This window comes from Accumulibacter sp., assembly GCF_036625195.1.
In the GTDB taxonomy this organism is placed as follows: domain Bacteria; phylum Pseudomonadota; class Gammaproteobacteria; order Burkholderiales; family Rhodocyclaceae; genus Accumulibacter.
In genome coordinates this window covers 2236115-2293785 of record NZ_JAZKUG010000001.1, presented here as the reverse complement: position 1 = coordinate 2293785, position 57671 = coordinate 2236115, and the positions used below count along the sequence as shown (strand labels likewise).

The 57671-nt window shown below is 65.6% G+C and carries 52 protein-coding genes and 3 pseudogenes (1 of these 55 cut by a window edge); 25 read left to right on the top strand and 30 right to left on the bottom strand.

What is annotated here, in order from left to right:
- The first annotated feature begins 146 nt into the window (after positions 1–146).
- Both V5B60_RS10025 and V5B60_RS10020 read left to right on the top strand, forming a co-directional pair.
- Positions 147–587, top strand: coding sequence for a hypothetical protein (locus V5B60_RS10025; RefSeq protein ID WP_332346863.1), 441 nt, complete (start codon positions 147–149; stop codon positions 585–587).
- Entirely contained in the window at positions 584–1561 is a 978-nt protein-coding gene (locus V5B60_RS10020; protein WP_332346862.1) for a CapA family protein, read from the top strand. The genes V5B60_RS10025 and V5B60_RS10020 overlap by 4 nt, the downstream gene beginning before the upstream one ends.
- Here V5B60_RS10020 and V5B60_RS10015 read toward each other — a convergent pair.
- Together V5B60_RS10015 and cbiB are read right to left on the bottom strand one after the other, a co-directional pair.
- A complete protein-coding gene (locus V5B60_RS10015) occupies positions 1536–2003 on the bottom strand; it encodes a hemerythrin domain-containing protein (RefSeq protein ID WP_332346861.1) in 468 nt (155 codons plus the stop codon). The two genes, V5B60_RS10020 and V5B60_RS10015, sit on opposite strands and share 26 nt — an antisense overlap.
- A gap of 101 nt (positions 2004–2104) precedes the next feature.
- Positions 2105–3010 (bottom strand): adenosylcobinamide-phosphate synthase CbiB, encoded by a 906-nt coding sequence (cbiB, locus tag V5B60_RS10010; protein ID WP_434735372.1) that lies wholly within the window; start codon positions 3008–3010, stop codon positions 2105–2107.
- Positions 3011–3298: 288 nt separating this feature from the next.
- On the opposite strand from cbiB, the gene V5B60_RS10005 reads away from it, so the two are divergent.
- Positions 3299–4225 carry a hypothetical protein gene (locus V5B60_RS10005; protein ID WP_332346859.1) on the top strand — a complete coding sequence of 309 codons (927 nt, stop codon included), beginning with the start codon at positions 3299–3301 and terminating at the stop codon, positions 4223–4225.
- 27 nt (positions 4226–4252) lie between these two features.
- On the opposite strand, the gene V5B60_RS10000 is transcribed toward V5B60_RS10005, so the two are convergent.
- Positions 4253–4951: a glycine-rich domain-containing protein gene (locus V5B60_RS10000; RefSeq protein WP_332346858.1), complete on the bottom strand. Its 699-nt coding sequence runs from the start codon at positions 4949–4951 to the stop codon at positions 4253–4255.
- An 11-nt stretch (positions 4952–4962) separates the two neighbouring features.
- On the opposite strand from V5B60_RS10000, the gene tnpA reads away from it, so the two are divergent.
- The 3 genes from tnpA (at position 4963) to tnpC (ending at position 7288) form a co-directional block, all read left to right on the top strand.
- Positions 4963–5283, top strand: a complete 321-nt coding sequence (gene tnpA / locus V5B60_RS22200) for an IS66 family insertion sequence element accessory protein TnpA (protein WP_434735321.1) — start codon at positions 4963–4965, stop codon at positions 5281–5283.
- Positions 5280–5639, top strand: a complete 360-nt coding sequence (gene tnpB, locus V5B60_RS09995; RefSeq protein ID WP_332346857.1) for an IS66 family insertion sequence element accessory protein TnpB — start codon at positions 5280–5282, stop codon at positions 5637–5639. Before tnpA ends, tnpB begins: the two co-directional genes overlap by 4 nt.
- 80 nt (positions 5640–5719) lie before the next feature.
- Complete coding sequence (tnpC, locus tag V5B60_RS09990; RefSeq protein WP_332346856.1) at positions 5720–7288, top strand: IS66 family transposase; 1569 nt, start codon at positions 5720–5722, stop codon at positions 7286–7288.
- Positions 7289–7381: 93 nt separating this feature from the next.
- Here the strand turns inward: tnpC and V5B60_RS09985 are convergent.
- From V5B60_RS09985 to V5B60_RS09955, 8 genes and pseudogenes are all read right to left on the bottom strand, one after another.
- Positions 7382–7882 (bottom strand): annotated as a pseudogene (locus tag V5B60_RS09985) (aldehyde dehydrogenase family protein); the annotation flags it as partial.
- A gap of 79 nt (positions 7883–7961) precedes the next feature.
- Positions 7962–8096, bottom strand: a pseudogene (locus V5B60_RS22195) (transposase family protein); the annotation flags it as partial.
- Between the two features lie 354 nt (positions 8097–8450).
- Entirely contained in the window at positions 8451–10781 is a 2331-nt protein-coding gene (locus tag V5B60_RS09980; protein ID WP_332346855.1) for a hypothetical protein, read from the bottom strand.
- Between the two features lie 5 nt (positions 10782–10786).
- Positions 10787–11479: a hypothetical protein gene (locus V5B60_RS09975; protein ID WP_332346854.1), complete on the bottom strand. Its 693-nt coding sequence runs from the start codon at positions 11477–11479 to the stop codon at positions 10787–10789.
- Positions 11480–11686: 207 nt separating this feature from the next.
- On the bottom strand, positions 11687–12373 hold the full coding sequence (locus V5B60_RS09970) for a hypothetical protein (protein WP_332346853.1): 687 nt from the start codon (positions 12371–12373) through the stop codon (positions 11687–11689).
- A 410-nt stretch (positions 12374–12783) separates the two neighbouring features.
- The gene (locus V5B60_RS09965; RefSeq protein WP_332346852.1) at positions 12784–14499 is read right to left on the bottom strand and encodes an ABC-three component system protein; all 1716 of its coding nucleotides are present in this window, start codon (positions 14497–14499) and stop codon (positions 12784–12786) included.
- The gene (locus tag V5B60_RS09960; protein ID WP_332346851.1) at positions 14496–14744 is read right to left on the bottom strand and encodes an ABC-three component system middle component 6; all 249 of its coding nucleotides are present in this window, start codon (positions 14742–14744) and stop codon (positions 14496–14498) included. The genes V5B60_RS09965 and V5B60_RS09960 overlap by 4 nt, the downstream gene beginning before the upstream one ends.
- Entirely contained in the window at positions 14741–15586 is an 846-nt protein-coding gene (locus V5B60_RS09955) for an ABC-three component system protein (RefSeq protein ID WP_332346850.1), read from the bottom strand. The genes V5B60_RS09960 and V5B60_RS09955 overlap by 4 nt, the downstream gene beginning before the upstream one ends.
- Positions 15587–15708: 122 nt before the next feature.
- Between V5B60_RS09955 and V5B60_RS22190 the strand changes: the two genes are divergently transcribed.
- Positions 15709–16224 carry a transposase gene (locus V5B60_RS22190; RefSeq protein WP_434735320.1) on the top strand — a complete coding sequence of 172 codons (516 nt, stop codon included), beginning with the start codon at positions 15709–15711 and terminating at the stop codon, positions 16222–16224.
- A 617-nt stretch (positions 16225–16841) separates the two neighbouring features.
- Here V5B60_RS22190 and V5B60_RS09945 read toward each other — a convergent pair.
- The 5 genes from V5B60_RS09945 to V5B60_RS09925 all read right to left on the bottom strand — a co-directional run bounded on the left by V5B60_RS09945 (position 16842) and on the right by V5B60_RS09925 (position 22634).
- Positions 16842–17501, bottom strand: coding sequence for a glycine-rich domain-containing protein (locus V5B60_RS09945; protein ID WP_332346849.1), 660 nt, complete (start codon positions 17499–17501; stop codon positions 16842–16844).
- Between the two features lie 22 nt (positions 17502–17523).
- Positions 17524–18975, bottom strand: a complete 1452-nt coding sequence (locus V5B60_RS09940; RefSeq protein ID WP_332346848.1) for an NAD-dependent succinate-semialdehyde dehydrogenase — start codon at positions 18973–18975, stop codon at positions 17524–17526.
- Between the two features lie 205 nt (positions 18976–19180).
- Complete coding sequence (locus V5B60_RS09935; protein ID WP_332346847.1) at positions 19181–20590, bottom strand: S10 family peptidase; 1410 nt, start codon at positions 20588–20590, stop codon at positions 19181–19183.
- Between the two features lie 249 nt (positions 20591–20839).
- Complete coding sequence (locus V5B60_RS09930; protein WP_332346846.1) at positions 20840–21991, bottom strand: hypothetical protein; 1152 nt, start codon at positions 21989–21991, stop codon at positions 20840–20842.
- A gap of 4 nt (positions 21992–21995) precedes the next feature.
- Positions 21996–22634, bottom strand: a complete 639-nt coding sequence (locus tag V5B60_RS09925) for a lysozyme inhibitor LprI family protein (protein WP_332346845.1) — start codon at positions 22632–22634, stop codon at positions 21996–21998.
- Between the two features lie 210 nt (positions 22635–22844).
- On the opposite strand from V5B60_RS09925, the gene V5B60_RS09920 reads away from it, so the two are divergent.
- Positions 22845–23786, top strand: a complete 942-nt coding sequence (locus tag V5B60_RS09920) for a LysR family transcriptional regulator (protein ID WP_332346844.1) — start codon at positions 22845–22847, stop codon at positions 23784–23786.
- A 166-nt stretch (positions 23787–23952) separates the two neighbouring features.
- Here the strand turns inward: V5B60_RS09920 and V5B60_RS09915 are convergent, their stop codons facing one another.
- Positions 23953–25098: a hypothetical protein gene (locus tag V5B60_RS09915; RefSeq protein WP_332346843.1), complete on the bottom strand. Its 1146-nt coding sequence runs from the start codon at positions 25096–25098 to the stop codon at positions 23953–23955.
- Between the two features lie 12 nt (positions 25099–25110).
- Here V5B60_RS09915 and V5B60_RS09910 point away from each other — a divergent pair, with 12 nt between their 5' ends.
- From V5B60_RS09910 to V5B60_RS09900, 3 genes are all read left to right on the top strand, one after another.
- Entirely contained in the window at positions 25111–26160 is a 1050-nt protein-coding gene (locus V5B60_RS09910) for a hypothetical protein (protein WP_332346842.1), read from the top strand.
- A gap of 367 nt (positions 26161–26527) precedes the next feature.
- Positions 26528–28555, top strand: a complete 2028-nt coding sequence (locus V5B60_RS09905; RefSeq protein ID WP_332346841.1) for a M1 family metallopeptidase — start codon at positions 26528–26530, stop codon at positions 28553–28555.
- A 41-nt stretch (positions 28556–28596) separates the two neighbouring features.
- Positions 28597–29466, top strand: a complete 870-nt coding sequence (locus V5B60_RS09900) for a CPBP family intramembrane glutamic endopeptidase (RefSeq protein WP_332346840.1) — start codon at positions 28597–28599, stop codon at positions 29464–29466.
- 250 nt (positions 29467–29716) lie between these two features.
- On the opposite strand, the gene V5B60_RS09895 is transcribed toward V5B60_RS09900, so the two are convergent.
- Positions 29717–29926: a hypothetical protein gene (locus V5B60_RS09895; RefSeq protein WP_332346839.1), complete on the bottom strand. Its 210-nt coding sequence runs from the start codon at positions 29924–29926 to the stop codon at positions 29717–29719.
- Between the two features lie 90 nt (positions 29927–30016).
- Positions 30017–30250, bottom strand: coding sequence for an addiction module protein (locus tag V5B60_RS09890; protein ID WP_434735319.1), 234 nt, complete (start codon positions 30248–30250; stop codon positions 30017–30019).
- 395 nt (positions 30251–30645) lie between these two features.
- Here V5B60_RS09890 and V5B60_RS09885 point away from each other — a divergent pair, with 395 nt between their 5' ends.
- Complete coding sequence (locus V5B60_RS09885; protein ID WP_332346838.1) at positions 30646–34092, top strand: two-component regulator propeller domain-containing protein; 3447 nt, start codon at positions 30646–30648, stop codon at positions 34090–34092.
- Between the two features lie 64 nt (positions 34093–34156).
- Positions 34157–34651, top strand: coding sequence for a C40 family peptidase (locus V5B60_RS09880; protein ID WP_332346837.1), 495 nt, complete (start codon positions 34157–34159; stop codon positions 34649–34651).
- On the opposite strand, the gene V5B60_RS09875 is transcribed toward V5B60_RS09880, so the two are convergent.
- The 4 genes from V5B60_RS09875 to V5B60_RS22185 all read right to left on the bottom strand — a co-directional run bounded on the left by V5B60_RS09875 (position 34639) and on the right by V5B60_RS22185 (position 36636).
- A complete protein-coding gene (locus V5B60_RS09875) occupies positions 34639–35091 on the bottom strand; it encodes a hypothetical protein (RefSeq protein WP_332346836.1) in 453 nt (150 codons plus the stop codon). The genes V5B60_RS09880 and V5B60_RS09875 overlap by 13 nt on opposite strands.
- Positions 35092–35180: 89 nt before the next feature.
- Positions 35181–35588, bottom strand: a complete 408-nt coding sequence (locus tag V5B60_RS09870; protein WP_332346835.1) for a DUF6985 domain-containing protein — start codon at positions 35586–35588, stop codon at positions 35181–35183.
- A gap of 217 nt (positions 35589–35805) precedes the next feature.
- Positions 35806–36204 carry a hypothetical protein gene (locus tag V5B60_RS09865; RefSeq protein WP_332346834.1) on the bottom strand — a complete coding sequence of 133 codons (399 nt, stop codon included), beginning with the start codon at positions 36202–36204 and terminating at the stop codon, positions 35806–35808.
- Between the two features lie 33 nt (positions 36205–36237).
- Positions 36238–36636, bottom strand: a complete 399-nt coding sequence (locus V5B60_RS22185) for an excalibur calcium-binding domain-containing protein (protein ID WP_434735371.1) — start codon at positions 36634–36636, stop codon at positions 36238–36240.
- A gap of 210 nt (positions 36637–36846) precedes the next feature.
- On the opposite strand from V5B60_RS22185, the gene V5B60_RS09855 reads away from it, so the two are divergent.
- From V5B60_RS09855 to V5B60_RS09825, 7 genes are all read left to right on the top strand, one after another.
- On the top strand, positions 36847–37203 hold the full coding sequence (locus V5B60_RS09855; protein ID WP_332346833.1) for a hypothetical protein: 357 nt from the start codon (positions 36847–36849) through the stop codon (positions 37201–37203).
- A gap of 100 nt (positions 37204–37303) precedes the next feature.
- Entirely contained in the window at positions 37304–38533 is a 1230-nt protein-coding gene (locus V5B60_RS09850) for a TolC family protein (RefSeq protein ID WP_332346832.1), read from the top strand.
- The gene (locus V5B60_RS09845) at positions 38530–39027 is read left to right on the top strand and encodes a hypothetical protein (protein ID WP_332346831.1); all 498 of its coding nucleotides are present in this window, start codon (positions 38530–38532) and stop codon (positions 39025–39027) included. Before V5B60_RS09850 ends, V5B60_RS09845 begins: the two co-directional genes overlap by 4 nt.
- A complete protein-coding gene (locus V5B60_RS09840) occupies positions 39024–40163 on the top strand; it encodes an efflux RND transporter periplasmic adaptor subunit (RefSeq protein ID WP_332346830.1) in 1140 nt (379 codons plus the stop codon). The genes V5B60_RS09845 and V5B60_RS09840 overlap by 4 nt, the downstream gene beginning before the upstream one ends.
- A 66-nt stretch (positions 40164–40229) precedes the next feature.
- Positions 40230–43367: an efflux RND transporter permease subunit gene (locus V5B60_RS09835; protein ID WP_332346829.1), complete on the top strand. Its 3138-nt coding sequence runs from the start codon at positions 40230–40232 to the stop codon at positions 43365–43367.
- 35 nt (positions 43368–43402) lie between these two features.
- Positions 43403–43810 (top strand): hypothetical protein, encoded by a 408-nt coding sequence (locus V5B60_RS09830; protein ID WP_332346828.1) that lies wholly within the window; start codon positions 43403–43405, stop codon positions 43808–43810.
- Between the two features lie 10 nt (positions 43811–43820).
- Complete coding sequence (locus tag V5B60_RS09825) at positions 43821–44258, top strand: DUF411 domain-containing protein (RefSeq protein WP_332346827.1); 438 nt, start codon at positions 43821–43823, stop codon at positions 44256–44258.
- A 462-nt stretch (positions 44259–44720) separates the two neighbouring features.
- Here V5B60_RS09825 and V5B60_RS09820 read toward each other — a convergent pair whose 3' ends face one another.
- Together V5B60_RS09820 and V5B60_RS09815 are read right to left on the bottom strand one after the other, a co-directional pair.
- Positions 44721–45029, bottom strand: coding sequence for a DUF1330 domain-containing protein (locus V5B60_RS09820; RefSeq protein ID WP_332346826.1), 309 nt, complete (start codon positions 45027–45029; stop codon positions 44721–44723).
- Between the two features lie 621 nt (positions 45030–45650).
- Positions 45651–46820 (bottom strand): GNAT family N-acetyltransferase, encoded by a 1170-nt coding sequence (locus V5B60_RS09815; RefSeq protein ID WP_332346825.1) that lies wholly within the window; start codon positions 46818–46820, stop codon positions 45651–45653.
- A 510-nt stretch (positions 46821–47330) separates the two neighbouring features.
- Between V5B60_RS09815 and V5B60_RS09810 the strand changes: the two genes are divergently transcribed.
- Positions 47331–48227 carry a recombination-associated protein RdgC gene (locus V5B60_RS09810; RefSeq protein ID WP_332346824.1) on the top strand — a complete coding sequence of 299 codons (897 nt, stop codon included), beginning with the start codon at positions 47331–47333 and terminating at the stop codon, positions 48225–48227.
- Between the two features lie 154 nt (positions 48228–48381).
- Here the strand turns inward: V5B60_RS09810 and V5B60_RS09805 are convergent, their stop codons facing one another.
- Positions 48382–49239 (bottom strand): DUF4124 domain-containing protein, encoded by an 858-nt coding sequence (locus tag V5B60_RS09805; RefSeq protein ID WP_332346823.1) that lies wholly within the window; start codon positions 49237–49239, stop codon positions 48382–48384.
- A 413-nt stretch (positions 49240–49652) separates the two neighbouring features.
- On the opposite strand from V5B60_RS09805, the gene V5B60_RS09800 reads away from it, so the two are divergent.
- The 3 genes from V5B60_RS09800 to V5B60_RS09790 all read left to right on the top strand — a co-directional run bounded on the left by V5B60_RS09800 (position 49653) and on the right by V5B60_RS09790 (position 52879).
- Positions 49653–50045, top strand: coding sequence for a hypothetical protein (locus V5B60_RS09800; protein WP_332346822.1), 393 nt, complete (start codon positions 49653–49655; stop codon positions 50043–50045).
- A complete protein-coding gene (locus tag V5B60_RS09795; RefSeq protein WP_332346821.1) occupies positions 50042–50374 on the top strand; it encodes an SPASM domain-containing protein in 333 nt (110 codons plus the stop codon). The genes V5B60_RS09800 and V5B60_RS09795 overlap by 4 nt, the downstream gene beginning before the upstream one ends.
- Positions 50375–52060: 1686 nt before the next feature.
- Entirely contained in the window at positions 52061–52879 is an 819-nt protein-coding gene (locus V5B60_RS09790) for a PEP-CTERM sorting domain-containing protein (protein WP_332346820.1), read from the top strand.
- Between the two features lie 84 nt (positions 52880–52963).
- Here the strand turns inward: V5B60_RS09790 and V5B60_RS09785 are convergent, their stop codons facing one another.
- Positions 52964–53167 carry a hypothetical protein gene (locus tag V5B60_RS09785; protein ID WP_332346819.1) on the bottom strand — a complete coding sequence of 68 codons (204 nt, stop codon included), beginning with the start codon at positions 53165–53167 and terminating at the stop codon, positions 52964–52966.
- 129 nt (positions 53168–53296) lie between these two features.
- Positions 53297–54340 (bottom strand): annotated as a pseudogene (locus V5B60_RS09780) (aconitase family protein); the annotation flags it as partial.
- Positions 54341–54446: 106 nt separating this feature from the next.
- Here V5B60_RS09780 and V5B60_RS09775 point away from each other — a divergent pair.
- Positions 54447–55925 carry a rhomboid family intramembrane serine protease gene (locus tag V5B60_RS09775; RefSeq protein ID WP_332346818.1) on the top strand — a complete coding sequence of 493 codons (1479 nt, stop codon included), beginning with the start codon at positions 54447–54449 and terminating at the stop codon, positions 55923–55925.
- A gap of 36 nt (positions 55926–55961) precedes the next feature.
- On the opposite strand, the gene V5B60_RS09770 is transcribed toward V5B60_RS09775, so the two are convergent.
- A complete protein-coding gene (locus tag V5B60_RS09770; protein WP_332346817.1) occupies positions 55962–57302 on the bottom strand; it encodes a hypothetical protein in 1341 nt (446 codons plus the stop codon).
- A 325-nt stretch (positions 57303–57627) separates the two neighbouring features.
- Positions 57628–57671, bottom strand: partial view of a hypothetical protein gene (locus tag V5B60_RS09765; RefSeq protein WP_332346816.1) — the final stretch only. It continues 553 nt past the right edge of the window; the window shows 44 of its 597 coding nt (coding positions 554–597); its start codon lies beyond the right edge, outside the window — the gene reads right to left on this strand; the stop codon is at positions 57628–57630.

Here is a 57671-nt window from a genome sequence, read left to right as displayed (position 1 = left end):
CCGGCCGGCACGCACGACACGCTGCCGGCCGCGAGCAATATAGCAGAGCAGGTGCAGCGCCGGAAGCGGTGGCAGCGGATTGACCGCGGCGGCGACGGCCGCGATACTGGTCGCCGTTCCCTGTCGACTGCCCCTTCCTGCCGCCCATGCCGCATCATCCTGTCGCAGTCGCCGGTCGACGCCGTCGCGCTGCCTGCTTCATCGCCGCTGTCCTGCCGGTCGCCGGCGCCTGCCACGCCGAGACTCTGATCTGTCACGTCAGCTACGGTGGCGAGACGCGCAGCCTGCGGACCGGGCCGGCCGCCTCACCCTACACGGTGCCGGTGCAGGCGATCGGCTCGTACTTCCTCTTCCGCATGGTCTGGCAGAAGGAACCTGCCGATCTCGCCGCGATCAAGGTCTATGTCTTCGCCGACCTCGACGGTGGCGCCGCGCCGATCCAGCAGATCACCCATCCCTACCCGCCGCCGGTGCCAGCGCGCCCGGGCTACGGATTCACCGGCCTGAACAGCGTCTACGAACCGGTACGGGACGGCGAACTCCAGTACTGGTGCGAGTTGTCGGCGGCAGCCGGGCGAGTTCCATGAGCGGCAGGCGCCACCTGCGCTGGCTGCTCATCGCGTTCTGCTGCGCGCTCGGCCCGGCACTCGCCGGCGAACCGCTGCGGCTGCTGTTCGTCGGCGACATCATGCTCGACGACGGACCCGGCCGGCTGGTCGCCGCCGGCGGCGATCCACTGGCGCCCTTTGCCGCGATGCTGCACCATGCCGACTACCGCATCGGCAACCTCGAGTGCCCGATCGCGACCAGCGGCACACCGCTGGCGAACAAGATCGCCACCTTCCGCGCCCACCCGCGCGTCCTGCCGGTGCTGGCGGGACGCTTCGACGCGCTCGCGGTCGCCAACAACCATTCCGGCGACTACGGGCGCGAAGCCTTCGTCGAGACCCTCGATCTCCTGGCGGGTCAACAAATCGCCGCCTTCGGCGGCGGCCGCAACCTCGAGCAGGCCCACCAGCCGCTGTGGATCGAGCGCCGTGGCCTGCGCATCGCCGTCCTCGCCTACAACGAGTTCAAGCCGCGTTCCTTCGAGGCCGGAGCCGACTGGCCGGGAATCGCCTGGAGCGAGGACAGCCATGTCGTCGCCGACATCCGCGCCGCACGCGCCGCCGGTGCCGATCTCGTCATCCCCTTCATGCACTGGGGCTGGGAACGCGAACCGCAGGCCAGTGCGCGGCAGCGGCAACTGGCGCGCCTGATGATCGACGCCGGCGCCGACCTGGTCGTCGGCGGCCATGCGCACGTCACGCAGGGGGTCGAATACTACCGCGGCCGGCTGATCGTCTACAGCCTCGGCAACTTCGTCTTCGACGGCTTCGACTATGCGGCGGCGAGGAGCGGCTGGGTGTTGCGCCTGACGCTCGACGGCAGCGGCCTGCTGGCCTGGGATACGGTGACCGCACGCCTCGACGACGACGGCACGCCGCAGCCGCTGGCCGGCAGCAGCGCACCCTGCGGTCGCCGCGGCGACCCGCTCATCGGCGACTGCCGCTGGCCCTGACGACTGCGGCGGGCGGCGCCTCGTCGGCTGCAGCGATGGTCGCGGCGGCGTCATCACGCGACCGCGCCTGTTCCTGCCAGACCTCGAAAAGCTCGCGTTCCTCGAAACGTACGTGCGCCTGCAAGAGCTCGGCAAAAGCCAGCACAAGCCCGCGCTGCGGACTGCCGAGAGCCGCCGCCGACTGTCGCAGCAGGCGATGCTCGGCGAGTGTCCGGCTGACGAGCCCGGAATGACCGGCCGCCGCCAGCAGCGGCAGCAGATCGCTCTCCTCGCATAGGAAGTGCGTCTCCAGTTCGCCGGCCATCGTCGCGCGCAGCCGCGCCGCCATCGCCGTGACCTCTTCGTCCGAACCCGAAACGGCCGCGCGCTTGGCGGCGAGGGCAAGCGCGAGCGCGTGCTGGTGCTCGCGCGACAGGTGGATCAGTGCCAGGGAGCGTTTCATCGCCAGATCATGCGGCGACGGCACACGGCCGTCCTTGACATCGCTCAAGCCGGCGGCAGCCAGCGCTGTGCCGCTGCCGGCCGGCGGCGGCTGTCGCCGTTTCAGACGCGCAGCCAGCCGCCGACGAGCAGCAGCACGAGCCACAGCAACAGGCTGCGCCGCACCAGCGTCAGCGCCCGCGGAATGTCGGCAGCGCTCGCCGGCCGGCCCTCGCCAAGCGGCGGTCGCTGCTGCCGCTGGCCGTCGTAGGTCGCTTCGCCGCCAAGCGCGAGGCCCAGGCTGCCAGCGCCGGCGGCCATCACCGGGCCGGCGTTCGGGCTCTTCCAGACGGCGCCCTGCCGCCACCAGCAGCGCAGCGCAGTGCGCGTATCGCCGACGAGCGCGTAGGAGAGTGCCGTCAGGCGGGCGGGGACGAGGTTCAGCAGGTCGTCGATGCGCGCCGCGACGCAGCCGAAGGCGGCGAAACGCTGGTTGCGGTAACCCCACATCGCATCGAGGGTGTTGCCGAGCCGAAAGAGGATCGCGCCGGCACCACCCAGCAGGACGAACCAGAACAGCGCACCGAAGATGGCGTCGTTGCCGTTCTCTAGCGTCGATTCGATGCAGGCGCTGGCGACGGCTTCGGCATCGAGGTCTGCCGTCTGCCGCGACACCATCCAGCCGACGTGCTCGCGCGCCGCGCCGAGATCGCCAGCCGCGAGATCGTCGGCGACGCGTCGTGCATGCTCATCGAGGCTGCGCGCACCGAGAGCCAGGTAGAGCAGCAGCGCGTCGACGATCGCGCCCGGCAGGCCGCCGGGGATCGCCCACAGCGCCAGCCCGGCAAACGGCAGGACGAGCAGCGCCCACGCCAGCAGACCCCGCAGCTGACGTCCGCGGCCCGCATTCAGCACCTGCTCGCAGGCGTTCGCCAGCTTGCCGAACGCGACCAGTGGGTGTCCGCGTCGCGGCTCGCCGAAGAGATGGTCGAGCGCCACGCCGGCGACCGCCGCCAGCGGCAGGAGCAGCGCGGTCAAGCTGTCGGCAGCGAAGAACCAGGGTGAAGACACGGCAGACGGGCGGAAGGCGGTGGCGGCGAAGCCGGGATTCTACGCTGAACGCCGCACCGCCCGCCGGCCCATGAACGACGGTCGCTGCACCGTGGCGACCGGCCGACGGCACGCACCTGCAAGTTGCACCGGCAGATGGGCCACCGACGTCGGCGAGCCGCGCCCCCCGTTCCCGGCCTTCATCGCTATACTGCTGGCGACGGCATCTCCGGCCGACGCGCCACCACTCTCACGAAAGGACAACCCATGCGCCATGCGATCCTCGTGGTTCTCGTCTGCCTCGGCAGCTCGCTGGCCTCGGCGGCGGTGATCAACGTCGAGTTCAAGTTCACCCCCTTCGTCGGCGACCCACAGAAGAACGAACAGGTGACGACCGTCGCCGGCAAGGCGCGGCTGTACATCAACAACATCTTTTTCGCCGAGCAGGAGGTGCGCAAGGGCAGCGTGCCGGTGCTCTTCGAGGCGCGCGAGATCGCCCCCGCGGTGTGGCTGCCCGTGGCTTCCGCCGGACCGGCGGTGCGCAAGGGCCGCAATACGCTGCGCATCGATTTCGAGCCAGCCGATGCCCAGGCCAGCTACCGCGCGCAGTTGCGCTGGGCCGAGGTCAACGATCAGGTGACCGAAGAGCGCAGCGGCGGACAGTTCAAGTCGACCAACCAGAGCGGCGAGGGCGTCGAAGAAAAGGCCGCCACCGGCAGGCTGCGGATCGAGCGCCAGTTCGATGCGCCCTTCGCCAGCGAACATCCATGGCATCGCGCCGCGGCGGTGACTTCGCTCAGCGACGCCGACCGGCAGGAACTCGCGAAGCTGGTCAAGGCTCGCGCCGACAGCTTCAAACCGAACTTCGACGGCATCTACGCGGCGTTGCAGGGCAACCCGCAGATCCGGGTCGACGACATCAGGAAGATGAAGTGTCTCGACAAGGCCTGGGCGGCAGGCGTGCGCATCGATGCACCAGCTGCCGACCAGCTCGAAGCGACACTGACCGGCAACGCCGAGGTGGTGCTGCGCCGGACGAACGGCGACCTCTTCCGTCCCGCCGATGCGGCAAGGTTCGAGAAGATCAAGGGCGAGGACGCCCGCGCCTGCGCCGGCTTTGCGCTGTTTGCCGCCTTCCCGCCGCGCCTGGTCGTCGTGCGCAATCCCGGCGGCGCCTGGGAGGTGGTCTACTAGGCTTCCCGCCACCGGCGGCGGGTGGCGTCAGTCCCCGCCACAACCACCGCCGCCGCAGCCGTCACCCGACGACGAGTCGCCATCGCCCGAACTGCCGGTGCAGCCGCCGCCACAGCCGATGTGACCGGCGCAGTAGGCACTCGTGGTGCCGGCCTGCGCAGCCGCGAGACAGTCGAGCTGGTAGGTGAAGCCGCCAACGATGCCGAGCATGGCGTCGAGGGCGAAGAGCAGTGGCAGCGACTGCGGTGCGCGCGGGTCGATGCCGTCGCGCCGGCAGGCCAGCCGCCAGGCGCGCTTGATTCCCTCCTGCGCCTCGGTCGGCGAGCGCATCGCCTCGGCCGGCGTGTGGTGCAGGAAGCGCCCGAGCCCACGCTGACAGAACTGCTGGTACTGGCGGGTGAACAGGATGAACTCATGCCAGGCGTCATCGACCGCCTGCGAAGGCATCGCCACCAGCCGTTTCTTCGCCTGGTGGCAGAGCTGGAAGTAGTCACGCAGCGCCTCGAAGACCAGGGTCCGCTGCGCCGCGCCGAGTTCCGGCCGGCGCGCTGCCAGGCGCGCATCGAGGAACTTCGCGTACGGGTAGTTCTCGATGAAGTCGGCGCGGTGACGGTGCAGGGCGCGCCGCCACCAGAGGATCGTCGCAACGATCAGGCCGACGGTAAGCGTCCAGCGGGCCCACCTAGCAATCCAGTGCCAGTTGCCGCACTCTCTCGAGGTTTTCATGGGAGAGCGGGATGGGCAAGGCTGGAGAAGTGGCAGCGTACTGGCAAGGGCATGTAGAGGGTTGGCGAGCGAGTGGCGGCAGCCAGAAGGCCTATTGTGCGCGGAACGGGCTGAAGGCTGGATCGCTGAGTTACTGGCACCGGCGTTTGGCGAAGGAGAGCGGAACGGTCGTTGCCGCCGTGCCAGTAACTCTCGTTCCCGCGACGATAGCGCCCGTTGCACCCCATTCGGGGCCAAGCCTGTCCCTGCGCATGCCTGGCGGCTGGCGACTCGAATTTGCGGCGCTGCCGGCAGCCGACTGGCTGCGTACGCTGTGCGGAGAGCGCCGATGACGGTTCCGCGCGGGCCCACGCCCACGCCCGAGCGCATCTGGCTGGCAGTCGAAGCGGTGGATATGCGCTCGGGTATCGATGGCCTGTCGGCCCGCATCCAGGCCAGCCTCGGGCGCACACCGTGTGACGGTACCGCCTATGCCTTCACCAACCGGCGCCGGAACCGGCTCAAGCTCCTGGTCTGGGACGGCACCGGCGTCTGGCTGTCGCAACGCCGGTTGCACCGAGGCGCCTTCGTTTGGCCCAGCGCCAGCGACCCCGTTCTTGCCCTTTCGGCAGCGCAATGGCGCTGGCTCGTCGCCGGCGTCGACTGGCAGCGCCGCGACGCCCCGGCACCCGCTCACTGGCGAGTCTAGAGCGCTGAAGTTCCTGGAAAACTGATGCCAAATCAGTGGTTTCCAGATTCATGGTGCGCATTTTCATGGTATCATCCAGCATGGATTTGGCCAGCGAACTTGCCCCTTTCTCTCCCTCTTCGGAGCTGCTGTCCTGGGTCGAGAAGCGGGTCAATGGCCTGCTGGAGCAGCTCGATACCCGCGCCACAGAGATTCACTGGCGCGATGCCAAGATCGAGAAGCTGACCCTCGAACTGGCCTATTTGCGGCGGATGAAGTTCGGCGTCAAGAGCGAGTCCTTGGCCGCTGGCGAACGGGACCTCTTCGACGAAACCCTCGCTGCCGACCTGGCCGCCTGCGAAGCCCGCCTGGCCGAACGGCGCCAGGCGGCCGAAATGGGGCCGCATCAGCTGCCCGCCGAGAAACCGAAACGCGACCGCGCCGGCCGTCAGCCCCTGCCCGAGGAACTGCCGCGTGTCGAGCACCTGCACGAGCCGGAAACCTGCACCTGTGGGCAATGTGGTCAGGCCCTGGTGCGGATCGGCGAGGACGTGACCGAGAAGCTCAGCATCGTCCCTGCCGAGTTCTTCGTCGAGCGCCACATCTATCCCAAGTACGCCTGCCGGCCCTGCGAAACCCTCACCGCCGCACCGGCCATGGCTTCGGTCATCGACGGCGGTCTGGCGACACCGGCCTTGCTGGCCTGGGTGATGGTCAGCAAGTACGCCGATCATCTGCCCCTCTACCGTCTCGAACGGCAGGCCGCCCGCTCGGGGGTGACCCTGTCGCGTTCGACGCTGGCCGACTGGGTCGGCCGCATCGGCGTCGCCCTGGAACCGCTCTGGCTGCGTCTCGCCGAACTGCTGCGCCAGGGGACGGTGCTGCATGCCGATGAAACCCCGGTGCAGCAACTCGATCCGGGCAATGGCAAGACCAAGCGGGCCTATCTCTGGGCTTATCGCAGCAATGCCTTGGCCAGCGATCCGCCGATCGTCGTCTTCGACTACCAGCCCGGCCGGGGTGGGAAGTATGTGGCGGAGTTCCTCGCGGACTGGCAAGGTGCGCTGATGGTCGATGAGTTCGCCGGCTACCAGGCGCTGTTTCGTGGCGAGGTGATCGAACTCGCCTGTCTGGCCCATGCCCGGCGGAAGTTCTTCGACCTCCATCAGGCGAATGGCAGTCCCCTTGCCGCGGAGGCCCTGCGCCGCATCGGCGAGTTGTATGCCATCGAGGACGCGGCGAAAGGGAAGGCGGTCGAGGAACGCGCCCGACGACGAAAGGAAACCAGTCAGCCGCTGCTCGAAGCCCTGCACCTGTGGCTCCAGAATACTCGCCGATCGGTGGCCGACGGCGGTGCCTTGGCCAAGGCGATCGACTACAGTCTGCGGCGCTGGCCGGCTTTGGCCCGGTACGCCACGAACGGTTTCTACCCGATCGACAACAACCCGGTCGAGAATGCCATTCGCCCGATCGCCATCGGGAAGAAGAACTGGCTCTTCGCCGGATCCGAAGCGGCAGGCCAACGCGCCGCGGCGATTCAATCGCTGCTCGAAACCGCCCGCCTGAACGGCATCGAACCCATGGCCTGGCTGACCGACACCCTGGACAAACTCCCCTCCTGGCCGAACAGCCGCATCGACGAGTTGCTGCCGCTCAAAAAGCCAGTGTGATCCTGCGCGCCCAGGGGTGGGTGCGCTGAACGCTTACGGCCGACGAACAGCAGGCCGACGAGCAGCTTCATCCCGCTTCCTCCACGGCCCGGATCAGACGGCGCTGAAGCACAGGTACTTGATCTCGAGATACTCGTCGATGCCGTGCCGCGATCCCTCGCGGCCGATCCCCGACTGCTTGACGCCGCCGAACGGTGCCACTTCGTTCGAGATCAGCCCGGTGTTGATGCCGACCATGCCGTACTCGAGCGCTTCGCCGACCCGCAGGCAGCGCGCGACATCGCGCGAGTAGAAGTAGGCGGCGAGACCGGACTCGGTGTCGTTGGCCATCGCCACCGCCTGCGCCTCATCGCTGAAGCGGAAGACCGGCGCCACCGGACCGAAGGTCTCTTCGCTGGCGACACGCATCGCCGGCGTCACGTCGGCCAGCACCGCCGGTTCGAAGAAGGTGCCGCCGCGCGCATGCCGGCGGCCGCCGGTGACCAGCCGCGCACCGTGTGCGAGCGCATCGGCGACATGTTCCTCGACCTTGGCGAGCGCGGCGGCATCGATCAGTGGTCCCTGCGTGACGCCTTCCTCGCTGCCTGCCCCGCCGGCAAGCCGTCTCATCGCTTCCGACCGTGCGCACCCCGGCATGCGACTCTATGGTACGGGCCTTGCCGACATGGTGCCCAACGACCCGCCACAGCCGACGTGGCGGTACACGAACTAGGCGGCCAGCCGCGAGCACCGACATGGTCGGTGCGAGCATCAACGTCAAGGCTTCGAACAGGAGCCTGAAGCGACTCCCCTCACGTGCCCACGGCACGGGAATCTGCGTCACCTTCCAGCAGCCCGAGCACGTTACGCGCGGCACTTCGACGTGCAGCTACGCCTCTTACTGGAACAAGTCGAAATGTCGCCAAGAGCGCGCCAGTCGATCATGGAAAGGTTGCGCCGCCGCTGCACAGCCCGGGCAGACATGGCGGATGCCGCCAAACGTCACTTGCAAGTCAATCCGCCAGCCCTACCGGTTGAAGTCGGCCCGCTTGACCTGCCACGGAGCCCCCGGCCAGCGCTTGGGTGAAGAGCATCTCGATCATGCCCGATCCCCACACAAGCAAACAGCCGCTATTGTGGCTCTCGCGGAGTGACCCGTAGCGGCTTTCTTCACTTCAATGATTTATTCCTTGCCTTCTATCACTAAACGCAAACGCGAATTCCGCTGACGATCGTATGGAAAGACAGGATGTTTAATGTCCGCATCGGTTAGTCTATTCAAAACAGCATCTCGGCTAAGGCCAACGTCACGCCCCAGAACAATGCCGAGTACGTACGTAAGCGTATCGATAAACCAACTGCGGGGAATTTTTACATGGTGGAGTTGATCTATTCGCGCCTGCGCTTGGCTTTGCTCAGTCCACAGCCGCTCAAGTTCAGCCGTCTTGGCTATGCCAAAGCCCCCAGGCGCACATAACCTAATCTGTAGCTCATTGCACCATGCTTGCTGAAGAATCCGGGCACTAATGTATTGCAGAAAATTACCATCGACATCTTTGCCAGTTTTATTGATGATCTCTTGAGCACTTTGTCGCAACTGACTCATGCCGGAAAGAAATACTGCTATAGAGAGTTCCGAAACACCTTTCTGGGAACTCTCATCACGGCCGTCCTCAGTTGATCTCAGCATGCCCAAGAGATACCTAGTCGTTTCAATCGCCAGAGACTCAGAGTGGGCGCGCAACTGATGTACTTGCACATCAAGATCAGAAATTGCTCCACCAAGATGCGCATTACTCGCAAGTTCAACAAACGCATTCAGATGGCGTGTGGCTCTATCCAAAGCAGAGAACAAGGATTCAAAAGAATCGCCGTGAGCGTGCCTTTCGCACACAGCCGCGAGAAACTCAGCCTCCCGGCCGTCAATGTCCGGCACATTCTGGCTATTCGGTTTCGGAAGTTTGTCCCGGATTGCCAGAGCAAACTTGGAGAGCCGGAGCGCCGTCCGCCAATCGCCTGCCCAGATCATTGCTCGGGCCTGCAATAAGTGGAGGGTATAGCGATGATCGCCGGCTTCCGCAAGCAATCGCGTCCGCTCCCTATTGTTCGTCACCAGACGGCAAAATTCCTGCGGGCTCTTGAGTTGAATTTCCTGCGCCCATGGGTGCTTATCAAGGCGCAGCATAGGTGCCCCGCGCGTAAACACATCAGGTGCCAATGATCCGATCCGTATATCCGCTGCTTCGCTCAACATCTCAGAGCCAGTCTCAGCCAGCTTCAAAACGAGCGGATTGCCGGCAGCGCGCTCTTCTGCCATCCCAACTCGAGAGAAAACGAATGCAACGCGGCGCAGATGGGTACTGTGCGCTCGATTAATTTTTTGAACCCGCTCCAGCACGCTGGCACGCAGGAACTTCCCCCATACCTCCCCAAACTCCTGCTCTGCATGCTTGACAGTCGTCGGAGAGTCCGCAGTCACCAGCATCTCCAATGCGCTGCTCAGCCGGCCACTGCTGTCGCTATCCAAGCTTGGCCGCAACTCTCCTGATAAATGCAAATGGCATTCATCGAGAAAATCGAATGGATGAAGCAGATAATCGCTCGCCTTTACCTTTGCAGCGTCACCGGGTTCATTTTCTTCGTCGGCGGCACGGACAGCCAGAAAAATGCGCTCAGACGAGGTAACCAGCACCAGTCGTTCATGAGGCTGCGTGTAATAATCAAGATTCAGGCGTTCCCAAAAAGCCAGTGCTACTGCATCAACGCGCAAGCTGACCAGAGACTGATCGGTGGCCATGCCGCCTGCCTTGATCCAAGCGTACTGAGCAATCTTGAGGTGTCTTTCCCATTTATCGCGACATTCTGTCAGCAGAGAAAAGAACTGCCGCTTCTCCCCCTCCGAAAGGTACGCTCGATCAATCACTTCCTTGGGAAATGGCCGCAGCACGTCCTTGACCTTGAGGTATTTCAGCCTGTCCCACTCCACGGCTGCTGTTCCGATACCGAGCCAACCCCTCATCTGATCGGGCACTGCGGCAATGAGTTGCTCGACCGTCGGTATCTTGCTTCCGGCTACCGCAACGTTGTAGAAATCGTTCCGGAAGCGCATCATCTGTGCCGCAATAGGCCCGGCCTCGCCATGAGCGTTCAACTCCGTTGTGAGGCGAGAGTGGATGCCCCCAGCCAGCGAGGCCCAAAGTTCGGTGTGGTGACCGGGCAATGCAAATACCCTTCCATTCCCTGTCTTGGCGGCATCAAACAGCACATAGCCGCTTACCCGCTCTGCAAGACTAAGTTCTTGGTCCTTTACAGAAAATCCATTCTGGTCATGCAAGAGTCCTCGAACAATGTCGGCATGTTTCGATAGGGGGCTAACAAACCCCATAACGACATTGTTATCTACCGCAAAGTGCAGACTCCCACCAAACCTACTGCGAAGGTCCGACAACCTCTTCTGGCCATCCAACAATCGCTTGGCAGAACTGGCCATACCCGATCTGATCTTGTCATTCATGGGCATTATCCTACGGCATTCAATAGGCGAAGCTCGAAATCGCTAGCTTCGCGCATTGCAGCATGAATGAATGCGCTTTGATGTGGAGCTTTAGCAATCGCCTCTCGTAGCTGAGGGATGCTGTAAATTGCGTCACTGTCGAGATACACCGCCGCCGCCTCAACTCGCTTTAGCTGATCTGGACTTAACACCCCTTCAATTACTCTTAGACTGGCCACGAAGGCATCTGAGACAGCCTCAACTGCGTCTATCGAGTCGCCACACCGAGCCAAACTGTGACCATATCGCTCGACTACATCCAATACAAGATCGCGCTGCTGGTTCACGTCTGCTTGTGAATATAGCTCAATCAAACGTGCCATGAGATATGGCAAATGCAGCGCAGAATTGGATTCGCAACTGACTGCAACCAAGCGTTCTACAAAACACCTGCCCGCTTTACCCAGGTTTGCTGCCATATCGGCCAGCCCGGTAATCACGGGAACAGGACTAGACACTATGGTTTGGACACGCATTACAAGGTCATCAAAAACCTCCGTACAACCGAAAATCGAACCAACCCTGAATGATAAACGCATTGCCGAAATACTCGGTTCCTTGAAAAAATCCCAGGAGCAAACTACTCTGGAAACCGCCTTACGCACCATGGTTGCCTCGATATCGGATCGAGCCGCGGCTCTTTCGCGCAGGCTTTCCATCAGGAACAGGACGTTCTCCTCGTCAAAAGCATAGGCATAGAATGGATCGAAAGGTAGCCTCTGCGAGCCATCTCTGCTGACGTCCGGTCTGGTAATACGGAGCAATCCGCTACGCAACCACTCCTCTATTGCCGCCGACCTACTCGGCCTATCAGCGGGCAATCCATCCCACCATTCCGAATACAGAGCCTCGTCACGCATATTTACTCACTCAAGAAAACTCAAAATTCCCTCGACCACGTCGTCCCTTGACCGCAGGTCTCTTAACCGATCAGCAAAGACCTCGGTCCCGTCTGCCACATTACGCAGCCCCCAACGATTGATATCCAGATAACCGAGCACTACGAGATCCAGAATATCTGTAGCCACAACAACGCCAGGTGTAAGCCTGACCGTTTCCCTGCACCCATGGTCCAGTCGCACTTGGTTGTGAAACACCTGAAGGTCCGCCGCTCGCCCCCAAATCGGATCTGACCGAGCAATGGTATCCGTCCAGGCGACAAAACGGGGATTATGATCGGAAAAGACAAAAGAAGGCTTTACATACTCGGGCGCAAAGGTTGGACTTAGCCGGACTTCTACTACATACCGCTCTGCTGGAGATTGTGTCGAAAGATTTCGCGAGAAATGCACCAACCCTAATTTATCCACGGCTACCGCTGCAGCTTCGTCATCGACACAAGCTTTCAATACATCCGCCAGCCCATGTGATGTAGCAACCCAGAACCACCGCTTGTGGTGAATTCGGGCCCCTGTAGCCAATGATCGAGTTTTCAGCGGCATCATTGCTCGTGAGATGCGATCCAGCTGACGTTGCCGCATCGCTGGGGTTACATGGTGACACAACGGGATCGGAGTACCCGAAACCGGATCTGGCAGATCATAGATCCCCAACAGATATCTCATTAGGGTAGCTAAGCTCTTGATGTTCGAAGTTGGCCCTATTCCTGAGGGAAGCGTCTTGAACGGACTGTTTGACATGACGGCAGACCAGAGGTGGTTCGGTATTGCTGTTGTAAGCAATTCTGACTCGGTGAGTTGCAATGCATGCTCTGTGCTTATTGGCCCAGACCGACTGCGAGCATCCGCCTCGCCGACTAAACCACACCACGTATTAAGTACAATAACCGCAAGCGCCTTGTCGACAATTTTAGCCGACAATGATCGCAGCAAATTCGCGACAACCGTCTCCCCCTCTGGAATCGTATTGAATCTCGACAACAGATTCCGAATCTCCGTTTTTTCACCAGGTGTTAACATTGCGCACAAACTCTCTTACTGCCAGACTATGGCATTGAAATCCATCAATCGAACCTCACCCCGAACAACCCGCCATCTTCCGTCGCATCCGTCAGCCGCACAGGCAGCACATACTCGCCGAGATCAAACCCCGCTTCGGTTTCCTTGAACGCATCGTCCTCGTTCATCGTCACGAGGTACTGAAATTCCAACTCGTTCGCCGTCTGTGCGGCTACGCGCAGGGCACGGATCACCTGCCGGCCGTCGACGCCATCGAACAGGTGACTATCGTGGACCAGGAAGCCGGGGCCTATGCCGCGCTGGCGGCATAGGCGCATCAGCATCATGTCGAAGCAAAATATTTGCATGTTCTTGATGCCCTTGCTGCGCGATCCTTGCATCGGAAACTTGAATGCCGGGCCGTTCGCTGTCGCCTCGACTTGCATGCTGCCCGCGGATTCGTAGAGCAGCGAGGACGTTTCCTCAAAAGCGCGAATCGCATCGTCGATCCGGCCCGACTGCTCGGTGAAGTCGCGCCGCAAGCGCAGCGTCAAGAGATCACGTTCCACTTTGAGTTCGGTTTTGGTACTTTCTAGTTTCTCGGCGGCGGCGAAGCGTTGCCGCAGCGTTTCGACGACGGCCGCCTGCTGGCTCGTTTGCGCTTGCAGGCGCTGGAACTGGTCGAGCGCGCCATGGCTTTGGAGAATGCCCATAATCTGGGCGCGACGGCCGTCCAAGCGGCGCTTGTTGCCGTCGCGTGCCTCAATGCGCGCACGGGCGGCAGCGAGTTCGCTCTGGAGGTAGCTCTGGCGATTACGGATCACCGATTCGTGAAACGCGCGCACGTCTTCGTAACGCTGCTTGACAAGCCCGGGCGGCAGGTTCACACCGGCATCACGATAGACCTGTTCGAGGTCGCCAAGGCCGGGCGGCACTTCCGTCTGGAACGTGGCTTCAATGTCTTGGATGGTGCCGAGGTCGAGGGTGTTCTGGTTGGCCAGCATGTTGAGGTCGCGGGTGAGTTGCGACGCTTCCTGCTCCAACTCGGCGTATTCGTCGAGCACCTTGAAGGCGGCGAGGTTGTCCTGCACGGTCTTGAGCTTGCGCTCGGCCAGCACGAGTTGGGTCCGCAGGTCGGCGGCCTTGCCGATGACGCTTCCGAAAACGCCGGCACTGGCCGTCTTGCTCAGGACTTGCCGTACCTTGTCGCGTTCCCTGACGAGTTGCCAGTCGCCGGCGATGGGCCAGTCGAGGCCCAGCAGGTACATGAGCGCCATCTGCTGAGCGCCCAGTTGCTGCATTGTGGCCTGTTTTTCTGGCGCGCTGAAGGCGCCGGAATGCTGGCGGCGCACGAAGTACGCAAACAGAGCCCGGTAGCTGGGAGCATGGTCTCCCATGGGGTCAAGGCTGAACCAGGCCTTGCCGAGTCGATGCGTCCATTCCGTGTTGGTCAGAGTGCGTTGCTTCCCTGAGGGCGGTTCGCTGACGTTCACGTTTGTCTTGTTGGCTCCGCGGCGCTCGACCTTCATCGCCCGCCCGCCGATGTCGCAGATCATGCCGAAGCGATGTTCTCGCAGGGCCGCGACCTGAAATAGGGAATCCTTGTTGCTGTCGGCTCCGAGCAGGAAGTGGATTAGTTCGACGACACTGGTCTTGCCGGCTCGGTTGCGGGTTTGCTTTTGCGTTGCGCCGTCGCTCTTCTCTGCAAGCAGCACATTGAGCCCGGGCTGTAAGTGCAGGGTTTTGAATGTGGGCAGATCGCTGTAGAGGGTGTGAATCATGCTTCTTGGTCCATAACGCCAACCCTAAGGACCAGGATACCGTCGCGCAACTGGATGGCATCGAGAACATACAGCAAATCGAGAGCAAGCACGAACCAGTCGAAGCCAAGTGCGGCCGGCGCCCCTTTTTGCACTTCCTGCCATAGTGCGGACACAGTCTTTGGCCGCTCAAGGCCAGCGAGCAGCATCGCGCCGACGGTCAGCAAAGCACGCTCCTGCGGCAGGTGCTTGGAGGGCAGGATCATGACGCTGCCGCTCCCCGGGGAGGCGGTTCCTCGAAGATGTCGCAACTATCGAATAGCCAGGCGAGTACTGCGGTGATCGCCAATTTTTCGATGGGCTTTTTCGTGATATTGCCTCCAGCCCAATCGTCGAGTTCGCCCCAGATATCGTGAGGATGAAGCGGCGGTTGTTTGCCGCGAAGTTCGGCATAGCGCGCCTTGAAGGCGGCTGCGACGCGCTCGCCTTCAAGCGGATTGCGGCATGAGGAGAAGTAACTGGCGACCAGCGGCGCTTTCCCCATGCCCATTTTCAGGTAGCTGGCCACCGCTTCCGGCAACAGGTTGAATTCAATCTTGCCGAAGGGCACCGGTCGCGGCGAGGCGTTGGTCGCGAATGGGGAAAGCTTGAGGTGCTCAACCACGGCCTGAATTTCGGCGAAGCCGATCCGGGCTTTGTCTTCGACTGTCGGTGCCGCCCCCATCCACGATTCGAGATCGGCAAGACCCAGCTTGCGAAACTCGATCAGGAGTTCTGGGTAACCCCAAGTCTCGATGTCGACTTGCGGATTCTGCTCCCTAAGATCCGCAAGCGCCTTGATGACATCCGGCGGTAGCCGTTGGTCGTGCGCGTTGTGCACGAATATCCAGCGTTTGAAGTAATTCTGCCAGTGCTCCTTGGCTCCGGAGAAATCTTCTTCGATCTTCTTCACGGTTGCAGCCGCCGCAATCTCGTTAGGTCCATACACTTGAAACAGTGTGTGCGCGGAAGACAGGTAACCGTCGTTCTTCCGATCTCCTTGCCGCCCCCACGGTCGGCAGGCCATGAAGTCGCCGGGATAACGCCGGCCCATGAGTTCCTCAAACAATTGCTGGAGTCCTTCGCCCCTGGCCCTGAGGAACCGGACCTCGAATTGCAACTGGTAGTGTTGTTGCTGAACTCTATCCACGAGTACACCGGAAAAGGGGGGGAAGGATAAATGTTATAAATTTGAGCCTCTTGCAAAACTCGCTATCCAGCCGAATTTTTCCGTGCAAGGGGTTGGCAATGGGGGTGGCCGGCAGCCACTTCTGGCATGATGGCAGGGTGGAAACCCTGATCACGCCTGCCATACGGAACGATAACACAGCTTGCCGGACGATGGACCGGTGGAATGTGGTGCAGCATGAACTGATCCCGGAACTTGAGGCGCGCTGGGGCGCGCTGACGCCGAAGCTGGAGCGGGTGATCCACATTCTCGAGTGGGTGCGGATCGAGGAGTTCACGGCGGTGTCGTGGTGTGGTGTCGGGCGTCCGCCGTTTGAGCGGGCGTGGCTGGCGAACGCCTTTGTCGCCAAGGCGGTGCTGGGCTTGACGACGACGGTGGGGCTGCTCGATCGCCTGATGAATGACCGTTCCTTGCGCCGCATCTGTGGTTTCCCGCTGTACCGGACCTTGCCTTCCGAGGCCACCTTCGCGCGCCTTCGACGAGTTTGCCGCAGGGAGCCTGGGCCAACGAGTCCATGAAGCCCTGATCAAGGAGCATCTGGGCGATCAACTGATCGGGCATCTGAGCCGCGATGGGACAGCCATCGAGGCCCGCGAACGCCCCGCCGGGAAAGGCAAAGGCGCAGAAAAAGGGGGCACCAAGGCACAGCCCACCCTGTTGGCGACCGAAGAGAGCCCTGCTGCGACGCCGAGCACGCCGGCACCAGCGGCGCCGGCGAGAAAGCGGGGCCGCCCGCGGCGCGGCGAAGCGCGTCCGGCGGCGAAGACCTCGCCGATCGAGCGCCAGCGCAGGCAAAGCTTGGCGCAATGCTCCACGAGCTTCCCACCACGTGCGATCGCGGCACCAAGTGCAATGCGCAGGGCTACAACAACAGTTGGACCGATTACAAGCTGCATCTCGACACCGCCGACTGTGGTGTCCCCATCCCAGCGCTGCTTTCCAGCGCTTCGATGCATGTCAGCCTCGCCGCCATTCCCATCTCACCAACACTGGCTTCGGCCGCGAAAAGACCAGGCAGGAAAATCGACGAAATCCCGCTTTTTCGTTCCGCATTGCATTGTGTAATCTGGCGGTTTTCCCGACGCCAACAAGTCCGACAGGCTGTCAGGCTTCCCGCCACCGGCGGCGGGTGGCGTCAGTCCCCGCCACAACCACCGCCGCCGCAGCCGTCACCCGCCGCGGAGTCGCCGTCGCCCGAACTGCCGCTGCAACCGCCGCCACAGCCGATGTGACCGGCGCAGTAGGCACTCGTGGTGCCGGCCTGCGCAGCCGCGAGACAGTCGAGCTGGTAGGTGAAGCCGCCAACGATGCCGAGCATGGCGTCGAGGGCGAAGAGCAGTGGCAGCGACTGCGGTGCGCGCGGGTCGATGCCGTCGCGCCGGCAGGCCAGCCGCCAGGCGCGCTTGATTCCCTCCTGCGCCTCGGTCGGCGAGCGCATCGCCTCGGCCGGCGTGTGGTGCAGGAAGCGCCCGAGCCCACGCTGACAGAACTGCTGGTACTGGCGGGTGAACAGGATGAACTCATGCCAGGCGTCATCGACCGCCTGCGAAGGCATCGCCACCAGCCGTTTCTTCGCCTGGTGGCAGAGCTGGAAGTAGTCACGCAGCGCCTCGAAGACCAGGGTCCGCTGCGCCGCGCCGAGTTCCGGCCGGCGCGCTGCCAGGCGCGCATCGAGGAACTTCGCGTACGGGTAGTTCTCGATGAAGTCGGCGCGGTGACGGTGCAGGGCGCGCCGCCACCAGAGGATCGTCGCAACGATCAGGCCGACGAACAGCAGGCCGACGAGCAGCTTCATCCCGCTTCCTCCACGGCCCGGATCAGACGGCGCTGAAGCACAGGTACTTGATCTCGAGATACTCGTCGATGCCGTGCCGCGATCCCTCGCGGCCGATCCCCGACTGCTTGACGCCGCCGAACGGTGCCACTTCGTTCGAGATCAGCCCGGTGTTGATGCCGACCATGCCGTACTCGAGCGCTTCGCCGACCCGCAGGCAGCGCGCGACATCGCGCGAGTAGAAGTAGGCGGCGAGACCGGACTCGGTGTCGTTGGCCATCGCCACCGCCTGCGCCTCGTCGCTGAAGCGGAACACCGGCGCCACCGGACCGAAGGTCTCTTCGCTGGCGACACGCATCGCCGGCGTGACGTCGGCCAGCACCGTCGGTTCGAAGAAGGTGCCGCCGCACGCATGCCGGCGGCCGCCGGTGACCAGCCGCGCACCGTGTGCGAGCGCGTCGGCGACATGTTCCTCGACCTTGGCGAGCGCAGCGGCGTCGATCAGCGGTCCCTGCGTGACGCCTTCCTCGCTGCCGGCCCCGACCCGCAGCGAGCGCACGCGTTCGGCGAGCTGTGTGACGAAGCGATCGTACACGGCGTCCTGGACCAGCAGGCGGTTGGCGCAGACACAGGTCTGGCCGGTATTGCGATACTTGGCGATGATCGCCCCGTCGACCGCAGCCGCGACATCGGCGTCATCGAAGACGATGAACGGCGCGTTGCCGCCGAGTTCGAGAGAGATCTTCTTGATCGTCGCCGCGCACTGCGCCATCAGCAGGCGGCCGACCTCGGTCGAGCCGGTGAAGGACAGCTTGCGCACCAGCGGGCTGGCGGTCAATGCACCGCCGATTGCCAGCGGATCGCCGGTCAGTACGTTGAACACGCCCGCGGGCAAACCCGCCTCGTGCGCCAGAACGGCCAGCGCCAGTGCCGTCAGCGGCGTCTGTTCGGCCGGCTTGACGACCACCGTGCAGCCAGCGGCGAGCGCCGGCGCGACCTTGCGCGTGATCATCGCCAGAGGGAAGTTCCACGGCGTGATCGCGGCGCAGACGCCGACCGGCTGGCGGATCGTCAGCAGGCGACGATCGTTCGCCGGAGACGGGATCGATTCGCCGTAGACGCGCTTGCCCTCCTCGGCGAACCATTCGACGAAGGAGGCGCCATAGGCGACTTCGCCTGCCGCCTCGGCGAGTGGCTTGCCACACTCGGCGGTGATCAGTTGCGCCAGATCGCCGCCATGGGCGACGATCAGATCATGCCAGCGGCGCAGGACGGCGGCGCGCTCCTTGGCCGTCTTCCCTCGCCAGGCAGGCAGCGCGGCGGCAGCGGCGGCGATCGCCCGCCCGCTCTCGACGGCGCCCATCAGCGGCACCTCGCCGATGACGAGCGCGCTCGCCGGATCGCTGACCGCCAGCTTGCGGCCGTCATCGGCTGCCTGCCAGCGACCGTCGACGTAGCATTCGTCGCGCAGCAGGCGCGAATCGGCCAGATTCATGGTTCTTCCCTCCAAAATCCCGAAAACTGCAGTCTACCCGGGAGCGTCATCGGGCGCACGCCCTTGACCGTGCGGATGGCGAACTCCGGGTCGGGCTGCTGCAGTTCGGCGAAAAACCCCGGAATGTGCGCGGCGACTCATCAGCTTCTGCAGCCACTGGCAGTCCTGCGCGTCGCATCCACCGGTCCCCGGGTTCGAGCCGTCCTCAGGGCGTCTTTTCGTAGAATCCGCGCACATCGGCGGCCATTTCAGCCCGGCTCTTCTTGCGCAGATAGAACATGTGGCCGCCCGGGTAGGTGCCGAAGAAGAGTCGCTTGCGCGTGTCCGCCCCGCGCACCGTCTGCTCCAGCACGTAGCGCGACATCAGGTAGTTGGCGTTCAGGTCGTGGTAGCCGTGGAGCACGAGCGCCTTCAGGTCATGGTTCTGCGCGAGCGCGAGCGCCAGGTCATCGGGGCCACCGAGCTTCGCGCTGCGGTCCCAGCTCATGTTGACCGGGAGATTGAGCGGGATGTAGGGCCGCTCGCTGACATAGCCCAGATCCTTGCGCACATAGTCCATGAAAGGTGCCAAGAGCACGCCGGACAGGATACTGAGCGAGCGGTCGAAGGCGCCGAGTTCGTCCTTCTTCTCGGGCGTGGGATTGTCGCTGGCCTGGGTGCCGTCGTAGGTGTCGATCACCTGCCCCTTCTTGCCGAGCAGGTTGGCGGCGAAGACGACCTCGGAAATCCGGCCGCGATGGTTCGCGACGAGCGCCGGCTCGATTCCGATCAGGCCGCCGACCTTGACATGGAACGTGGCCAGTTCCTCGGGGCTCGCCCGGCCCTGCGTCGCCAGCCCGGCCAGGTAAGCGGTCAGCGCATAGTCTTCGACCGCCTTGACGGCCGCCGGCTCGTTCCTGATCGTGCTCAGCCCGTGGTGGGCGGCGATCGCAGCCTGCGAGGGCAGCAGCGTCATCGGCGCCACCAGCGAATAGTGCGGATCGGACAGCTCGAGGCGGAACGCCGGCGAGAGCATGACCGCCCAGTTCAGGTTGATGGCGTATTGCTCGGCCAGGATGCGCGACAGCGCCGCCACCCGCTGCCCGCCATAGCTCTCCCCTGCGATCGCCTTCGGCGAGCCCCAACGCTTGTTGACCGTCAGCCACTGGCGGATGAAGCCGGCGATGGCGTCCAAGTCGCCAGCGACCCCGTGGTAGGGCTTGCCGTCGCGGGGTTTGCCGTCGGGCCCGGGCAGCATGCGGCTGTAGCCGGTGTCGACCGGGTCGATGAAGACGAGGTCGGTGAAGCGGATCCAGCTGTCGGGATTTTCCTCCAGACGCGCCGGCACCACGGGAAAGCTGCCGTCCCCGGCGGTCTGAATCGTCTTCGGTCCGATCGCTGCGAGGTGCAGGTAGATGCTGGCGGCACCGGGACCGCCATTGAAGGCAAAGGTCACCGGTCGCTTGGCGGGATCCGCGCCCTTGAGCGTATAGGCGACGTGGAAGATCTCGGAGTCTGGGCGCTCGGGGTCCGTCCCGATCTGGAGCATTCCGGCTGTGGCCTTGTAGTCCGGCAGCTTCTGCGCCACTGCAATCGGGGCCCCCGCAAGCCATGCCGCAAGCGCGAGGGCCAGCATCACAAGCCACCTGCGTCCGATCGCAATCATCATCTCTGCAACCTCCCTTCCTTGCTCATGCCGAACCATGGTCGAGTGCGCGTTGCCAAGCCAGCAACAACTTGCTGATTCCTGCACGCGTTCGACGCGACCGGGCAGCGGAGTCCGTGCGCCAGCCAGCTCATCGGCGAGCCGGCTTGCCCTGCGCCGCCGGTCAGCGGATCTGACCGCTGCACGCCGTGGTGGTGCGGGTGCTCCACCGTGAGCGCATCACTGCGCCGTGCCCGAGACCGCCGACGACGCCAGGTGGGGCTCGTCCGGCAGGGTCATCGGTCGCACGCCCTTGACCGAGCGGATGGCGAACTTCGGGTCGCGCCGCTGCAGCTCGGCAAAGAAGCCCGGGAAGTGGGCCGCGCCGTAGGTGATGTAGATCTTCTCGGACTTCGACTCGTCGACAAAGCGCGCCAGCGTCTTGTTGCGGAAGTCGACGATGACGCGGTTGGACGGGTCATTCGCTTCTCCCAGCGCGCCGGAGACGGCCATGCCCAGCACGCCGCGGCAGACGATGCCGGCGAGCTTCTTCTGCTCGGGCGTGGCCCCTTCCACGATGCCGAGGAAGAGCGCGAACGGATCGCCGGAATCGGAGGTCGCCGGCTTGGCCTTGGCCGCCTTGGCCGCCATGCCGGCGGCGAAGGCCGGGTCTTCGCGCAGCAGGCGGTCGTACTCGGTCTTCATCTCCAGGAAGTTGGCGTCGGCGGTGATGTGCCGCGACGGGTGCATCGCCATATCGGCCTTGATGGCGTCGAAGTAGTTCAGCTGGAAGCTCAGGCCACACTGCTCGGCCATCTTCCTGTAACCGGCGCTGAGGTCCTGCTTGCTGCCCCGCAAGGTCTGGTTGAACCAGTCGGTGAGGTCGGGGCGCCCGTCCACGGGCGTCACGCCCTCGTAGAACAGCGTGTAGCCATCGGCCAGTGCCTGCTCGAGGTCGAACACGACCGACTTGTAGAACTCCTCAGAGCCGATGTGTTGCATGCCCTGGAAGATCACCGTCTTCTGGCCGTTGGAGAGCGTGGCCAGCGGCACCGCGGTCGGCCCGCTCTGCACCCAGAAGGCCAGGTAATACACCGGCAGCGAGGCGAGCCCGACCATGCCCAGCGCACCACCGAGCGCAAAGGCGCCGAAGGATCGGCCAGGCGAGTAGGCCGGGTCGCGCCGCTTGGCCAACCAGCGCAGCAGGAACAGCAGCGCGCCCAGCGCGCCCCCCGCGGCGACGACCAGGCCGACGATCCACGTCGGCAGCTTGCCCACCACCAGCAGGCCGGCCCCTGCGAACAGGATCAGCGCCAGCCAGAACGCTCCGTTGAGACGCGCTGACCAGTTGCTGGTGCTGGCTTTCGTTGTGGTCGACTTGGCGGTGGTCATCGTGTCATTTCGCCTTGCATTGCAGTTCGTCGGTCTTGCCGGTATTCGTGTCCAGCCAGCTCACCTTCAGCTCGTTGCCCTGATGCACGAGGCTGACATTCTGCCCTTCGTACTTCGCATCGCTCGCCGAGCCGACGAGCCACATCGTCACGGTGCGATCGCCGCGCTCCAGCCGAATCGTGGCCGGGTCGGTGGCGAAGAAGTTGGCCACCACCTCGTTGGCGGCGTTGTTCTGACAGGCATGGGCAACCGTCTTCGGCGGCAACAGTTGCCAAACCGCTTGCAGTTCCGAGGTGCGCACCCGGTACTGGGCATCGATGCATTCCTTGACCGTGTCGACGGTCCAGGTGGCCGTAATCCAGGTCTTCACCTTCGCTTTCCAGCAGTCGTTGCGACCCTTGACCCAGCCTCGCTGATCCTCACGCAAGCGTGTCGCGAGAGTGCCTCTGGCCTTGGCCGATGCCGCCTTGTAGACCTCTGCGAGCTTGCGGTCGAGAGCCGCCAATGAGGCGTCGGCGCAGATCAATGTCTCAACTTCACCGCTCGCTTTCGCGCAGTTGAAGGTCGGCCCCTGCGCCAGCACGGTCAGCGGAAAGACCACTGCGCCGGCGATGAAAGATGAAACGAGCACTGGCTTCTTCATGGGTCCTCCTCACTCGATAGCCTATCGGCATCGCTCTGGGGTTGCGGGTCCGGCGGCTGCCTGCGCGACGACAGCCGCAGCTGCGATCGCGAGTATCGCCGGCACGGTCGAAGGGGAAGCGTCTTCCTCCGCTCCCGATGGCTCAATGAGTATCGCTGAGCGGCTTTCGACCTTACACTAGCGCCATGATGAAACACTCTTGCTAGAAAATTGAGAATCAGGAATCTGCAGGATCTCCGCGTCTTCGTGCTGGCTGCCGACAGCGGGAGCCTCTCGACAGCGGCCCACATGCTCGATTTGTCTCCTGCGGTAGCCAGTGCCAGCCTGAAACGGCTGGAATCCGATCTGGGTTCGGTACTGCTCGTACGATCCACCCGGAGCCTGCGTCTGAGTCCGGAGGGAGAACGCCTGTTGCCGGCAGCCCGTTGTGCACTGGCTGGACTGAGTGATGCGCTCGACGACATTGCCCAGGCGCGCAGCAGCCTGCGCGAGGAGTTGCGCATCGCGATGCCCTCGGACCTTGGGCGGAATCATCTGCTGGCCTGGTTCGACAGTTTCCTGCTGCAACACCCCGACGTGACGCTGCGCACGCATGTTTCCGATCGCCCGGCAGACCTTTACCAGCAACCGGTCGATGTTGCCATTCGCTATACGGACATGGCGGATTCGGGCTTGGTCGCGCTGCCCATCCTGTCGGGCAACCGGCGTATTCTCTGTGCGGCGCCGACCTACCTGGCGCGCCACGGCGTACCGGCCGTGCCGGTGGACCTCTCTCGACACAATTGCCTGCGATTCCGTCTCGGGAACGCCGTGCACGAGCATTGGCGCTTCAGCCTGGAGGGGCAGGAGATCGTGGTGACCGTAAACGGGAACCGGATCGCTGACGACGGCGATGCCGTGCATCGCTGGGCCCTTGCTGGCCACGGCATTGCCTACAAGTCGGCACTGGATGTCGGCAAGAGCATCGCAGCCGGCCTTCTGGTGCCGCTCTGTACCGAATGGACGACCGAGGCGGCGCCACTGTCACTGGTCTGTGCCGATCGTCGCCAGTTGTCGCCGCTGGTCGTGCTGCTGCGCGACCACCTGCGGCGGTGCTGCGAGAACCTGATTGATGGCTTCAAGGCCGCGCGGCCATTCACCCCCGTTCCTTGATTGCTGACGCCTTGATCCACGGGGATGAGGCGAACGAGAATCAGCCCCGGCCACGAAGATGGCGGTACGATGATTGCCGGCTTGCCCGGCGAACGCGGCATGTGCACCGCGCCCTGGCGATCCCGCCAGAACGCCGAGGCATCACGCCACGTTGCCGCCCTGCCGCCTACTTCCGACAGGCCGTCGCACTGGCCTCGCCGACATAGCTGACCCAGGTATCGCGCGAAACGACCTCCACGCACTGACGGGTGCTGTCGTTCCAGTACAGCCACTGATTGTCGCCATTGCCCAACTTGCGCTCATTGGCCAGGGCAAAACCGCGACGCTCCAGCTGGCCCCAAGTGTAGGTGGTCTCGCGGTTGGCCAGATCGCTGACGTTGACATAAGCCCGGCTGCCACCGCGCGACCCGTAATCCGAGCGATAGCTCGTTTCCTGGCGGCGTTGATCCACCCCCTTGGTATAGCCGTCGCTGTACTCTTTCGAGTCGTCGTAGTTGTGGAAAGGCTGGTTGTGCAGCCCATCACGGTAACCGCGTTCGAACTGGGCGGTTTGCCGCTCATCGAGGTCACGGTCTTCCCGATGGTGGGACTTTGAAGCAAGCACCGCCAAGCCCAGCAGAGCTGCCGCACCGACCGCGACAGCCGCCGCCGTGCCGCCGCTGCTGTCACGTTGATCGCAATCGCTGTTGCCTACGGTCTTGATCTGCTCATATCGGCCATCACGGGTGCGTACCCGCACGCAACGCTTGTCGCGACTGTTCCACCAGTAGGTGTAAGCGGCATCGTCGCTTTTCGAAGTGTGGTGACTGACGTAACCACGACTTTCCATTTGCGCTTCAGCGTCGCGGCCACGCACGTCGACCAGATCGGACAGATCGCTGGGGGTCTCGGCCCATGTGCCATTGCTGCTGACGATCATCGACACGGCAACGGTGATGGCTGTAATGCGCTTGATAGACTGGGGCATCTTGTGGGCTTCCCGTAGTGGTTGATGAGATGTCGAAGCCTGTTGGACATGACTGCGTTTGCAGTCGCGTGGAAGTATCGGAGAAAGCAGCGTGCGGACAAACCGCCAACCCAATGAGTCTGTTTCGCCAAACAATTGAAAATTTCTGCTTCGTGCTTCGGATAGCATCCAAGCGTCAACGAGTTCTTTCCTGGCGTGTGAACCACCACCCCAACCGAGGGTCCGATTGTCGTCGAGTGAGCACAGCAAATGCCGCCGGGCCCCTGCTTGAGCGCCATGCAGATCGGGATCAAGGCAGCCCTCGCTGCCTTGGTCGCCGTGGTTGCGGGAGCTGGCTGCGCCCATGAGTCCTCCGGAATGGCGGGCGCGCCGGTGCCCGTCGCCGGAACGCTGGCCTTGCCCATGGCCGGGCATCTCCTGTTCAACCAGCCGGCCGGGACCATCCAGGCGATCCGGCTGCCTTCGCTCGAAGCGAACGTCATCAAACCGGCATCCGCGGGCAGCGACGATCTGGCGACGATCCATGCCCTGAGCGGTCCCGACCGCGACGGCCGAATCGCCTACATCGAGGATCATTACTTCGTCGCCGACAAGAGTCAGCAGCGCCATCTGCTGAAGACCGTCCGCGTCGACGGGACGCAGGATGGCGAAGTGTTCTCCCGGCGGGGCGGGGCGCTCTGGGCGAAAACACCAGCCGGACACGGGGAGATCGGCAGCCAGCTCGCGTTGTCCCCGACCGGCGGTCACGTCGCCTTCCTCTCCGGGCTTGTCCCGGTCGAGTTGCCATCGGCCTACCTGCACGTCGGCAACCTCGAGGTATGGAATGTGTGCAACAAGGCGGGCGGCAAGCGTCTTGCCACGGTCCTTGACGAGGGGCTGGCCTGGTTCCCCGATGGCCGGCGCCTGGCACTGGTCAGGCTGCTTGATCCGACGGCACTGCCCACAGTCAGCGAGCCGCCGGCAGAGCTCGGCCAGACGTTCCGGGCGTGGGGCAAGGTGCCCGCGGTGTTCGTCCTCAACCTCGATACGGGCACGGAAACCTTCCTCGCAGAAGGATGGCGTCCCGTCGTCTCCGACGACGGCAGATCGATCCTGGTGATGGACCGTGAAGGCCAGGCCCGTGTCGTCGATGCCGGATCCGGCCGGCCGCTTGCGCTGCGCGTGCCGGGCAGGGATTGTCCCCGGCTGATCGCCAGCCCTGCGCCGGGCCAGTTTCTCGCGTTGTGCCGGCCGGGTGCCGGGGAGCCAATCGAGCTGTCAACGCGCAACAGCCCGCTCGTCGGCGCGAAGCCGCTGCTGACCGTGCGCTTCATCCGGACCGATTCCGGCAAGCGGCAGGCGGTGGTCCGTGCTGTCGACCCACGTACGGTCGTCAGCTTCGGCGCCGACTCGGGGGAAAGCGAATGATCTTCGCCGCAACCGTTTGCCCGTTCTTGCCCGATGTGTGGCAGTGAGGTCGTCATGCCGAATGGAACAGCAGTATCACCGCGCTCAGGGACTCGCTCCTCGCTCGATGCCGTCGACGAGAGCCGGAACGGGGATTTCGGTGAAATGGCCGCACGCCAGGCCCGGATTCCGCGATTCGAACCGCACGGATCCCGTGGAACGTCCGTACTGGCAGGCTTTCCGGTAGAGTCGCGGTGTCCAGGGTGGGGATCGATGGCGCCAGGAAGCCAGGCGCCGCTCCGCTGACCGGTCACGCGGCAGCAAGCGCGCCTGCGTCGGCCGGCAGCGCAGTCCGGTCTTTCTGGCATTCGAGAGAGGGGTTGATTCGATGCGTATGGTGCTGAATTTCATGGTGTGCGGCGCACTGTCTGCCGCCTTGGTCCTGCCGATCGCCGTACGTGCTGAGTCCGCCGATGGCCGGGCCGCTGCCCCGCCTGGGGTCATCACCAACGGCGACCCGGATGCCGGGCTCTACATGCCGCGGGAAGTCCAGCAGGCCTACGCCAAGGGCACGCGCAGCCCTGACGGCCGGCCCGGCCCCAACTACTGGCAGAACCATGCCGAGCACCGCATCCGCATCAGCCTGAATCCGCCCAGCCGGCGCGTGCAGGGCGAACAGGAGATCGTTTATACCAACCATAGCCCGGATCCACTGACCAACCTGGTCTTCCGGCTGTACATGAATGCGCATCACCCCTCAGCCATGCGCGAGAAGCCGGTCGACGCCAGGTTCCTGACCCAGGGCTTGAGCGTCGAGCAGTTCAGCATCGACGGCCAGACCCTCGCCTGGGACAACCCGGCCGACCCGCTGGCGTACCACAACGTCCCCGGCAGTACCGTCCACGCCGTGACGCTGGCCGCGCCGATCCCGCCCAAGGGCAGCGTGCGCATCCGCATGCGCTGGCACTACGACCTGGTCGCCGGCAAGGGCTGGAAGGAAGGCGCGATCGACGAGACGTCCTACTTCCTGGCCTACTTCTTCCCACGCGTCACTCACTACAGCGACTACGGCGGCTGGGACTACGCGCCCTTCACCCTGGGCCGCGAGTTCAACAACGACTTCGCCGACTTCTCGGTGGCGGTGGACGTGCCGCGCGACTTCGTGGTCTGGGTCACCGGCACGCTGCAGAACCCGGCCGAGGTGCTGCAGCCGGCCGTGCAGCACCAACTGCAGGCGAGCTTCAGCAGCGATGAGGTCGTCACCCTGGCGCAGGCGGCCGACGCCAAGGCCGGCAAGGTCACCGCCCGCGGCGACCGCCTGGTCTGGAAGTGGCAGGCCGAACACGTGCCCGATTTCGCCATCGCACTCAGCAACCACTACCGCTGGGACGCGGCCAGCACCGTGGTCGACCCCGCCAGCGGCCGCCGCGCCAGCGTGCAGGCGGCCTACCCCGACAGCGCCAGCGACTTCAGGCCGATGGTCAGTTCGGCGCAGCAGACGCTGAAGTTCGCGTCCACCGACTACCCCGGTGTGCCCTATCCGTATCCGAAAACCACCATTGTGCTCGGCAGCGCCGACGAGGAATACCCGATGATGGTCAACGACGGGTCGAACGTCGGCACCTACTACGCCAAGGCGCTGCCGCAGAACGCCTTCACCGGCTTCGTGGCCGCGCACGAGATCCTGCACAGCTGGTTCCCGTTCTACATGGGGATCAACGAGAAGCGCTACCCGTTCATGGACGAGGGCTGGACCACCGCCTTCGAATACCTGCGCAACCGCGAGGTGATGGGCGAGCCCGCCGCCGACATGCTGTTCAAGGCCTTCCGCTCGTCGCCACTGGCCCTGCCACTGTCGAGCATGGATCTGCCGATCATCACCCCGCACGACGCCCTGTGGGGCCAGAGCGCCGTCTTCGGCCTCAACCAGTACGGCAAGGCCGCGCTCGCATTCCTGGCGCTGAAGGACCTTCTGGGCGATGCCGCCTTCCGCACCGCGCTGCACACCTTCATGGCGCGCTGGAACGGCAAGCGCCCGCTGCCGTGGGACATGTTCAACAGCTTCAACGACGCCGGCGTCGGCAACCACACCTGGTTCTTCCGCAACTGGTTCTTCAGCCACAACCACATGGACCTGGCGCTGGGCGGCGTGCGCAGCGACGGCCGGATGCAGACCGTAGCCGTGCGCAACCCGGGCGGGATGGCGATCCCCTTCGACGTGGTGGTGGAATACGCCGACGGCAGCAGCGAGCGCGTGCACCTGACGCCGGCCACCTGGCAGGCGGACGGCCGCAGGACCGACGTGCGCATCGCCGGCGGCAAGGCGGTACGTACGGTGACGCTGGACACCGGCATCTACGTCGACGCCAACCCGGCCGACAACCTCTGGAAGGCCGAAGCAGCCGAACGCCGCTGAGCCGCACTCAAACCGACCGAGAATACTGACGGAGTTCATCCATGGATCCTTTCACCGAGTCGCCGCCGGGCATCGTCATGCGCGTCCTGCGTTTCGTGCCGGTGCGAGTGGGATTGTTCTATGTCGTATTGACCTATCTGTACCTCTCCTGCTACTTCCTGCGTGCGACGTACGCCCAGGGCCCACTGAAAGGCCTGGTCGCGAGCGTGGTGGCCGGCGCGATCATGCTCATGGTCCATGCCTTCCTGGTCCAGCGCGTCGAAGGTCGGCGGGTCGAGGAACTTGCGGTGCGCCCCATGGCTGGCGAACTCGGCCTCGGCCTGCTGGTCGGACTCGGCTTGTACACCCTGTGCGTGCTGATCCTCATGGCGCTGGGCAACTACCGCATCGACGGCCACCGCGACTGGCTCATCCTGCTTGCGGGCATGGCAACGCCGCTCGCCACGGGCGTTTACGAGGAACTCTGGTTCCGCGGCGTGCTGTTCCGGCTGACGCAGGAGTGGTTCGGCACCGGGGTGGCAGTGGTCATCTCGTCGCTGATCTTCGGCTTCGTGCACTGGGACGCCGCCGGCGCCACGCTGCAGGGGTTGTTGTCGATTTCCCTCTGGGCCGGCCTGCTGCTGTGCGCCACCTATGTTCTCACCGGGCGCCTGTGGCTGGGCATTGGCCTGCACGCCGCGTGGAACTACACGCAGGGGTCGGTGTACTCCGGCAGCGTCTCGGGCAACGAGGCTCCGGATGGCTTCTTCAAGTCGACGCTGCAGGGCTCGGAGTGGCTCACCGGCGGCAGCTTCGGAATGGAGGCTTCCGTGATCGCCCTCCTGGTCTGCGGCACGGCGGGCGTGCTGATGATGGCAAAGGCGGTGCAGCGCGGCCTCATCGTGCCGCCGCCGTGGAAGCGCCGGCAGTGAGGGCGTGAGCCGCGCCCGCAGCGCGGGCAGGAAGCCCGCCAGGACGGCTGCGGATTCAACCGGCGCTCAGAGCACCTTCTCGTAGAAGCTGCGCGCGGAGAAAAGGGGGCAGAGCCCCTTCAGGAAGAATAAAAACGGCTTATTGGGTTTGACGGACCGGAAATCGGAGTCCCATACCCCATCCAGCATCGCACCAGAACCACAGACCTTGAAACATCCAAGTCGATGCTGTTCCATCCCTGTCCGTTCATCAAGAGCGGCCTACACGGCGGTGCTGCCAGTAGCCGGGTTCGCGATGACAGTGCATGACTGCAAGAATCAGCACGAAATCCGCTTCTACGGTGTAGAGAACAGCGTAAGGAAAGGCGCGCGTGAGACAGCGCCGAATATCTTCTTCCAGGATACGCCATCGCTCGGGGGCTGCGAGAATCTGGTCGATGGCGTGTTCCACGGCCGCCATGGAACGGAGTTCCAGGCCCTCCTGACAGTCTGCATAGTATCGGGCAGCATGCCCGTACTCCGCCAAGGCCTCGGGGGTGGAACTCGTACCTCATCGAGCAAACATCCGCCTGACTCGTTCCAAGGCCTCATCACCTGGGATCGTCTCCACGCGTCCACTCCGGACGTCGTCTCGGCGACGGCACGCTTCTGTGCCCCAAAGCTGTTGAACGTAACCGTCTTCCGCTGGGTCGAGGCTTTCGACCAGGCGGTCGGCTAGCAGGGCACGTGCTTCGCTCGGCAAGGCGAGGGCTTCTTCAGCAATTTGTTCTACGGTCAAAATCATCGATAGTGACTCCTTGTAGAGCGACGAAAAACGGCGACGCGCCGATTTTTTCTGGGCAAGAATCAGAGAATAGCAGCGTCGGGGGCAAAGATGGGTTTGCGATCAGCAGGACAAAATAGGCAAGAAAGAAATCTTCGGGCGACCAGATCCTTGCGCAAGTTGGCCACCACTTCCTTGGCGGCGGTGTTCTGACGGGTATGGAAGCGCGCTCGCCGGATCCCTGACCACCAGCGGGTGGCCATCATCGGCTGCCTGACAGCGGCCGTCGAACAGCCTGCGCTGCGCCGCCGGCGCCAATCGACCCGATGCACGGGTCTCCCCCCGACATCCCGAAAGTTGCAGTCCGGTCGGAATGGAATACACTTGCGTGCGTGACGAATACTCCGGAGCCCGGTGTGGTTGCACGCATTGCCGAACACCGCCAGATGGTGCGCAGTGTCTGCCGGCACGCTCCGTCGACCGCGCTCGCAGGACGTAGCCCGGCGCAGCCGGGGCAGCCGGCGTTGCTGCGGCACATCGCCCTGCGGCTGCCTGGATTCGCCCACACCCTGCCCCTGCTCGTCCTGTTCCTCCTGCTGCTGGCGGCCAGCGCGCTCGATGCCGCCAGCAGGGACTTTCCCGGCGCCGACAACCCCCTGTCCGAGCCGCGCTTCACCTCGGTCGGCGTCGGCATCATTCCGCGCTACGTGGTGCCCACCATCGCCCAGGACCGCGCCGGCTTTCTCTGGATCGCCACCGGTGACGGCCTGGTGCGCTTCGACGGCTACCGCTTCCGCCCGCAGGAGCGCGACAGCCCCGATCCGGCGGCGCGCAACCTGGGCTGGATCCGCGCCTTGCTCGCCGGGCGTGATGGCCGGTTGTGGATCGGCACCGAATCCGACGGACTGGCAGTCTATGATCCGGCGAGCGAAACCGTCACCGCCTGCAGCGACGAGCGCCAGGACCGCGACCTCGTACAGCCGACCATTCGCGCCCTCGCCGAAGACGCCGCCGGCGGCATCTGGGTGGGCAGCGAGGGAGGCGGGCTGCAGCGCTTCGACCCGGGCAGCGGTCACTTCGCCCGCTACCGGCACTCGCGACAACCCGGCGACCTGCCGGACAATCGGGTGCAGGCGCTGCTGGTCGATCGCCAGGGCACGCTGTGGGTCGGCACCTGGGCGGGCCTGAGTCGCCACCGACCTGGCAGCGACCGTTTCGAGCCGGTCTTCTCGGCGCCGGAAGCGGGTGGCAGGAACCTCGCCGGTCGCATCGTCCAGACCCTGTTCGAGGCCTCGGACGGGCGCATCTGGGCTGGCACGCAGCAAGGCGACCTGGCGATCGTCGACCCCGCCACGAACGAGGGTCTGCTGGTCGACGAACGACCCGGCAGCACCAGCCCGGACGGCGTGAGCAGCCTCGTCGAGGCACCGGGAGGCCTGATGTGGGCCGGTCGTTCTTCGGGAATCGCAGTCCATGACCTGCGCGACGGCCGCCTGCTGCAGCGGCTGCAACATGACCCGCGCCGGCCCGCCAGCCTGGCGGGCAATGAGGTGGCGGTGCTGATGCGTGATCACTCGGGCCTGATCTGGGTCGGTGGCTATGGCCTCGGCCTGCAGCGCCACGATCCCAACAATCGCGCCATCTGGTTGCGCAGCGCCGACACGACGCCTGCCGGCCCGTTTGCCGAAGCCGACGTGCGCAGCGTGCTGCGCCTGGGCAACGGCGAAATCTGGACGGCGACGCGCAAGGGAGGCGTCGCCGTGATGGACAGCCAGCTCCGCGTCATCGGCGCCGTCTGGCCGCAGCCGCCGCGACCCGCCCGGGTGGCCGTGGCGGCCGTCAGCGAGTCCCTGCAGCCGGTGCGCATCGAGGAGATGGCGCAGGCGAGCGATGGCACCGTCTGGCTGGGAGCGGACTCACTGCTCTATCAGTTCACTCCGGACCGCCGGCAACTGCGCAGCCTGGCGCATGACGGCGGTGTCACGCGGGGTTTCCTGGACAGCAGCGATGGCGCGCTGTGGGTGGCGACGCAGGACGGCGTCTATTGCCTGCCGCCCGGCTCAAGCGAAGTCGTGCGCGTCGCGCAGCAGGGTGGCCGGCCGTTGCGTGCCGAAGTCAACGCCATCGTCGAAGCACCCGATCAGAGCGTCTGGGTGGGCACCGCCAAGGGCCTCTTTCGCGCCCCGCCGGGAAGCCGCGAACTGCAGCCGGTCGAAGCGCCTGCGGGCGCCGGCCTTGGCAACCCGATCGTCATCGGGCTGCTGTTCGACCGGCAACAGACGCTGTGGCTCGACACTGCCGTCACCGGCCTGCACCGCATGACGCGCTGGGACGGTCAGCGGGCAACGTTCGAGGGCATCAGCGCCCGCCACGGCATCGTCAATCGACCATTTGGCGGCAACCTGCTGGCAGACGCGCGCGGTCGCATCTGGACGCAGATGTACGTCTATCACCCGGCAAGCGACCGGCTCGACGAGCTGACCGCAGCCGATGGCGCCGATCTCGGTACCGGCTGGTTCCAGGCACATGCGCAGACGGCCGACGGCCGCATGCTGTTCGGCGGCAGCAGGGGAATCCTCGTCGTCCGACCCGAGCGCTTCGACGCCTCGACGCATCAGCCGCCGTTGTTGATCTCCGAACTGAGCATCAACGGGCAGCGCCAGCCGGCCGGCCGCATCGGCGATGGACTGCGCCTGACCCCGGAGCAGCGCAGCTTCAGCCTGAGCTTTGCGGCGCTCGACTACAGCGACCCGGGTCGCCTGCGCTATGCCTACCAGCTGCAGGGTTTCGATGCCGGCTGGATCGAAACCACTGCCGATTCCCGCGTCGCCAGCTACAGCAACCTCGACCCTGGCGACTACGTCCTGCGCGTCCGGGGCAGCAACCGCAGCGGCACCTGGAGTCCACACGAGTTGGCCATCCCGGTGCATGTGCAGCCCGCCTGGTGGCAAGGCACGGGCTTTCGCCTGGCACTCGCCGTGCTCGCGTTGCTGATGATCTACGCCCTGGTGCAACTGCGCACCCGCCATCTGCGCTCGCGCCAGGCTGAGCTCGAGCGCACCGTGCACGAGCGCACGGCCGATCTCGAGAGACTGGCGCTGGCCCTGCAACGCGAGTCGGCGGCGCTTGCCGAGTCGAGTCTGACCGATCCGCTGACCGGCCTGCGCAATCGCCGCTTCCTGACGCAGCACATCGAGGCCGATCTCACCCTGGCGGTGCGCGCGTATGAGAGCCACCTGAACTATGGCGCCCTCCTGCGCGACGATGCCGGGCTGGTGTTCTTCCTTCTCGACCTCGACCATTTCAAGCAGGTCAACGACCACTACGGCCACGCAGCCGGCGACGCCGTACTGAAACAGATGTCCAGCCGGCTCCGCACCGTCTTCCGCGACAGCGATTACCTCGTGCGCTGGGGCGGCGAGGAATTCCTCGTCGTGGCACGTGCCACGCCGCCTGCGCACGCCGCCGAACTCGCCGAACGGGCCCGCGCCGCAGTCGCCGATCAGCCGTTCGAGCTCGACGACGGCAGCCGACTCGCCAAGAGCTGCTCGATCGGCTTCTGCTGCTTTCCGCTGTCGGCGCAGCATGCCGACGCTTTGGACTGGAATGCGATGGTCAATATTGCCGATGCGGCGCTCTACGCCGTCAAGACTGCCGGCCGCAATGGCTGGCTGGGAGCGCTTGCTGCCCGCGAGCAGTCGGCCGCTGCGCTGCTCGACCGCTCGCGTCGACCGCTGCCCGAATGGGTACAGTCGGGCGAGATTGATCTCGTCTGCTCTGCCGGACTCGGCGGCATGACGGCGGCGTGGATGCGCAACGAAGCACCCTTCACGGCACCGGAAACGGTGCGGAGCGCAGGCTGAGCGGAGCAGACAGAGGCCAGATTCTCCGCCGAAATTCCGCAAGCTGCCGTTTATACTATGCACCATGCGCGTCCGGACCCTGCTCACCTGTCTCGTCCCGCTGCTGCTGCTGGCCTGCAGCAGCACGCCGCCAGCGCCCGGGCGGACGGCACAGCAGCCAGCGGCCCGGCTGGCGAGCAGCGACAAGGCGCACGACGTGGTCATCTTCGCTCTCGGCCTGATCGACACCGGTTATCGCTTCGGCGGCAAGAACCCCGACGCCGGTCTCGATTGCAGCGGCATGGTTTCGTACATCTTCGACCGTGCCGCCGGCATCCGGGTCAGCGGCAGTGCCGCCGACATCGCCCGCCGCGGACGCGAGGTCGACCGCTCGGGTCTGCGCCCCGGCGATCTGGTCTTCTTCAACACGCGCAACGCACCCTTCTCGCACGTCGGCATCTACATCGGTGATGAACGCTTCGTGCACGCGCCATCGGGCAGCGGCCGCGTGCGCATCGACCAGCTCGGCGCCCGCTACTACGCACAGCGCTTCGAGACCGCGCGCACCTACTTCGACTGAGCGCAACCGGTCGACTCGTGCGCGGGCTCAGGCGGCAGCCGGCGTGCCGGCACGGTAGGTTGATCTGCCCGATGAAAGAGCCAGATGCTGCCGAGCAGCACCCCGACGCAAGGCAACAGGAAGAGCAGTTGGCCAGAATCGAGCGGCCCGGCGTGAAGCAGGACGATCGTCAGAAGACTCGAAGCCGACAGGAGCATGAGGCTCAACGCAGCAACCCGACGCAGTCGGGAGAAGAAACCCGCTGCGGCAAGGGAGAGTGTGGCCAGGGGAATGAGGTAGATGCCCCAGCTGACAAACCACACAGCGTGTGCCAGCAGGGCATCGACGACTCCCGACAGGCCACGGGCGCGCGCCAGCTCGCCCACCATGGCGAAGCACACGGCAAGCAGCGCGTACGGCAGCGCGATTGCCGTCGCCATGGCGTGCAGTGCACCATGCATCGTCGCTGCTTGCTGCGTGCTACCGCTGCAAATGGAGGACTTCGCGGTCACTGGATCGCTCTTCCCGGGCGCGGGTTTGGCCGCCATCGTCACGGCGGCAGAACGCTGCCGTTGAGTTCAAGCAGTCGTCCGTTGCGCAGCCGGGCGCCGAGCGTGTGTTCTTCGTCCCACGCCACCCGGTAGCCGATCTCGACACTCAACTCGCCATCGAGTGTGATGACGGCAACGAATTCGACCGCGGCGTGCTGCCAGACCTGATCTGGCTGGGAAATGCGCGGCGGATTCTCTGCGTGCGCCTCGTGCTCACCCGTGGCGATGGCTTCTGCGTACGGAGCGTAATGTTCGAACAGCGACACCGCGATTCCCGCACACCAGCGCGGATAGTCGTTCGCAATCGAGCGCGCGATGGCGAGCGCCTGCGGATCGGGAGCCGTGCGGGATCCGGGAAGCGCCAGCGGTGCCCTGATCTCGCCCAGCGCAATCTCTGCACGCCACATGCCTCCCTTGCGGTGAAGCTCCCCGAGCACTGGATCCCTGAACGACGGGGTCTTGAACAGTCCGAACATCTGCGTCGACCCACCCCCTGGAAGGAATGACGTTCATCCACCGCGCCGAAAGCCGCGGGCCAACGGCTGGCCGATCCACGGCACCACGGCCCAAAGCCATTCAGCCGGCACTGGCAGCACGCCACTCTGGACGGGTGGCGACGGCCCGTCAAGCGTCTGGCTGTCGCGATGATGCGGCACGACGCGTCTCGAGGAAGGCGATGGATGAACACAAATCGGGCGGTGGGTCATCGCTGAGCTGTTTGAGGTGGGCGATGGCGTCGACCAGATCGTCGACCGTGGCGCCGCTGGCTTGCAGCTGCGATGAAATCTCCTCCGCCAGGATCGTCAGCGAAGCAAGCGCCAGTCCCTCCATTGGATTGCGCCGGCGAACATAAGGCTTCCTGAGAACGGCCAGGCCGCTCCGGGCGAGTGCCAGTGCCGCCGGCAGCTTGCCGCGTGCCTGCAGACGATGGGCACGGACCATCGCGGAGTTGGCACGCAGAACCGCGACCATGCTCCGGGCGGAATCGACGAGGTCCATGATCGGGCCGGCGAGAAGCCTCACCCCTCCCGCCTCGGAGACCAGCGTGCCGACGGCTCACATACCGCGTGCTTCGAACGATCGGGGCGGCAAGTCGAGTCCTCCCGGTGCTGCAGCCGCGTCAGGTTCGGCGGCCCACAAACCGGAGCCTGGTGGCCCTGAGCCGCAAGCGCCTTGCCCTCCCGTCGAATGCGGCGCCGGAACGCGGCACCAGGCGGCGACGGCCTTGGACCACAACTTGCACCACTGCTGCTCGCATGGAACATCATCATTGTTTCCATCCATTCTGGTGCCCGGACAGTTCCCCAGGAAATAGGTGGCCTCGGCACATGAGCTCATCTGGGAACAGTGCGCCCGACCATCACAGCTGAACGCCCAGCCGCAGATGCCGCCGCGGCGGCACGGGCAGCGAATTGTAAGCGCCCAGCGGCCCGGGTCAAGCCTTTGGCATGGCACGGCTGCTGGCGCATGGGGTTCGCGAGCGCCTCCCGAATGCGCGGGCAAGCGCGAGCGCCGTCGTTCGCCTACGTTCTTGTCTTGACGCCGCCTGCCCTTTGCCCGGGCCCGGACTGTTGCCGAGGGAGCAGCAAACCCAAGGCCCTTGACGCGTGACACCGCGCGGCTTTAGAGTCGATGCCTCGAATACTGCATCGCCCCCATACCGCCATGCGTCGTTTCGTTGCCATCCTGCTGATCGCCCTTCTGCCGCTCCAGGCGGCGTGGGCCGTCGTCGGCACGGTGGCCGGCCCGCTGCTGCCGCGCAACGCGGCACACCCGGAGCAGCACGACCACCACTCGGACGAGGCGTGTGCCGGCCTGGCGAAAGCCGCCGACCAGGGCCACTGCCAGGATCGCGACGACCACTGTACCAGCTGCCAGGGCGGCTGCTGCGCACCCATCGGGCTGGCGCCCCTGCCGGCGATCGCCCAACCCGGCGACGCCATCATCCCCGCCGCCGTAGGCGGCAAGCCTTCCGCCATACACGCCCGGCCTGAACGGCCGAAATGGACCGGCCTCGCCTGACCGGCGGGGCCTTCCGGACTGACTCATCACCGTCGCCGTACGCACGGCGGCTGCTTCCCAGGGCTCCGCCGGATTCTTCCATGCACCACCGGAGAATCCGATGCAAGACACCCGATCGACGCCGTCGCGGCTGTTCACCGCCGTCCTGTTCGTCACCGCCAGCCTGACCGCTCCGGGGGCAGTCGCCCAAACCCTGACGCTTGGACAAGCCGTCGCCGCCGCCTGGGAGCGCCATCCAGCGGCTCGCACCGCCGCTGCCCGCCACGACGAATTCACGGCCCGCCGCGATGCCGCCGACAGCGTCCTTTCCGGCGCGCCGACGGCGGCGCTGTCCAACCGCAACGACCGCCTGCAACGCGATACCGGCCAGAGCGAATGGGAGGCAGGGATCGCGCTGCCGCTCTGGCTGCCCGGCCATCAGGAACGAACCCTCGCGCTGATCGAGCGCGAGCAGTCGGCCTACGCGGCGCTGGTCGAGCAGGCGCGCTGGCGGCTCGCCGGCGAGGTGCGTGAGAGCTGGTGGCAGGCCATGCTTGCCGGCAACGAACGCGCCGTCGCCGAAGCGCGCGGCGATGCCGCCCGGCATCTGGCGAACGACGTCGAGCGGCGCGTGCGGGCGGGCGAGTTGCCGCGCATGGATGCCCACCAGGCGCGCGCCGCCGAAGCGGCTGCGGCGGCGGCGATCGCCGAGGCGGACGGGCGCGCCCACCGCGCCGAGCGCAACTTCCTCGCGCTCACCGGCCTGCCACTGCTGCCCGCTGCGGACGGGATGAACGAGCAGCGCCGGCAGGTCCCGACGACCCCCCACCCGCAGTTGGCCGCACTCGAAACGGCCATCGCCACCGCCCGCGCGCGGCTCGACGTGGCAGCCCGCAACTCCCGTGACCTGCCGGAGATCATGCTTGGCATGCGTCGCGAGCGGCCTGTTGCCGAGGCCGACTGGCAGAGTTCGACCATTGTCGGCGTCCGCATTCCGCTCGCCACCGACGCGCGCAATCGTCCGCGGGTTGCCGCAGCAAACGCCGAACTTGTCGAGGCCGAGGCGCTGCTGTCCTACGAGCGGCAGCGCGTCGACGCGGAACGTGATGCCGCCGGGCGCGAACTGCAGCGGGCCGACGAAGCACTCGCGCTCGCCGAAACCAGGCGTGCGCTCGCCATCGAAATGCGCCGCGAGTACGCCCGCGCCTTCACGCTCGGCAACATCGACCTGCCGCAGCGCCTGCGCGTCGATGCAGACGCCTTCGCTGCCGAACTCGCCGCCGTGCGCGCCCGCCTCGAAGCCGCGCGTGCCGTCTCGCGCTACAACCAGGCCATCGGAGTCCTGCCATGAATCCGCTGCGACACGCCATCGTCGCCTTCGTCTGCGCGACCGTACTGCTCCTCCCAGCCCCGCCGGCATCAGCCGCCGAGGCGGCCCGCCCCTCCTTCGAGGCACACAGCGAGCTGTTCGAACTCGTCGGCCGCATCAGGGACGGTCGCCTGACCCTGACGCTCGACGACTGGGCGAGCAACGAGCCGATCAGCGGCGCGCGGATCGAGATCGACTTCGCCGGCCACAGCCACATTGCCGAGGCCCGGGCCGACGGAACGTACACGCTCGACGCCACCCCTTTCGCGGCGCCGGCCACCTACCCACTGATCATCACCATCACCGCTGGCGAGCAGAGCGACCTGCTCGCGGCCGACCTTGTCGTCGGCGATTCCGCCGCCGGCGCCACTGCGGCCGGAATCGGCGGCAAGGAAATCGGCATCGCCGCGACACTGACGCTGCTTGCCGCCGTCGTCGCGGTCCGGCTGCGCCGGCGCAAGGGAGAGACCGCATGAACGCCCCGACGCTTCTGCAACGCATGCTGCAGCCACTGCTGATCGCCGCCAGCCTCGCCGCCAGCCTGGTCGCCAGCGCCGGTCTGGCGCACGAGGGCCACGATCACGGCGACGAGCCGGCGCCCGCGCTGACCCGCGGCGACGGCCCGCAGCGGCTGGCCGACGGCAGCGTCTTCCTGCCCAAGACGACCCAGCGCCAGCTCGCACTGCGCACGCAGCTCAGCGCGAGCGGCGCGCATCCCGTCACCGTCGAACTCGCCGGCAAGGTGGTCCTCGATCCGGCCAGCGGCGGCCGTGTGCAGGCGATGAATACCGGCCGCGTCGAAGCGCCGGCCGGCGGCATCCCGGCGCTCGGCAAGGCAGTGAAGAAAGGAGAACTGCTCGCCCGCGTCCATCCGGCCGTCTCGCCGCTCGAACTGGGTGGGCGACGGGCGCAGGCCGCCGAACTGCGCGCCGCGCTCGGCGTCGCCGAGAAGCGCCTGGCGCGACTGCGCGAGCTGGAAGCAACCGTCGCGCGCAAGGACGTCGACGCCGCCGAGGCCGACGTGCGGAGCCTGCGCGAGCGCCTCGCCGCGATCGCCGGGAGCCTCGCGCAGCCCGAGGATCTGCGCGCACCCGTCGCTGGCATCGTCGCCTCGGCCAGCGTCGTTGCCGGCCAGGTGGTCGAGGCGCGCGAACTGCTGTTCGAGATCATCGATCCGGCCAACCTGCGCGTCGAGGCACTCGCCTACGACCCGCGGCTGGCCGCCGAGATTGCCGGCGCCTACGGCAGTGCCGGACCGGGTCAGGAGGTGCTGCTCAGCTTCGTCGGCGCCGGCCGTTCGCTGCGCGAGCAGGCGATCCCGCTGCTCTTCCGGGTCGACGGCGGCACGGCGACGCTGGCGCTGAACCAGCCACTGCGGGTGATCGCGCAGACGCGCTCGCCGCTGCAGGGCATGCCACTGCCGGCTGCGGCGGTCGTGAAGAACGCGGCGAACCAGGAAATCGTCTGGGTGAAGACGAGCGCCGAACGCTTCGCACCACGCCCGGTGCGCACGCAGCCGCTCGACGGCGCACGCGTCGCCGTCGTCGACGGGCTGGAGGCCGGCGTGCGCGTCGTCGTCCAGGGCGCGGCACTGCTCAACCAGGTACGCTGAGAATGAAGCGGCCCGCACGTTCCCGACCTTCGCTGCCCGCCGCGGCGGACCGCCAGGATGCCTGCAATGTTTAGGACCATCGTCGAGAAAAGCCTGTCGCAACGCCTGCTGGTACTGGCGGCGGCAATCGTCCTCATCCTCTACGGCGCGCTGGTCGTGCAGAAGACGCCGGTCGATGTCTTCCCCGACCTGAACAAGCCAACCGTCACGCTGATGACCGAAGCGGGCGGCATGGCGCCCGAGGAAGTCGAGGCGCTGATCGGCTTCCCGATCGAGACGGCGATGAACGGCATGGCCGGCGTCGCCGCGGTGCGCTCGGTGTCGTCGGCCGGGTTGTCGATCGTCTACGTGCAGTTCGACTGGGGGGTCGAGATCTACCGCGCGCGACAGATGATCGCCGAACGCCTGTCGCTGATCCAGTCGCAGCTGCCGCCAGGCGTGGTGCCGCACATGGGACCGGTGGCGTCGATCATGGGCGAGATCCTGCTCATCGGAATCCCGATCACTGCGCCCGCTGCGGCGCCGACCCAGAGCGCGCCGGAAGCCGCCCAGCGGCCGGCGATGGCGGCTCGCGAGTACGCCGACTGGGTGCTGCGTCCACGCCTCCTGACGATCCCCGGCGTCGCCCAGGTCATCCCGATCGGCGGCGAGGTGCGGCAATTCCAGGTGCAGCCGGACACCGTGCGCATGGCCGCGCTCGGCATCACGCTCGGCCAGGTCGAGGACGCGCTGCGCGGCTTCGCGGCCAACACCAGCGGCGGTTTCCTCGAACTCAACTCGCGCGAATACCTGATCCGCAACCTCGGCCGCACCAGCCGGCTGGAAGACCTGCAGCGCCTGCCGCTGACGGCGCGCAACGGCCAGCCGATCCTGCTCGCGCAGGTGGCGTCGGTCGGCTTCGCGCCGGCAATCAGGCGCGGCGACGCGGGCCTCAACGGCCAGCCGGCGGTGATCCTGTCGGTGCAGAAGCAGCCGGCCGCCGACACGGTCGCGCTGACGCGGCAGGTTGAAGCGGCGCTCGCCGAGCTGAAGGGCGGCTTGCCGGTGGGCATGGCGGCGCCGCGCGTGACCTTCCGCCAGGCCGACTTCATCGAGGCCAGCATCCGCAACCTCGAATTGAAACTGGCCGCCGCCGCCGTCTTCGTCGCCGCAGTGCTCCATCTCTTCCTCGGCAGCCTGCGCGCGACGCTGATCTCGCTGACCGCGATCCCGGTCTCGATCCTCACCGCGGCGCTGGTCTTCCGCTACTTCGGGCTGTCGATCAATACGATGACGCTCGGCGGGCTGGCCATCGCCATCGGTGAACTGGTCGACGACGCGGTGGTCGACCTCGAGAACATCATCCGCCGCTTGCGCGAGAACCGCCAGAAGCCGACACCGGAATCGCCGCTGCGGGTGATCGTCAACGCCTCGAACGAGGTGCGCTCGGGGATCGTCGTGTCGACGCTGATCATCGCGCTCGTCTTCGTGCCGCTCTTCGCCCTGCCCGGACTCGAGGGCCGCTTCTTCATCCCGCTCGGCGTCGCCTACCTGACGGCGATCCTCGCCAGCCTCGTCGTCTCGATCACGCTGACGCCGGTGATGGCCTGGTACCTGCTGCGCCATGGCGCGGCGTCGAGGCATGGCGATACGCGCTTCGTCGCCTGGCTGAAGTCGCACTACCGGCGCTGGCTGGAAACGGCGCTGGCCCGGCGCAGGCGGGTCATCGCTGCCGCGGCCGTCGCCGCCCTGCTGGCGGCGGCGAGCGTCCCCTTCTTCGCCACCACCTTCCTGCCCCCCTTCAACGAGGGGGCCGCCTTCGTCGGCCTGCGCCTCAACCCCGGCATCACGCTCGCCGAATCGGTGAAGATCGGCACGCTCGCCGAGCAGCTCGTGCGCGAGGTGCCGGAAGTGAGCTACGTCGGACGCCGCTCGGGCCGCGCCGAACTCGACGAGCACGCCGAGGGCGTACACGTCTCCGAGCTCGACATGCGCCTCAAGCCTGGCCGTCCGCCGTCGGCAATCCACGCCGACCTGCGCGCGCGGCTCGCTTCGTTGCCGGCTACGGTCAGCATCGGCCAGCCGATCTCGCACCGCATCGACCACATGCTCTCCGGCGTGCGCGCGCAGGTCGCCATCCGCATCGTCGGCGACGACCTCGACGTGCTGCGCGGCGAAGGTGCAGCGCTGCGCGACCGGCTGGCGACGATCTCGGGGCTCACCGACCTCGAGCTGGAAAAACAGGTCCTGGCGCCGCAGATCAAGGTGCGCATCGACTACGCGCGCGCCGAACAGCTCGGCGTCTCGCCAGCGATGCTGCTGCGCCAGCTGCAGACGCTCATCGACGGCGAGCAGCTCGGCCAGGTGATCGAGGGTTCGCGGCGCTTCGCGCTGGTGCTGCGCGTGCCGGAAGAGGCGCGCGGGCTGTCGGGCCTCGCCAGCCTGATGATCGAGACGCCGAACGGCCGCGTGCCGCTCGCGCGCGTGGCGGACATCGAGGATGGCGACGGGCCGAACCAGATCAGCCGCGACAACGGCCGGCGGCGCATCGTCGTCTCGGCCAACGCGCAGGGCCGCCCGCTCTCCGACGTGGTCGACGACGTGCGCCGCGTCATCGCCGAGACGAAGCTGCCGTCGGGTTACTTCATCACCATCGACGGCCAGTTCCGCGCGCAGGAGGAAGCCGCCCGCATCATCGCCGTGCTGGCGCTGATCTCGCTCGGCCTGATCTTCATCGTCCTCTACAGCCGCTATCGCTCGGCCATCCTCGCCGCACTGGTGATCGCCAACGTGCCGCTGGCACTGATCGGCAGCGTCATCGGCCTGTGGCTCGCGGGCCAGACACTGTCCATCGCGACGCTGATCGGCTTCATCACGCTCGCCGGCATCGCCACCCGCAACGGCATCCTCAAGCTCTCGCACTACGCCAACCTGGTGCGCTTCGAGGGCGAGACCTTCGGCCGCGAGCTGGTCATCCGCGGATCGCTGGAGCGCCTGACGCCGGTGCTGATGACGGCGCTGGTCGCCGCCTTCGCGCTGGCGCCGCTGCTCGTCGAGGCCGAGGCGCCGGGCACCGAGATCCTGCACCCGGTGGCGGTCGTCATCTTCTCCGGCCTGATCTCCTCCACCCTGCTCGACGCCTTCGTGACGCCGGCGCTGTTCCTCGCCTGCGGCGAGAAGCCGCTCGCCCGGCTGCTCGAATCGCATCAGGGCGAAACATTCTGAACGCTTGCGACCTTCCCGACGAAAGGAGCCTCACCATGAAGATCCTGCTTCCCATCGCCGTCGCCGCGCTTGTCGCGGCCACCGCGCTTGTCGCGGCCACCGCCGCAGTCGCCCACGAGGACCACGGCAAGCCACGCTTCGGCGGCGTCGTCGCCGAAGCCGGCCACTACCAGGCAGAACTGGTCGCCGGCAGCGACACTCTGACCATCCATGTCAGCGAGCACGGCACCCCGCTGCCGACCGCGGGTGGCTCGGCCAGGCTGACGCTGCTCGCCGGCGGCACGAAGACCGAGGTCACGCTGGTGCCGGCCGGCAACAACCGTTTCGAGGCGAAGGGCAGCTTCGACATCAAGGGCGCCAAGGTGGTCGCCGCGCTCAATGTGCCGGGAAAGCCGCCGAAGACGCTGCGCTTCACACTCGACGACACCCCCGCAAGACACTGAGGAGTCCACGATGAAAGCATTGCTTGCCACCCTGCTCGCCACCGCCACGCTCGCAAGCACGCCACTCGGCGCCGCCGACCTGCCCGAGGTCGAGGTCTACAAGAGCCCGTATTGCAGTTGTTGCGCGGAATGGGAAAAGCACATGCGCGACAACGGCTTCCGGGTGAAGTCGGTCAACATCGACGATGTACCCGCCAGCCGCGCCAGGCTCGGCATGCCCGAGCGCTACGGCTCATGCCACACGGCGAAGGTTGGCAGCTACCTGATCGAGGGCCATGTGCCCGCCATCGACGTGAAACGCCTGCTGCGGGAAAGCCCGAAGGCCGTCGGCCTTGCTGCGCCCGGCATGCCCGGTGGCTCACCCGGCATGGAGAGTGCGCGCAAGGAACCCTACGATGTGCTGCTGATCGGCAGCGACGGCACGGCGAAGGTGTTTGCCCGTCACTGAGCCGGGGACGGTCGTTGAGGCGGCGGCCGGGAACCCGATCGTCGACAGCGCGGTGGCAGTCATTGGTCGTACCTTCGGCGGAATCCCGGCGCTGTTCGTGCCGATCCTGCCCACTACTCTGGCAAGTGGACGCCATCACCGGCGGACAACTTGCGCAATGGCTTGCTGGGTGAAGCGGTCCAACACCGTCGGTGCAGTTCGACGCATCGCAGGTGCGCCAAGACCGGGCCATGGGACTTCCACCTGTGAAGCAACGCACTATGCCCGGCGCACACGTTCAAGGTCAGGAGCGTTGCGCGGCTTTATCGCGTAGCGTCTCCTGCCCCGCAGGGTTGGCCGCACTTGGCTGTTCAACAGGTTGACGAGGGCGTTAGGCCTCGCTTCGGGCTGATGCACAAGCCGTGGGATGGTGCGCTTGATGCCCGGCTGACTGCCGCCCCGGTTACGTGAGCATTCAGATTCTCAGCTCGGAGGCTTCGAGGGCGCCGCTTCAAAGAAGCGAACCTCACGTTTCGCTGCCTTACCCAGAAGGGCAAGCGCTGCCTGGTACTCGACGCTGTTGTAAGCCGCAAGTGCCTGGCGAAGGCTCTCAAACTCGACAACGACGGCTCTCTCGTTGGCGATGCCTTCTGGCGCCGCCGCGGACATGCCGCGGACGAGGAAAGTTCCGCCGCAACCTTCGATTGCGGGACCAGCCAAGGCTGCATAGCGGGCATGAGCCGAAAGGTCACCTATCCCACTGTACCAGGTGACCCAGTACGCCTTTGCCATGAACGTCTCCGGTGATGGCTTACGCCGCCTGCCGTAGCCCGTCGGATCGAGCGAGGGATCAGCGAAGTAATCGGGCCGCGGCCGCAAATCGTCCCGAAGAAACACGAGGCGGGCGGTGTGTGGCAAGGTGGAATGCGGCGCTACGAAAGACCGATGTAGCAATGGTGTGGATTGCCCGCGGGTTGGCGTGGTCCTGGGTGACGTCATCGACATTGGTGAATGGACCCGGCGGTTCGCAGCCACCGGATCGATATCCCGTTTGAAAGAGTGAGCAAGACGACGTACCCGAAGTAGTGCCACATTCCGCAACGAATGATGGAGCAAGCCATGGCGCAACGCAATCGCAGTATGAGTGCCAAGCTCGGTAAAGGCTGCTCCGCACTGACCCTCAGCCAGCCCAATGCGGCCGGTATCCGGCGCAACGCCCCAATGAGGCCGCCGTCGTCGCGGGTAGCCCGTTTGCGCTGCAGGGTTCACCGGAGCGTGCTCGGGCACGAAGGCGAGATTACTATACTGTCACCGTTTTGGCTGGTTCGTGCGAGGGGCAACCGGGCCGCGCGGCGCCCTCACGGCGACGACTGCAGCCTTGCCGCGCTGCGTCAGATGCGGCACCGCCATCCTTCAATCTTCCCGCTGCACCGTGGCGTCGTGGCGAAACGGCAGATGGTCGGCCGCGGCATCGCGGTACTCGACCACCGCTTCCTCCTGCAACGCCAGATGGCGGGCCAGTAGCCGGCGCATCCCGGGATCGGCAATCCAGTGCGCCGAGCGGACGACGGTCGGCTGAAAGCCGCGCGCGAGCTTGTGCTCGCCTCCGGCGCCCGGCTCGAAGCGCCGCAACCCGTGGCGCAGGCAATATTCGATTCCCTGGTGGAAGCAGAGCTCGAAGTGCAGTCCGGGATAGTTGCCGCTGCACCCCCAATAGCGACCGAACAGGGCCTCATCGCTGCGGAAGCAGATCGCCACGGCAACCGGGACGCGCTGCGCGCGGGCAATGAAGACGACCATGCGCTGGCCGAGCGCCAGCGCGAGGTCGGCAAAGCAGTTGGCGGAGAAGGCGGCGTGATTGCTGAAACGCTCGAAGGTGCTGGCATACAGGGCATGCAGCAGCGGCCACTCGGCGGCCTCGACCTGGTCACCGTGGCGCGTCTCGAGCAGCAGTCCGCTCTCTGCCACGCGCCGGCGGTCGGCGCGGACCTTGCGCCGCTTGGCAGCGCTGAAGCTCGCCAGATAGCCGTCGAAGTCGCCCCACCCCGGATCGATCCAGTGGAACTGGACATCGTGGCTGAGCAACAGGCCCTCGCCCTGCAGCCACTCCGCTTCGTCGTCGGTCGGCAGCGCGACGTGCCACGAGGAAGCCCCAAGCCGACCGACCAGTGCCTTCGCACCGGCGACCAGCGCCTGCCGCACAGCGGTCGCCGAGGCGCCGTCGGCGACCAGCAGCCGCGGCCCGCCGACCGGCGTGTGCGGCAGGCAGCTCATCAGCTTCGGGTAGTACGCCCGGCCCATCTGGCGCCAGGCGGCGGGCCACGCCCAGTCGTAGATGAAGTCGCCGTGCGAGTGACGCTTGCCGTACAACGGCAACAGCCCGACGATGCCGCCGCCCGCATCGCTCGCCAGGAGATGGCACGCAGTCCAGCCGGATGCGGCGGCGGCTGCTCCCTGCGTTTCGACGATCATCAGGAAATCAGCGTTGAGGAACGGATCGCCGGCCGGAGCAAGCCGCTCCCAGACCGGACGCGGAATGTCACGGGCCGACGGCACGCTGCTGAGCGAAAGACTGGCGGTCAAGGCGGGCTCCGGAGGGTGGGATGGGAAGTGCCAGCGGGCGGCTGCCGGCTTGGCTCCTGGCAGCGGATGTTGCCACAGAGCTCGGCAGGATGGCGATGCCAAGAAATCAGATGCGGGTGACGGTCTTCAGCGTCGACAAGGGTCGTTGGCGCCCGTGGCGTCAGGTGGTGCCGGCCCACACCAAGGGACTGCTCGGCGCTTCTGCCTCTCCGGAAGCTGCAATGGCAGCAGGAGGTAGACCCGAGGCCACGGCAACACGGATCGAATCAAGCAGTTGCCAAGGTCAAAGGCCTGGTTCCATGGCACAGGAATGCGAGCGCCGGTTCCCGTAGCTTTGCGGGCTGATCGAAAGGGTTGAGCCTGCCGCGCAACCCAGTCGCTGCCGCCCGGTGGCGGTCCGGTTTCTGCCCACGGGCGCAGCAGCCAGGGCAAACGTTGCGCAGGCGGGTCGGCCGACGACCAGGACGACTTTCCAGCCTATAATGCCGAGCTTTTTGCAGGCCCATGCCGATGTGGTTCAAGAACCTTCAACTCTATCGCCTGCCGCCGGGATGGGCGGCCGAAGCCGATAGCTTCGAACAACAGCTGGCGCGACTGCCGCTGCAGGACTGCGGCGCGACCGATCCGCGCAGCCTCGGCTGGGTGGCGCCGCGCGACGGCGGGTCCCTGCTGCATTCCGTCAACCAGCAGTGGCTCATCGCGCTCGGCGTCGAGGACAAGCTGTTGCCGGCTTCGATCGTCAAGCGGCTGGCCAGCGAGCGGGCGCGCGAGATCGAGGAAACCGACGGTCGCCGGATCGGCCGCCGCGAGCTGCGCGAACTGCAGGAACAGATGACCCTCGAACTGCTGCCGCGCGCCTTCATCCGCCGCCGCACGACCTTTGCCTGGATCGATCGCGGCAATGGCTGGCTACTCGTCGACGCCGCGTCGCCTGCCAAGGCCGAAGAAGTCGTCGAGCACCTGCGGCGCTCGCTCGACAGCCTGCCGGCGAAAGTCGTCAAGCCGCTGCAGTCGGCGTCGGCGGCGATGACCGGTTGGGTTGCTGCCGGCGAAGCACCTGCCGGTTTCACCGTCGACCAGGATCTCGAACTGCGCTCGGCGGAGAAGGCCACCGTGCGCTACGCCAACCACCCGCTCGAAGGCGAGGAGATCCGGCAGCACATCGCCGACGGCAAGGTCGTCACCCGCCTGGCGATGACCTGGAACGAGCGCATCTCCTTCGTCCTCAACGACCTGCTGCAGATCAAGCGACTGGCCTTTCTCGACATCCTCAAGGAGCAGTCGGAAAGCCAGGCCGAGGACGCCGACGAGCGCTTCGACATCGACTTCACGCTGATGGCCGGAGAAGTGGCGCAGCTCCTTGCCGACCTCATGGCAGCCCTCGGCGGCGAGGCGCCAGCCGCCTGATTCGCCGCCGATGGCGTCGAGGCCCAGCAGCGGCTTGCGCTGACGATCGCTCGCGCCGGACAGCGCCCCGGCGGCGCGAGCAAAGCGGCGGCTGCGCGGGGACCGGTCGGCATTCGCCGGCTTCTTCGTCGGCCGCCGGCCGTCCGCGTGGTGATCAGCGGCAGACGTGGCCGTGCAGCGACAGACGCTCGATCGCGTACTCCTCACCGAGCTGCTGCCAGACGGTGGAATCGACGCGCGACTGGATTTGTTGCTCGAGCGTGTCAAGCACTTCGCGTGACTTCGCGTCACGGTAGGCACGGACGCGGACCAGATAGTTCCGGCACTGGATGACCGTGACGCTCGGCGACATGAGCGAGACGCTGAGCTGCTTGACCTGGGTTTTCCCGGAGACCTCGACGACGACCGACGAGCGCAGGGGGTCGGCCGGATCGAGCGGGTTTTCGAACTCGGCCTCGATGAGCGCGCCGGCAGGGACGTTCTCATGCAGATTCAGGTTGAGCGTGAACGCGAACTTCAGCAGCGGCGCCTCACGCCAGTCGACCAGACAGCCCGTCCCCCGGGTTGCCATCAACTCCGACGCGGCATTCAGGGGCAGCGGACCGAGGTCTTTTGGCTGATAAGGCCGCTCGCGCGAATCGCGGGACTGCCGGTCACGCTGCAGCCGTTCTGCCTCGCTCCGGCTGCGCTCGCTGCGCTTGCGCGCCTCTTCGACCTCCTGCGCGCTCGGTGGAGGCGGACAGTCGACGACCCCGGCGCGTTCCTGCTCCGGGGAATGCTCCGAGTAATGCGTCCGTCCGTGCTCGTCGACCCAGCGATAGATCGTCTGCGCGGTGGCCAGCACGGGGGGCAGCACGCTGAGCGCGATGATCGAGAGCCACGCCCGTGCCAGGCGGCCAGGCCGCTGCCGCGGGAGGACTCGGCTTGCCGGAGCACACGCCTGTGAAGTCCCAACGCCAGGCGCCAGCCATTCGCCGCTGGCCGCCGGAACGCCCTGTTTTCCTCGATCCATCGCCCGCTCCCCTGATTTGGACGAGGTCATATTCTCCGCCGTCCGTCGCGGCGTGTGACGCCTGCTTTTCGCTCGCGCAGGTGCTTCTCGTCGTCAGGGCCATCGCGGCCAGCGTGTCCGGTCATCGTCCCGCAGTTCCCGGCCGCCGTGATCACCGGGCAGTTGCGGCCCTGAGCGTCGCCCGCCTGCACGCCTCGCGCGTTGACCTGGATCAACGGCGGCCGGCGAGGATCGGTCCAGAGTGCCGAAGCGCGCTGTCCTGACTGTCGGCCGTTGCGGGCAGCGGGTGGGCAACCATCAGGGACACGATCGAGAGAGGTGTGGCATCAGCGGCGAACGGGACGAAGCTGCAATCGGTCGCCTGAGCGCTGCGGCCGACGAACTGCGCGCCGATCTCGCCGCGTTCGACGAGCTTGCCGCGGGGTCAACTCGCGCTGGTCCTTCTGCCGACGCTGCAGTGCAACGCGGCGTGCAGCTACTGTTTCGAGCGCCGGACGCGCGATCGCCTGGGCCTCGCCGGACTCCACCTGCTGGTCGGGCGCGTGCTCGAGTGCATGGCCGGCCGGCGGCTGGCGGTGCTGAACATCTACTGGCAGGGCGGCGAGGCGATGCTGCTGCCGCCGGACTGGTACGACGCGGCGGGTGACTTGGTCGGCGAAGCGGCAGCGGCCCGCGGCATCGAAGTCCGCCACCTCCTGCAGACAAACCTGCTCGCCTACGGGCGCGAATGGAATCCGGTGATCGAACGGATGTTCGGCAACTGCATCGGCAGTTCGCTCGACTACCCGAGTACGACTGCTGGGTGACCAGTCATCCCGACTACCGTTTCGGAAACGTGTTCGCCTCGACGACGCTCGCCGGACTGCTCGCCAGCAGCGAGGCGCGCCGGCAGTTCAGCGAGCGGCCGATCCAGCTCGTCCGGCGCACGTGCATCGAATGCGAATATCTTGCGCTGTGCCACGGTGGCTGCCCGGTTGGCGCCTACGCGGTGCACGGCCGGTTGGCCGAGAGCGATCCGTACTGTGCGTTGTACCAGGCGCTCTTCCGGCAAATTGAGGACGCCGCGATCCGGCTGGCCCGGCAGGCCGTGGCGGGCTACCTCGGCGCTGGGGGCCAGCCGGCCCGGCGCCGCTGATCCTCGCTGGATGCGATCCGCCACGATCGCGGACGGGCTGGCCGACCCGCACCCCCGCGATGCGGGCACCATCGGCCATGCTCGCCGAACGCTCATCACCGGTGGGACATCCGCAGTGATCGAAGTCATGACGGTTGCCGGTCATCCCTGACCCTTCTGCCGCGCAGCGGTGAAGGAAGCGTGCTGAGTCGCGGACGCGATGTTCACCGGGCGATCGTGCGCCACCGCATTCGCGCGGCGAGCGAGTCGTGCCACGCGTGGAAGATTCCGGCGCCGTCGCCGCGGCTGCCCCAAGGTCTCGTTCGATCGGCGCCGGCCCCGCCACGGCGGGCGGAAATGCTGGCACGACTGCGTCGGTCCGGGCCGACCGCACGCAAAGGATCGATTGACAGTCGGCGCAGAACCAACGGGCCACGGGCGGGTCGTCCGCCGACCGCTCCCAGGCGGTCCGTTCCTCGTAACGGACCGACTTGGGCAAGGGCCAGCGCGCGCGCACGGCCGCCTCGTCGGTGCTGACCGCGGCATCGGCACACCCGGCGCGATCCAGCCGCACCCACACGCCTGCCCGGCGCATCGCCCGCTCGAGCGGTGCCAGGTGCTCGCAACAAGTGCTCTTCTCCGGGTCGAGGTCGTACTCGACCCGATCGGGCGTCCAGAAGCTCTCGCCAGCGGCGATCCGCTCGGCGTAGACGCGTCGCCGCGGGTCGGCCGCCATTGCCTCGAGCCAGCGACGTCGCTGCGTCTTCCAGTCTGCATCGTTGCCACGCTCGCTGCCCGGCCGGTGAGGCGTGGCGGCAGGTCGGTCAGCAACCGCCCCCCGGCGAAACCACAGGGTCCGCAACCCCCACACGGAGAGCGCGACCAGCAGCACCCCGGCCGGGACCAGCCCGGTTTCCAGCGGTGCAGGCGCCGCTTGGCCATGCAGACGGAAGCCGAGCGCGATGAGCACCCAGAAGCAACAGCCCACCGCAAGCATGACCAGCAGCAGGGCCCGGCGCGCATCCGGCGGCGTGCGCGCGGCGGGGGCCGCGGGTCGAGCCACGGTCTCTGCGGCCGACGGGCGCGACGCCGGACTCCGCGCGCGGCTGGTCAGCGGCAGTTCCGCGCTGCCTGCCGGGTGGCGGCGTCCAAAACACCAGCCCAAGGTGGCACCGACGAGCAGAGGCAGCGCCAGGGGAATCATGAACATCAGTGACAGACCGCCCAGCCAGCCCAGTGTATCGCTGCCGAGCAGGCCGCCGAGCGGGATCAGGCCGAACGCGGCCAAGGGCAGGCCGCAGAAAACCCAGAGCACACGACGCCGAATCCCGGCAGCCTGCCCGCGCAGCCAGCGCCCGCCGACGAAGCCGCCGATGGCGAGCGCACCGAGCAAGACGAGGAGAGGAAATTCACCTGCCATGGCACCAGTATCGCCACTCGCCCAGGGCATCGTCAACCAATGGCGGCTCGGGAGCGAACGGGCACGCCGTTGCCAACGCTGCTGCCGGCCGCCACGGGCTTTCTGGCCGTCATGTCGAGCGGTTCGGAAGCACGCTGCGCGAGTGACCCCGGGCACCGCAGACCCCGACCCGGCTGCACCTGAGTGTCGGGATTTTTTACATCCGGGGCAGTGCAGTGGCGCTGTCGCCGCCGTGCAGAATTGGCCTCTACATTGAATACATACAGTTATGGAAGCCATTCTCCATCGTGGCATCGATCTTGCTTTATCGATTGCTGAGCGAGTCAATCGGGCACTTGTTCGTGAATCGGAAATCTTTACAGGAGGGTCACATGAGCATCAAATTGCGTTTCTTCGTCGCGCTGGGTGCGGCAGCCGGCTGTGCCATCGCACAGGCCGCACCGATCAATCAAGTCGCATACGCTTCCCTGACCGGGACGCAACTCGTCACCTTTGACGACGTTGCCGGCGGCACGGCACCCGGAACCAATTACAACGGCATCTTCGTTTCGGGCGGTGCAAGCTTTGCCGAGCGGTTTGCCGGACAGACGAACACGCCGTCCGGAGACTTTGATGTTCTCAGCGGAACCCCGACGGCCTCGCTGTCACTCGCTGTCGGCGCGGCGAATCAAAACCTGAACGTCTTCATCAATGGCGCCAGTCAAGTCCTCACCGGACTGGGTCCGTCCGGTTTCCCGAACTTCAACGCGATCGGTGAGGGGTCCTTCGCCGTCCTCTTCTCGACCGATCAATCGGAGTTCGGTTTCCAGCTGGTCGGTGGCAACTCTGGGTCGGCAACCATCGACTTCTTCCGCCGCGACGGATCGCTGATCGACCGCATCGTCGTGAGCGGACTGGCCGACGCGTTTTACGGTTTCAGCCGCGATGGCGGCACGTTCGATATCGCCGGCATTTCGATCTTCAATGACGACGGCGCCGGCATTGGCTTCGACAACCTGAAGCACGACGTGAAATCCGATGGCACCGTCCCCGAGCCGGGCACGGTGCTGCTGGTTGGCGCTGCGCTGGCCTCGCTCGCCGGTCGCCGCCGCTTCTTCCCGAGCTGATCTCTCGCACGCGGTTTGCCGTTCTGGCGACCGCGCGTGACATCGCGACGCCGTCCACGCGTCGCGATTTTTTTTGCCGGTGGTTCACGGTGCAGCACGTCGCTGACTGCTTGGCGAGCGGTCGCAATGGCAATGACCGTCAGCCGAGATCGCAGCCCACAGGCTGCCGTCGCTGGTGACGGTCGGGCCCTCGAAGCAGTCGACCAGCGCAGGGAACTTCTTCTGTTCGTCCGAGAAGCCGGTGGCCGCGCCACTCGCCAGACGACGAAAGTCATTGGTGGCGGTCAACGAATGGGCCTGCGCCGGTCTTCCCAGACGACAAAGCATGACCCGCAGCGAGTGGCCGTCGTGGCTCGCACCAAAAAAAGCCCCGCCGGTGTCCCGACGGGGCGCTGAGCTTGCTGACGCGATGGAATGCTACACCGCCACCGTATCCGCCACCTCGCTGAACTCCCGGATCTGGTCGAAGTTCATGTAGCGATAGACGTCGGCCGCCTTGGCATTGACCGCCTGCACCTGCTCGAGATACTCGGCCGGGGTCGGGATGCGGCCCATCAGCGCGCAGACGGCGGCGAGCTCGGCCGAACCGAGGTAGACGTTGGTGTCGATGCCGAGACGGTTGGGGAAGTTGCGCGTCGAGGTCGACATCGCCGTGCTGCCCTTGCGGATCTGTGCCTGGTTGCCCATGCACAGCGAGCAGCCGGGCATTTCCATGCGCGCGCCGGACTTGCCGAGGATCGCGTAGTAGCCTTCCTCGTTGAGGATCATCGCGTCCATCTTCGTCGGCGGCGCGATCCACAGGCGGGTCGGAATGTCGGTCTTGCCCTCGAGGACCTTGCCGGCGGCGCGGAAGTGGCCGATGTTGGTCATGCACGAGCCGATGAAGACCTCGTCGATCTTCTCGCCGGCGACGGTGGACAGGAGCTTGACGTCGTCCGGATCGTTCGGGCAGGCGACCAGCGGTTCGAGCACGTCGGCGAGGTCGATCTCGATCACCGCCGCGTACTGCGCGTCGGCATCGGCCCGGAGCAGCGCGGGGTTGGCGATCCAGGCTTCCATGGCCTTGATGCGGCGACCGAGCGTACGCGCGTCCTGGTAGCCGTTGGCGATCATCCACTTCATCAGCGTGATGTTCGAGCGCATGTACTCGATGATCGGTTCCTTGTTCAGCGCCACCGCGCAGGCAGCTGCCGAACGTTCGGCAGCCGCGTCGGAAAGCTCGAAGGCCTGCTCGACCTTGAGATCCGGCAGCCCTTCGATTTCGAGGATGCGGCCCGAGAAGATGTTCTTCTTGCCCTTCTTCTCGACGGTCAGCAGACCGGCCTGGATGGCGTAGTAGGGAATCGCATTGACCAGGTCACGCAGGGTGACGCCTCCGCGGGTGGGGATGAACGACGGCAGTTTGCGGTGTATGCGCAAGTCGACCAGCTTGGGATAGGCAGCGGTGTGGCAGAAGACCTGGTCCAGCGAATAGACTTGGTAGGCAGCCGTGTTTCTCCGCCAGATTTCCGCGATTTAGCCCCGCCATCAACACGGCGGCAGCATTACGCCGTGGGATAATCCTTCCGTGTTCATTGCGATTCCCATTCACGGCCGACCAACCTGGCGTGACCCGCCATGGATGACGCTCCTGCTGATCGTGCTCAACTGCCTCATCTATTTTGGCCCCCAGCGATCCGACGAGCAGGCGTGGGAGCAGGCCGTCGCGTACTACCTGCGATCGACGTTGCCAAGGCTCGAGTTGCCGCGCTACATCGAGCATCTTCGCCATGCAGCCAGTCCGGCACGGCGTACTCTCGCCAAGAGGCTGGGCGATCCCCCAAGCGCGTCAGAGGAGGCGTTCCTGCTGCGACTGATGGAACGTGATCGGGATTTTCAGGCAGACCTGCTGGCCGAAAGAGTCATTCGTCCGGATCAGGCCGACTACGTGCGCTGGAAGGAAGATCGCGCCCGTTTTGATGGCCTGAAAGGTACTGGCTTCACCGACCGCTGGGCATCCAACCCCACGGACTGGCGACCGTTGACAGCGGTCACGGCCGTCTTCCTGCACGGTTCGACAGCCCACCTGATCGGCAACATGGTCTTCCTTTTCATATTCGGCTGTGCTGTTGAAGCTGCCTTGGGGCGACTGCGCTACCTCATGTTCTATCTCTTGGCCGGAGTGGGTGGGTACTTGCTCGATCTGGCCAGCCACCGGGATGATCTCGTCACCAGCTTTGGCGCATCGGGTGCCATCGCTGGCCTGATGGCCATGTATGTTGCCTTGTATGGCCGCAGGCGCATCCAGTTCTTCGTCAAGTTCTTCGTGTACTTCGATATCGTACGGACGCCAGCCATCATTTTTCTGCCGATCTGGATTGCGCACGAACTGCTTCAACAACATTTCGCCCAAGGCGCCGGGGTAGCCTACATGGCGCATGCGGGAGGGTTATTGACTGGCGCCATCCTGATCGCCTTGCTGAAGTGGCGATATCCCGAGACTATCCTGAAACTGCCTGATGCCGGAAGCGCTGATGGCTTCGATAGCCAGAGGGCACGCGCAGAAGCGCTCGTGCGCAACATGGAGCTTGATGCCGCCCGCGGGGCGTATCGCCGTCTGGTCACACTCCGTCCAGACGACCGGGAGTCTCTGACCCGCTTCTTCAACTTGGCCAAGCTGGTGCCGGCCGACGAGGACTTCCACCAAGCCGCCAAGTGCCTGCTTTCGCTACGCGACAGTGATCCCGGCACCGACGAGCTGGTACATGATTGCTTCCGGGTCTATTGGAACCGCGCCAAGCCTGGCCCTTGCTTGCCACCCGGCATCGTGGCCAGCCTGGGTCTGCGCTTCGCCAGGGCAGGATGGACTGACGATGCGGCCCGTCTGGCGGGCGTTCTGCAACAGACAGTGCCGACTCACGAAGCGCTGCCGATCTTGCTGCTGACAATGGTGCAAAGTGCGCTGAGGCGCAACGAGCGAGAGCGGGCGAGTGAATACGCGGCAATCCTGAACGATCGCTTTGCCGGGTCGAGTGAAGCGCGTGTTGCTGCCGACCTGCTGCGATGACGGATCGCAAAGGCAATCCACTGCTCGCGCCCCTCCTCAGCGTATTCCTGTCCCCGCTTTCTGCTGGCCGTCATGCTGCCGTTCAAGTATCGTCTGGTATCGTTCCACGGCCGGCGTGAGCGGATGTTCGGGAAACTTCTGCCGCACTGCGCGCAGCACGACCAAGGCCGCGTCGTGGTTCCCAAGACGCTCGTTCATCAGGCGAGCAGAGAGAAAATACACGGCCGGCACGTCTGGATGGTGCGGATGATATCTGTCAAACGAACGCACAAGAGCAACAACAGTGGCGTCTGTGTCTCCGCGCTCGAATGCCGCCGTCGCCAGGGGCAAACGCAACTCAGGCGAGTCCGGCAAGAAGTCGGGGTCGAGTTCGCGCAGGCGCAGCAGCAATTCCAGGGCTTCCCCGTTACGAGCCAAGCGAACCAGGAGGCGAAGATAGCGCTGGCCATGTGCCAAGGCGCGATCCTTCCTGTCGGCAAGGAGCAGCAGCTTGTGGTAGCGATCCTGGATCGCCAGATCATACGGATTGAGCCTCTGTTGCTCGTAGGCCAGCTCGACCGCCCCGTCTTCATCACCCTCCGCCAGCCTGAGCGCGATTCCTTCCGCACTGGTGTCGTTCGCGCCTGTCACCCCTCTGGTCTCCGACCTGCGACCGGATCGCACGACGCCGTATCCGCCGTGCAGCCCAAGAACTTGCTGGAACTGGTACAGCGCATAACCCATCATTGCGAACATGATCTGGCTGACGTAGAGCACGGTGAACAGCGCCGTGGGCAGGGCCATATCCACGCCGACGAGCGGCACCAGCAAATCCAGAGACCTGGGCGTGCCATCCAACAGCAACAGCAGGAATACAACGAGCAGTACATAGGGCTTGCCAACCTGGCGAATCACGAAAAGCCAGTTGGCGGGGTTGAGTGCCTGCGACAGACTGTTGGTGGTGGAAAGGACCATCACACAGGCGGGCAGGCTCACACTCAGCAAGAGCGCGACCACCGAGCCCAGGAAAACACGGTCGGCGCTGACCAAAGAGGTCAGCAGCATCGCCCAGAGCATGAACAGCGCCAGGGCCTTCCAGGGTAGCTTTGCTCCCCCTGGGCCAGGAATGAAAGTCATCCTGTGCTTCGCCGTCAACCTGCCCTGGGAGACGGCTTCCATGGCGTCGAAACCCTGCCTCAGCGCCAACAGACCGATCACACTCAGCACCAGGAACAGATTCCATGCAACAAGATCTGCGAGAAAGCCCAGCAGCGACAGGAGCAGCATCCTGGCCAGCACATCGGCCTGCAGCGGGAAAGCGAAGAACCACGGCAAGCGGCGCCAGAATGGACTGATCGCCTTAGTGTCCTCGGCGATGATGGCTTTCGGATCGGTCACGACAACTCCCCAGCGCAGCTACACAGCTTGTCCACGCACGCCATGCTAGCAAACATCTGTCGTCGACTGTGGTCGACTATGGGCCGCCAGCACCGCCCATCGCCCTTGCCCAAGTGTGCCGGGCGACCGCACGCTCGGCAACTGCTATTGCCGTATCAGACGTCGGGATGCGGGGGAAGGCGACACGATGCCACGTCCGCCCGCTGATTCACCGCGGCCTCGCCGACGACCGGCCGGTCTTGTGGGGGACAAACCGGCATCTGGGAAGGGAGTGCCAAGCGGCATGGATACCGTGGTGCCAGCCGTGCGGGCGCCGATTGCCGCCCTAGTCAGGGAGCGCAATCATGCGATCCGGAATCCGTCGTCGCC

Coding starts and splice junctions, on each gene's coding strand:
- V5B60_RS10025 (WP_332346863.1), top strand. CDS start 147: ATGCCGCATCATCCTGTCGCAGTCGCCGGTCGACGCCGTCGCGCTGCC.
- V5B60_RS10020 (WP_332346862.1), top strand. CDS start 584: ATGAGCGGCAGGCGCCACCTGCGCTGGCTGCTCATCGCGTTCTGCTGC.
- V5B60_RS10015 (WP_332346861.1), bottom strand. CDS start 2,003: ATGAAACGCTCCCTGGCACTGATCCACCTGTCGCGCGAGCACCAGCAC.
- V5B60_RS10005 (WP_332346859.1), top strand. CDS start 3,299: ATGCGCCATGCGATCCTCGTGGTTCTCGTCTGCCTCGGCAGCTCGCTG.
- V5B60_RS10000 (WP_332346858.1), bottom strand. CDS start 4,951: ATGAAAACCTCGAGAGAGTGCGGCAACTGGCACTGGATTGCTAGGTGG.
- tnpA (WP_434735321.1), top strand. CDS start 4,963: ATGGGCAAGGCTGGAGAAGTGGCAGCGTACTGGCAAGGGCATGTAGAG.
- tnpB (WP_332346857.1), top strand. CDS start 5,280: ATGACGGTTCCGCGCGGGCCCACGCCCACGCCCGAGCGCATCTGGCTG.
- tnpC (WP_332346856.1), top strand. CDS start 5,720: ATGGATTTGGCCAGCGAACTTGCCCCTTTCTCTCCCTCTTCGGAGCTG.
- V5B60_RS09980 (WP_332346855.1), bottom strand. CDS start 10,781: ATGAATGACAAGATCAGATCGGGTATGGCCAGTTCTGCCAAGCGATTG.
- V5B60_RS09975 (WP_332346854.1), bottom strand. CDS start 11,479: ATGGAAAGCCTGCGCGAAAGAGCCGCGGCTCGATCCGATATCGAGGCA.
- V5B60_RS09965 (WP_332346852.1), bottom strand. CDS start 14,499: ATGATTCACACCCTCTACAGCGATCTGCCCACATTCAAAACCCTGCAC.
- V5B60_RS09960 (WP_332346851.1), bottom strand. CDS start 14,744: ATGATCCTGCCCTCCAAGCACCTGCCGCAGGAGCGTGCTTTGCTGACC.
- V5B60_RS09945 (WP_332346849.1), bottom strand. CDS start 17,501: ATGAAGCTGCTCGTCGGCCTGCTGTTCGTCGGCCTGATCGTTGCGACG.
- V5B60_RS09940 (WP_332346848.1), bottom strand. CDS start 18,975: ATGAATCTGGCCGATTCGCGCCTGCTGCGCGACGAATGCTACGTCGAC.
- V5B60_RS09935 (WP_332346847.1), bottom strand. CDS start 20,590: ATGCTGGCCCTCGCGCTTGCGGCATGGCTTGCGGGGGCCCCGATTGCA.
- V5B60_RS09930 (WP_332346846.1), bottom strand. CDS start 21,991: ATGACCACCGCCAAGTCGACCACAACGAAAGCCAGCACCAGCAACTGG.
- V5B60_RS09925 (WP_332346845.1), bottom strand. CDS start 22,634: ATGAAGAAGCCAGTGCTCGTTTCATCTTTCATCGCCGGCGCAGTGGTC.
- V5B60_RS09915 (WP_332346843.1), bottom strand. CDS start 25,098: ATGGGCGCAGCCAGCTCCCGCAACCACGGCGACCAAGGCAGCGAGGGC.
- V5B60_RS09910 (WP_332346842.1), top strand. CDS start 25,111: ATGGCGGGCGCGCCGGTGCCCGTCGCCGGAACGCTGGCCTTGCCCATG.
- V5B60_RS09905 (WP_332346841.1), top strand. CDS start 26,528: ATGCGTATGGTGCTGAATTTCATGGTGTGCGGCGCACTGTCTGCCGCC.
- V5B60_RS09900 (WP_332346840.1), top strand. CDS start 28,597: ATGGATCCTTTCACCGAGTCGCCGCCGGGCATCGTCATGCGCGTCCTG.
- V5B60_RS09895 (WP_332346839.1), bottom strand. CDS start 29,926: ATGGCGGCCGTGGAACACGCCATCGACCAGATTCTCGCAGCCCCCGAG.
- V5B60_RS09890 (WP_434735319.1), bottom strand. CDS start 30,250: ATGATTTTGACCGTAGAACAAATTGCTGAAGAAGCCCTCGCCTTGCCG.
- V5B60_RS09880 (WP_332346837.1), top strand. CDS start 34,157: ATGCGCGTCCGGACCCTGCTCACCTGTCTCGTCCCGCTGCTGCTGCTG.
- V5B60_RS09875 (WP_332346836.1), bottom strand. CDS start 35,091: ATGCATGGTGCACTGCACGCCATGGCGACGGCAATCGCGCTGCCGTAC.
- V5B60_RS09870 (WP_332346835.1), bottom strand. CDS start 35,588: ATGTGGCGTGCAGAGATTGCGCTGGGCGAGATCAGGGCACCGCTGGCG.
- V5B60_RS09855 (WP_332346833.1), top strand. CDS start 36,847: ATGCGTCGTTTCGTTGCCATCCTGCTGATCGCCCTTCTGCCGCTCCAG.
- V5B60_RS09850 (WP_332346832.1), top strand. CDS start 37,304: ATGCAAGACACCCGATCGACGCCGTCGCGGCTGTTCACCGCCGTCCTG.
- V5B60_RS09845 (WP_332346831.1), top strand. CDS start 38,530: ATGAATCCGCTGCGACACGCCATCGTCGCCTTCGTCTGCGCGACCGTA.
- V5B60_RS09840 (WP_332346830.1), top strand. CDS start 39,024: ATGAACGCCCCGACGCTTCTGCAACGCATGCTGCAGCCACTGCTGATC.
- V5B60_RS09835 (WP_332346829.1), top strand. CDS start 40,230: ATGTTTAGGACCATCGTCGAGAAAAGCCTGTCGCAACGCCTGCTGGTA.
- V5B60_RS09830 (WP_332346828.1), top strand. CDS start 43,403: ATGAAGATCCTGCTTCCCATCGCCGTCGCCGCGCTTGTCGCGGCCACC.
- V5B60_RS09825 (WP_332346827.1), top strand. CDS start 43,821: ATGAAAGCATTGCTTGCCACCCTGCTCGCCACCGCCACGCTCGCAAGC.
- V5B60_RS09820 (WP_332346826.1), bottom strand. CDS start 45,029: ATGGCAAAGGCGTACTGGGTCACCTGGTACAGTGGGATAGGTGACCTT.
- V5B60_RS09810 (WP_332346824.1), top strand. CDS start 47,331: ATGTGGTTCAAGAACCTTCAACTCTATCGCCTGCCGCCGGGATGGGCG.
- V5B60_RS09805 (WP_332346823.1), bottom strand. CDS start 49,239: ATGGATCGAGGAAAACAGGGCGTTCCGGCGGCCAGCGGCGAATGGCTG.